Here is a 57,671-nt window from a genome sequence, read left to right on the forward strand (position 1 = left end):
AACTCTCCATAATAGTGGACAATTGCTTGTCCGTATATCTGAAAGCTTAATTGCTCATTTACGTTGCTAGCGAGATTTTGCAATCTCTTTTTTGAACGATTTCTCGTTCGTGCTTACTCACTCATTGTTCAGTTTTCAAAGATCAATCACTCTTGTCCAACCCGCTCTCTTTCGAAAGCCGGAAGACCAATATACCACACTGAGTTTTTATTTGCAACTCTTAATTTCGAGTTGTTTTTATTGTGCTTCTTGTATTTCTCATGTTGTCCTCAGCGGCAACTTTTATAAGATACCACAGACGCCACATACTTTGCAAGTGCTAATTTCAAAAAAAATCGAGGCACCGAATGGTGCCCCGAAACGAAGAAATTACTCTCCTTGGCGTTCACGCATCAACGGGAATAATAAGACATCACGGATCGATGGTGCATTCGTCAATAGCATAACCAAACGGTCAATCCCTATACCTAAGCCACCCGTTGGCGGCATACCATATTCAAGTGCACGGATGAAGTCTTCATCCATTTCGTGAGCTTCATCATTACCTTGTTCTTTCTCACGCAGCTGCGCTTCAAAGCGTTCTCTTTGATCGATTGGATCGTTAAGCTCAGTAAAGGCATTAGCATGCTCACGTGCCACAATAAATAGCTCAAAACGATCCGTAAAGCGCGGATCCTCCGGGTTCTTTTTGGCAAGCGGAGAAATCTCTAATGGATGCCCATAGATGAACGTAGGCTGAATCAACGTCTCTTCAACAAACGTCTCGAAAAATTGATTCACAATGTGGCCGAATGTCATATGAGGCTCTACGGAAACCTTGTGCTCTTTGGCCAAACCATGCGCTTGCTCATTCGTCATATGAACGCTAAAGTCTACACCTGTGACTTCTTTAATCGCATCCACCATGGAGATACGTCTCCAGCCCACAGCCAAATTAACCTCATGATCACCATAAGGGATTGTCGTCTGGCCAAGCACTTCTTGGGCGATATGAGCAACAAGCTCTTCCGTCAGCTTCATGATATCTTTGTAGTCAGCGTATGCCTCGTACAGCTCAATCATCGTAAACTCTGGATTATGACGCGTAGAGATACCCTCGTTACGGTATACGCGACCGATTTCGTACACTTTCTCAAGTCCACCAACAATCAGACGCTTCAAGTGCAGCTCGATCGCAATACGCATATGAAGCTGCATATCTAATGCGTTGTGATGCGTGTTAAAAGGTCGTGCAGAAGCCCCACCTGCGATTGAATGCAAGGTTGGTGTTTCCACTTCTAAATAACCCAAGGAGTCTAAATAACGACGCATGGATTGAATGATTTTGGAACGAAGAATAAACGTCTTTTGGACATCTTGATTCATGATCAGATCCACGTAACGTTGACGATAGCGCAGCTCAACATCACTTAGTCCATGGAATTTATCCGGTAGCGGAAGCAAGGATTTCGTCAATACGTCAAGTGATTTCACTTTAATAGAGGTTTCGCCGGTTTTCGTTTTGAAAACAACACCTTCTACCCCTACCATATCGCCTAAATCGAGAATATCAAAAGCTTTATATATGTTCGCATCAAGCGCATCTTCGCGCACGTAGATTTGAATTTTACCCGTAATGTCTTGCAGATGCGCAAAGCTAGCCTTGCCCATGCTTCTCTTCTGCATGATACGCCCAGCAATACGAACCTCTACGTTCGCTTCGTCTAGATCTTCTTTGCTCATCTCTTGATAAGCGGAAAGAATATCACCCGCTGAATGCGTTCTTACATATTTGCCGCCGAATGGATCGACACCGAGACCGCGAAGCTCGTCCAATTTATTGCGCCTGATAACGAGCAATTCATTTAATTCTAGTTCCTGGCTCATGCTTTCATCTCCTACGAATTAGTTTAAGGCTGTGAACGGAAAAAAGCTTCCTGAGGGAAGCTTTCCAAAAGGCTTGCGGCTGCACGCTACTTTTTAATATCAACAATTTGATACTGAATGACGCCAGCAGGAACGACAACGTCAACGTTGGTGCCCTTTTGCTTGCCAAGAATAGCTTTACCCACAGGGCTTTCATTGGAAATCTTATTCTGTAAAGGGTCAGACTCCGCTGAACCAACAATGTTGTATTCTACTAAGTCGCCGAATTCCAAGTCTTTCAGCGTTACAATCGAACCAACACTAACTGTGTTAATATCGACGTCATCATTATTAATAATCCGCGCATTGCGCAGCATTTTTTCTAGAGTAATGATTCTTCCTTCAATAAATGCTTGCTCGTTCTTCGCATCTTCGTACTCGGAATTCTCACTAATATCGCCATAACCGATGGCAACCTTAATTCTTTCCGCGACTTCTCGGCGTTTCACGGATTTCAGATGCTCAAGCTCATCCTCTAATTTCCGTAGCCCTACTGGTGTAAGAATGACCTCTTTTTCAGCCATTGCCAACTGATCTCCCGTCATGTGAAAGATTTTCATATCGTTGAATCGATGCTTCCTGCTAGGAGTTAGGTCTTTATAGAGCTGATTCAAGTAGTATGAATTCACGTTTCATAATAAGTTACTTACTCGTTAGTCTTTCAATATATGCAGGAACACATTAATATTGACTGATTATATTGCAACGGTTTCAAAATGTCAATGTCAACCATTGTTGCTTGTTTTTAATGCAGTACGGCTGATTCTTCTGGTGCCCCAGACACGGAACTCGTTGCAAGATGCTCGACATATTCATCTAATGTTCGAACCATTTCATCCCGCTTCAATGTTTCCATAATGATATCCTTCACACGAGCCGCTCCAGTCATGCCTTTGAGGTACCAAGCCATGTGTTTTCGCATTTCTTTCACCGCTACATGCTCACCTTTGAGAGCAATCAGACGATCCATGTGTAAAATCGCGATTCGGATTTTCTCTTCTGCTGATGGTTCTGGCGGCAGTTCACCATTGGCTAGGTATTGAACGGTACGATACAGCATCCAAGGGTTGCCTAATGCTCCACGCCCAATCATGACACCATCTACGCCTGTTTCATCCAGCATGCGCTTGGCATCCTCTGGAGTCACAACATCGCCGTTTCCGATAACCGGAATCGTAAGCGCTTGTTTGACCTCGCGAATGATGTTCCAATCCGCTTTCCCTGTATAGAGTTGCTCACGGGTACGTCCGTGAACACTAACCGCGCTCCCGCCGCCTCTTTCGACAGCTTTCGCGTTTTCTACCGCGTATATATGATCAGAGTCCCATCCAATACGCATCTTCACCGTAACGGGCTTACTAACTGCCGCAACAACGGTAGCGATCATGGCTTCGATTTTATCCGGTTGGAGCAACCATCTCGCGCCTGCATCACACTTTGTGATTTTGGGAACGGGGCACCCCATGTTGATATCAATAATATCGGCATTCGTTTGTTGGTCAACGATTCTGGCCGCTTGCACTAATGTTTCCGTGTCGCCTCCAAAAATTTGCAGACTTAACGGCTTCTCACGATCATCGACATACAGCATCTCCATGGAGCGTGTGTTGCCATGAACAATGGCTTTATCGCTAACCATCTCCGCACAGACCAAGCCTGTACCGAACTCTTTGGCAATCAATCGGAAAGCTGGGTTACATACACCCGCCATGGGGGCTAACACGACTTTATTGGGTGCTTCGACATTTCCTATTTTGAGCACTTGACCTTCTACTCCTTTCATCTCGCGACCACTGCGACTAACTCGTCGGGTTCTATGTTAAGAACTTGCGAGATATTCTGAATCATTTTATTATCTGGCTTGCGTGTGCCTCGTTCAATCGCCCCTAAGATGGCAATGGATACGCCTAGCAAATCCGCCAGTTCACTCTGGGTGTAGCCTTTTAATTTACGAAAAGCGCGAATGCGCTGTGCTATTGAGCTTTTTTCCATAGGATGACGCCTTCCTTTCCTTCCAGTTTCTCCAAGTGTGCAGAGATAGATTCAAATAGAGCGTCCTGCCGCGCGTAGAGAACCTCAGAGAGGGGGACTAATACAAAAGCCCGCTCATGCATCCGCGGATGCGGAATGATCAAGTCGGGGGTCGTTAGCCGATGGTCACCATAAAGTAGCAGATCCAAATCAATTGTTCGCGGTCCCCAACGCAAATCACGCGTCCGACCTAGACGGTTCTCGATGGCAAGCAAGGTAATTAATAACGCTTCTGGCGATAAGTCTGTATGAACTTGGATAACCATATTTAGAAAAGCAGATTGATCCACATAGCCAACAGGCTCGGTTTCGTAGATGGAGGACTGCCCCGTCACTGAGATACCGGATTCCTCATTGAGCGCTGCAATTGCACCCTGCAAATAATGTTCACGATTATCAATATTGGAGCCTAATGCGACATAAGCGATTGTGCGTTCTCGATCTTCGGCTGTCATTCCAATGCCCGCTTTCGATTGATCTCTATGGTAACACCGTCAAAAATAACGGCAAAGGGCGGATGCGGCTTGATAACGCGAACCGTCACTTCATTGATACTAGTATAAGTATGCAGGAGCTCGGATGCAATATTTTCTGCTAAGGCCTCGATTAATTTGTACGTACGCCCTTCAACAATCCCTTTGATTAGGAAAAATGCCTCCCCATAGTGGACCGTTTGGGTCAAATCATCGGACTTTCCAGCTTTATCTAAAGGGAGCATCAGTTCTACATCAACGTAGAAACGTTGCCCTAACGTATTTTCTTCAGGAAATACACCGTGATTGCCAAAAAATTGCATGCGGGATAGGGTGATTTTATCCATAGTAGGAGCCTCCAGGGTTAAAATAAACAACTGCGCCGTCCATGAAGGACGGGTGCGTTTATCCGAAATATAGCCGACAAGCTGTAAGATTTATATAGCTTTTATTTTAAAGGGTACTGCGAATAATGGCATCCGTCATGACCGCTAGCCGTTTCATCGCTTGGATATCGTGCACCCTAACGATCTGGCACCCTTGCGCGATTCCAAGTACGACAGTTGATGCTGTTCCTTCAAGACGCTCCTCGGGCGGGAGTCCTAGGGTTAGTCCGATGACACTTTTACGCGAGGTGCCCAAGAGGACTGGATATCCGAGATCTACGATCGTGCGCAGCTTGTTCATTAGGTAGAGATTCTGTTCATAGGATTTGGCGAAGCCAATACCGGGATCGAGAATGATGCGTTCTGACTTAACTCCTGCTTGGATAGCGTCGTTCGTATACTTTTGCAGATCTGCGCATACGTCTTGAAGAAAATCGACATATTCTGAGCTTGTACGATTATGGGTGATAATAAACGGACAATCGTATTGCCCTGCCACTGCTGCCATGTCGATATCCGCTTGACCACCCCATACATCATTGATGATGTGGGCCCCTGCTATTAAGGCTTGCTTAGCCACTTCCGCTTTGTACGTATCGATGGATATCGGAATGTTGATTTCCCGTCTGATCGCCTCGATCACAGGGATGACTCGATGCAGTTCTTCGTCTAATGTAACTGTGGCTGCACCCGGCCGTGTGGATTCACCACCAATGTCGATGATGTCTGCACCTTCCGCTACCATTTGGTGAGCTTTGCGCACAGCGTCTTGGACTTGCTGATAACTCCCGCCATCCGAAAAAGAGTCTGGTGTTACGTTTAATATGCCCATAATGATCGTCCGATCACCGATGGGAAGTTCATGTCCTCTGCAGGATAACACGTTCATCTTGGGTTCACTTCCTGTTCGTTGCTGTTAGTTCAGTAGCTACTCGTACGCTTGGATTAGTTGGCGGGTAATAGGACCTGGAGAACCGTCGCCTACTGTGTAAGCTTGTCCACTCGGCGTGTACAAGGTGGTGACAGGGACGATTTCTTGGATCGAATTTACGAGAAATGCTTCATCCGCATCGACGAGATCTTCCCATCGGTACAGGCCGTCTTGTATTGGTAGCTGTAACCGCTGTGCTAACGCTAAGACATGCGCTCTCGTGATGCCCGGCAAGATACCCGTATCGAGTGACGGTGTGTAGAGGGTGTCATTTTTGACGAAAAAGAGGTTGCTGACGATCCCTTCAGCCACATAGCCATCTTCAGATAACATAAGGCCCTCCGCCCCAGTTGCCCATGGGTATTGTCCCAGCTCTCTTTTGGCCAAAATGTTGTTCATATAATGAAAGGACTTGAATCGGTACAAGCCTTCTGGCGTATTGCGTGGCAGCTTTAGTAGTTGCAGCGCTTTGCCTTGCTCGTACGTGAGCACATCCCTTGGAGGCAGTGGCTTGATGTAGATGATTTCGGTTGGCTGCGAGTAATCGGTGGAAGGAAGTCCTAATGCCTCCACGCCTGCGGAGACGGAGTAACGGATGTAAGCATCTTCTAGGTGATTAGCTTTGAGCAATTCCTCGATGAGGAGGGTCAGGTTCTCTAGGTTTGGCTCATAAGCGATGCCAAGCTCCTGACATCCATCCGTTAGTCGACGAAGGTGCTCAGCAAGCAGGAAGGGCTTACGGTTATAGGTTCTGAAGGTTTCAAACAAGCCAATCCCGTAAAGAAAACCGTGATCGTATACGGAGACCACGGCTTGTGCTTCTTCAACTAAGGTTCCATTGATGGAAATGATCATACGTTAAACTCCTGTTTTCGCTGTGCGACGAAGGAAGTTGCGCAGCATTTGATGCCCATGTTGTGTGATGATTGATTCAGGGTGGAACTGTACCCCTTCGATCGGATACTCTTTATGACGCAAAGCCATGATCTCACCTTCGCCCGTTTGTGCGCTGATTTCCAGGCAATCCGGTAACGTTTCTGTTTTGACAATGAGAGAATGATAACGTGTCGCGATGAAAGGTGACGGAAGTCCTTCGAATAAAGTTTTGCCGTCGTGGAAAATCTCCGAGGTTTTGCCGTGCATCAAGCGCTCTGCGCGAATCACATCGCCACCAAAGGCTTGGCCAATAGACTGATGTCCAAGGCAAACGCCGAAAATCGGAATGATCCCTTTAAAATGGTCAATCAGTGATAAGCTAATTCCAGCTTCATTCGGCGTGCAAGGACCGGGAGATATTAAGATATGGTCCGGCGCTAACGCCTCGACACCTGCCAAATCGATTTCGTCATTGCGACGAACGATGACTTCCTCGCCAATCTCTCCCAAATACTGAACAAGGTTGTACGTAAACGAATCATAATTATCAATCACTAAAATCATTCTAAGCTCCCCTTTCGTCAGCCCCACTCGGGCTTAAGCTCGGCTCATGCTCCGCTCGCTATACTCCATTGCTTTCCACATCGCTTTGGCTTTATTCAAGGATTCGATGTACTCACGCTCTGGAATGGAATCAATGACGATCCCAGCTCCCGCTTGAATGTGGCCCATCCCCTCAACCGCTACTAACGTGCGTATAATAATATTAAATTCCAAATTGCCATTATAGTCAATCCATCCCATTGAACCTGTGTAGGGACCGCGACGTACGGGTTCTAGTTCTTCAATGATTTCCATGCAGCGAATCTTCGGTGCGCCTGTGATGGTACCTCCAGGGAAGGTTGCCGCAATGACATCATAGGCATCCTTCCCCTCCGCCAACTCGCCGACGACTTCGGAGACGATGTGCATCACATGGGAATAGTACTCGATGACCATGAAGTCTTTCACATGGACGGAGCCGTACTTCGATATGCGGCCTAGGTCGTTGCGCTCGAGATCAACCAGCATGACGTGCTCGGCGCGCTCTTTGTCGTTGTGGATGAGCTCGCCGGCTAAGCGCAGATCATCCTGCTCGTCCTTGCCGCGCGGGCGCGTGCCAGCGATAGGACGCGTCCGCAGGATGCCATCCTCAAGCTGCACGAGCAACTCCGGCGAGCCGGAGACGAGCGCGAAGCCTGCGAAGCGCAGCAAGCCCATGTACGGCGAGGGATTAACGATGCGCAGCGCCTCGTAGATCTCTTCCGGCGTCGTGTGAAGCTGCCGGCTCTGCCTCACAGACAAGTTGACTTGGAACACGTCACCTTGAGAGATGTAGGCTTGGATACGCTCAACCGCAGCCATGTACGCGGCCTTGTCGAACGCAGGCTCGATGCCTGCGATGCTTTCGACGTCGATGTGCAGCTGCTCGCGCGCGATCATCGGTTGGTCAGCACCGCTCAGCGGTGTACCCGACCAGTTCCCGGCGCGGATCGCGTGCCAGCGAACGAGCATCGACTCAGCGTGCACGTGAGCCTGCGCGTAGAGCTCGGCGATGTCTGCGCCTTGCGCGAATGGCATATGCACCGCGATGAAGAGGCTCTTCTCCGTATGATCGAGCGTCCACACCTGATCATACATCGCGAAGCTGTAATCAGGGATCGGCAGATCATCCTGCGATTGCTCTGGCAGTTTCTCGATGGTACGAATCACATCGTAGCTCCAATAGCCTACACAGCCGCCGACAAATTTCGGAGCTCCTTGGACTTTCGGGCTATGGTAAGCGGACATCCATTGCTTAACAATGTCTAGCGGCTTGCCTTGAACACGTGTCATGGCAGGGCTTGGCTGTGAGTTCAAGTTGCCCTTAGTTTCGCTCCCGCGACGCAAATTTACAACTTCCGCCTCAAGCCCCTTACCTCGAACCGTCGAGAAAGGATGCAAAGCAAAGTGCGTATACCGTCCACCTTTACCGCTTTCGAGCACGAAAGAGTCCGGAGATGCCTCTTTCCACGCGTCTTCCCATGAGGCGATTCGATCATCTGCGAGTCCTAATTTGATCACATACGGCAGCATCGTGTAAGTAGAGGACCACTCTTGCCATTGTTCCACTGTTGTTAAAATCATACTTGCGCTCCTTACTGAAATAAACGGCTACTCCATCCTCCTAGGACGAGTGCGTTTATATTAAATATAGCGACATATTGTGTAAATCAAATACTTACTTATATTGCGAATAATCCGTTAATTCGTTGTCCATTAGTATACTCCAACCCTATACAGAAAAAAAGCCCCAGCTGTAATAGCTGAAGGCTTGATCCTTTTGGCTTATCGATCTTATTGCTCTTCGAATTGGTAGAGAGGCGTTGAAAGGTAACGCTCACCGTTACTTGGAACGACAGCAACAACACGTTTGCCAGCGCCTAGTTCTTTAGCAACCTTCAATGCTGCGAAAATCGCTGCACCGGAGGAAATCCCGCCAAGAATACCTTCTTCTTTGGCAACACGACGTGAAGTTTCAAACGCATCTTCGTTCTCAACTGCAATAATTTCATCGTAAATGTTCGTGTTCAAAATATCTGGAACAAAGCCTGCACCGATACCTTGAATTTTATGAGGACCTGGTTTACCGCCAGAAAGAACTGGGGATGCCGCAGGTTCAATTGCATAAATTTTGATGTTCGGGAAGTTTTCTTTCAGAACGCCACCCGCACCTGTGATTGTGCCACCTGTACCGATACCGGAGATGAAAGCATCCAATTTGCCATCGTGAGCATTAATCGCTTCTACAATTTCAGGACCCGTTGTTTCACGGTGAACTTTCACGTTCGCTTGGTTCTTAAATTGTTGTGGAATGAAGTAGGAAGGATTCTCCGCTTGAAGCTCTTCCGCACGTTTAATTGCACCCTTCATACCTTCTGCACCAGGCGTTAGAACCAGCTGTGCACCGTAAGCGCGAAGCAGGTTACGTCTTTCCAAAGACATTGTTTCTGGCATAACGAGAATAGCTTTATATCCTTTAGCTGCTGCCACTAATGCAATACCGATTCCTGTGTTACCACTCGTCGGTTCTACAATCGTGTCACCTGGCTTCAATTTACCTTCTTGCTCAGCTACTTCGATCATGGAGATGGCAATACGGTCTTTAACACTCGCACCTGGATTCTGGTACTCTAATTTCACGTAAACCTCTGCACTGCCTTCTGGAACAACACGGTTCAAACGAACTAGCGGTGTATCCCCAATCAAATCCGTAATGCTCTGTACTAATCTTGCCATAAAATTTCCCCTCCAGATTGAGTATTGAATGATTTCCGAGTTAATTAGTCGGTATTATAATTCTAATCTTATCAATGCACTTACGGGTTGTCAACCACATTTTCACATTTCGATTAACGGAACATCGGATCGACAACGCTTGCCTTCCATTTGCCGCGCAGCTGCGCAACGAAATCCTTTAAAGGAGGCGCTTGCTGCAGCGCTAATTCTCGTCGTACGTTCTCACGTATGAACTTCTGATCTGGATTTGTTTTGTCACGCCGATTCTTAAGTAAGACGACCGCAAATCCCCGTGAAACTTGTATTGGCCTACTGACATCGCCAATCTTCAACAATTTCGCCGTTTCCAAGATAGGGGCTTCAACAAAAGGATCGTCGCCTTCAATCCAACCTAAATCACCACCTGTGTTATTGGTTGCATCATCAATCGATCGATCTCTGGCTAGAGTCGCAAAGCTCTCCCCTTTGGCCAGTTCCGCAATGACTTTCGTCGCTTGTTCCTTCGTAGAAACAATGATTTGTTGAATGTTGTACTCTGTTTCTTGCTTAAATTCATCTGCATGCGTATTTATGTAAGTATCAACCTGAGTATCGGTGATGTGAATGGAAGCCGTTGCTAGTTTCTCAAGTAACAACTTATTCGATACATCATCTTTGATTTCCTGCTCGGACATTCCCAACTGACTTTGCATGGAATCATAAAATTGTTGCTCACTTTCATATCCTTGCTGCATCCTCTTCAACTCACGGTTGATTTCCGCATTCTCAACCGTTGTTCTCGTCTCATTTCCTTCTAGGCGAATCACTTCTCGATCCAACATTTGACTGAGCTGCTCTGTGCCATAATGGCGTGAGAGTGCTGATTGGAGTTCCTCCATGGTGATTTGCCGATCTCCAATTTTGGCGACAACTTGCGTATCCTTACGCTCACCCTGCTGTTCTGGCTCTGGCGATTGTCTTGGTTCTGATTGGTTGATAGTATGACTGATCAGCAAGGATGCGAGCACGAGAATACATATCGCCATGGCGATGATGACCCCCCACAATCGCTTCACGTTGTGCATCCTGTTTCCCTCTTTTACTTCCATATTGCTGTTTGCCCCCGTGTATTCCGATCTGTTTGATCAGAAGACACGCGCTTACAGATCAATCATACGTTGCAAATCTTCGCCCTCATACCGATACGCTTCATTACAGAAATGGCAAACCACTTCTGCAACCCCTTCGTCATCGAGTATTTCTTGAAGTTCCTGTTTGCCCAAAGAGATCAAAGTAGACTCTACTTTTTCCCGGCTGCATTTGCATCGGAACATAACGTCCATCTCATCGAGTTTCCGGAAGGATGGAAGCACGGTTTGTAAAATTCCCTCTAGATTCAATCCGCTACCTAGCATGTTCGTAAAGCTCGGGATTCGCGCTAACATCGCTTCGATCTCATCGATCTCACTATTCGTCAGTCCGGGGAGTAATTGAATCACAAAGCCGCCTGACGCAAGAATCGTATGATCGGTATTCACTAAAACCCCTAGCGCGACAGCAGAAGGTGTTTGTTCGGACATCGCAAAGTAATAGGTGAAATCCTCTGCTAATTCGCCTGAGATTAATGGAACACTGCCTTTATAGGGCTCTTTCATACCCAGATCTTTCGTTATGTATAAGAAACCGTCTGTCCCTACTGCAGCAGCAACATCCAATTTGCCATTCTCTTTGAGGGGTGGATCCACCAGCGGGTTATCTACATATCCCCGTACTTCGCCCTTCGCATTCGCATCAACAACAATTTGCCCGATTGGCCCATCGCCTTTAATTTGGACAATCAGATGTTCCTCACCCTTGAGCATAGCGGCAATAAGCAAACCCGCGGCAGCAGTTCTCCCTAATGCGGCTGTCGCCGTTGGTGTTGTTTGGTGTCTTCGGCTAAGTTCTTCTGTCAGGAGCGTTGTCTGAACGGCAAACGCACGTACACGGCCATCCAGTGCTGTTCCTCGAATCAAATAATCGTTCATGTCCAATTCCTTCCTTGTAACACCTTAGGCATTTTTCTCATAAATCATTTGTAAGCCTTGTAACGTAAGCAATGGATTGACGACTTGAATCGTCCGTGACTCACTGGAAATAAGCTCTGCTAATCCACCCGTTGCAATGACGGTTGGATTCACATTAAACTCTTGAATGACCCGCTCAACAATGCCGTCGACTTGACCTACATAGCCATAAATGATACCAGCTTGCATGGCAGCAACGGTATTCCGGCCGACGACACTTTTCGGCTTAACAAGCTCGATACGAGGCAACTTTGCTGCCTTTTGATACAACGCTTCGGTCGAGATCCCAATGCCTGGTGCAATGGCGCATCCCACAAGCTGCCCGGAAGCATCAATGTAATCGTAGGTCGTAGCTGTACCGAAATCTACAATAATACACGGAGCTCCATATAGCTCTAGCGCCGCCACTGCGTTCACGATGCGATCCGCGCCGACTTCCTTCGGATTATCCACACGTACATTCAGTCCTGTTTTGATCCCTGGCCCTACGATAAATGGTGCTCTTTTCAAATAGTGTAAACAAAGGTTTTCCATCGCATTCATCAACGGCGGCACGACGGATGAAATAATGACCCCTTCTACTTGCGCAAAGGTAATGCCAGAGTGCTGGAACAAGCTGTGCAGCTGCATGCCATACTCATCAACGGTAGCTGAACGGTTCGTGCTCACACGCCAATGATGCAGTAGGGTGCGTTCCTTGTAGAGACCTAGCACAATGTTCGTATTACCGACGTCGATAACGAGAATCATAGCGCTGTCTCCTTCCGCTCATTGAGATCTAATGAAATATCGAGCGCTGTTACGGAGTACGTCAGTCGTCCAACAGAAATTACGTCTACACCCGTCTCTGCCATAGCCTTAATAGTTTGCGGGGTGACCGAACCTGACCCTTCTACTACAATATGCGGCGCTTTGCTTTTAATTATCGAAACGGCTTCTTTCATTTTGACAGGTGCCATGTTGTCCAACATAATAATATCGGCTCCCGCTTGGAGCGCTTCGTGCAGCTGTTCGAAGTTCTCGACTTCCACCTCGATCTTCATCGTATGCGGGATATTACGGCGCGCCGCCTGAACCGCTTGAGTGATACCGCCCGAGCCCTTAATGTGGTTATCTTTAATCATAACGGCATCATATAGGCCAAAACGATGATTATAACCGCCGCCAACGCGCACGGCATATTTCTCAAGCAATCTGTGACCAGGTGTTGTTTTGCGTGTATCCACTAATCTTGTCGGCAAGCCATCTAGCGCTGTTACAAATTCATGCGTTTTCGTGGCGATACCAGATAGACGCTGCATCAAATTCAGACTTAACCGCTCGCCTAAAAGGATGCTCCGTGTATTGCCTTCCACTTCAGCTAGTATGGTCCCTTTATGAACAGACGATCCTTCCACCACTTTTGTTTCAAAACGAAGAGAAGCATCGACCACAGCAAAAACCTCCTGTGCGATGCGAAGTCCACAAACGATTCCATCTTCTTTGACGTGGATAATCCCTTTGGATACTTGTTCCAAAGGGATTGTAGTCAGAGTCGTAACATCGCCTGTACCGATGTCTTCTTCTAGCCATAGGCGAATTTGCTTCCTTACGATTTCCATATTTATATCTAACATGCTAAATCCACTCCTCAATCCTATCTTCCCCGCGCTGAAAAACAATATGCTTCTTCCATACCAAGTCATCCCGTTCCGGGAAATCTTCTCGATAGTGGCCGCCACGGCTTTCCTCACGAGTTAAAGCTGCTGTTGTTGTTAAAAGAGCTACGTTGAGTAAATTAGCAAACTCATACTCTTCGCGTTTCGTCATGAAGGAGTCGAAAATCGACAGTTGTCTAGCCAGCTCCTCATGCCCCTTTTGCAACCCTTTGGCAGAGCGCTTGAGACCTGCATAGCGGAGCATGACCTTCTGGAGTTTGAGCTTCTTCTCTACTACTGCTTGATTCGGTATCTCTGTTCGCGGGGCTTCCGATGCCGCTCGAATCTGAATATCTCCCTGCAGGGCAGGCAGCTCTTGAATCCGTTCAATAATTCTACGACCGAATACAATAGCTTCCGATAAGGAGTTACTCGCTAAGCGGTTGGCGCCATGTACACCTGTAGAGGAAACTTCTCCACAGGCAAATAAGCGACGAACCTGTGTTTCTCCGTGCAAGTCCGTCTTCACGCCGCCCATCATATAATGTGCAGCTGGTGCAACTGGAATCCAATCCGTGCTCATATCAAGTCCATAATTCAAACAATATTCGTATATAGTAGGAAAACGATGTTTAATTAATTCTTCCGATTCGTGTGTAATGTCGATGTACACGAAAGTTGATTTACAATTCTCCATCTCATCTACGATCGCCCGGGCAACGACATCTCTCGGCGCTAGCTCCAGCTGTGGATGATAGCGCTCCATGAAGCGCTCCCCTTTGATGTTGCGCAAATAGGCGCCTTCGCCACGCACCGCTTCAGAAATTAGAAACCGCGGTGCACCAGGGTAGCACAACGCCGTCGGGTGGAATTGGATGAATTCCACGTCTTGAATTTGCGCCCCTGCGCGGTGGGCTATCGCAATCCCATCGCCTGTGGCGATGTCAGGATTCGTTGTGTAGCGGAACAGCTGTCCCGCGCCACCGGAGCAAAGGATCGTGGCGTTGCCGCGCACAAACACGCGCTGTCCGCCCGGCTTCTGTACGAGCGCGCCGTAGCACTCACCGTCTTGGGTAATTAGGTCGATCACGAAGTGATCATCCCAGATTTCGATATTCGGATCTTGCTTGGTGCGCTCCGAAAGAGCTCTTACAATCTCCGCACCTGTAGCATCGCCATTGGAGTGCAAAATGCGACGTTGGCTATGAGCCCCTTCTTTCGTCAGCGCAAATTCGCCATTCTCAAGATCGAACTGGGTTCCCATACGGATCAAATCCTGAACGCCTTCGGGTCCTTCATGCACAAGTACATCGACAGCGTCTGACGAGCAGAGTCCAGCACCCGCAATCAAGGTGTCTTGGCGGTGATATTCGGGTGAATCTTCGTCCGAGATCACGGCAGCAATCCCGCCTTGTGCATAGCGTGTGTTGCTATCCAGGAGGGATTTTTTCGTAATCATGAGCACTTTCTTATTATCGCTGGCGCGAAGCGCCGTGAAAAGTCCGGCAATGCCTGCACCGATAACAATTACATCTGTATGTATATGAGGTATAGAATCTAAATCAACATCTACGAGATATCTAGGAATCATGACGTTTCACCTGTTCTTCACCATTAATACCTCGCAAAGCAGGGTTAGACCGACCATGATGGGTTCATCATTAGAATCGGATACTGACCTTGCTTTACGAGGGCACCCATTCACTAGACAAGAGAGTAGCGCATGCTACTTAACTTGTAACATGCGCTCTAAGGACAATCTTGCTTTATCTGCTACGTCTTCTGGCACGTAAATCTCTGGTTGCATTGTCTCCAAACACTTGACGATTTTCTTCAAATTATTCACTTTCATATTCGGGCACACCAAATATTTGGTTGCAAAATGGAATTGTTTATTCGGGCTGTCAAGACGTAGTTGATACCCTGTTCCGTCTTCGGTTCCCACGATAAACTCTTGGCAGTCGGACTCTTTGCAATATTTAATAATCGCAGTCGTGCTACCTACGAAGTCCCCTAGCTTAACTACTTCCGGGCGACATTCTGGATGAACAACGAACTGTGCATTCGGATATTGCGCTCTCATTTCTTCCACATCTTTAACGGTCAGCATATCATGCGTGTTGCAGTAGCCTTCCCAGATGATCACTTTTTTGCTTGTGAATTTTGATACATAGTCACCTAAATTTTTATCCGGTACCCAGATGATCTCATCTGAATCGACGGAATTGATGACATTAATCGCATTCGCAGAAGTACAACAAATATCTGTTTCCGATTTAACATCGGCCGAAGTATTAATGTAAGCAACAACCTTGGCATTCGGATGCTGACGTTTAAGGGCACGTAAACCTTCAACATTCACCATATCCGCCATCGGGCAACCAGCACGTTCGTCTGGAATAATCACGGTTTTATTCGGTGCTAGAATTTTCGCACTTTCCCCCATGAAATGAACACCACAGAATACGATGACATCGGCATCGGTTTGCGCGGCCTTCTGAGCAAGCAAGAAGGAATCCCCTCGAAAATCCGCTACCTCTTGAACTTCGTCACGCTGATAATAATGAGCAAGAATAATAGCATTCCGTTCTTTCTTCAATTGCAACAGGCGTTCTTTGAGCTCACGGTTCTGTTCCGCTTTGCGTTCTAATGCTAAGGCTTCCATGGTGCTTCCTCCCCTATCTGGGACGTAAGATGGTCTCATCGTCTATCTAAAAGTAGTATGATCTAAAAGCATTAAAATTAGAGATTTACAACTAATTTACACATTCTCACATCGCCTGTCAATGCGCAAATATATCGAAAAAACTCGGAATTCCGCGCACACAAGATGTGTACAACGGATTTCCGAGTTCGTATCGCAACTTACTCTTCTGTTTGATCCGGTTTGATCTCTTTAACTTCTTTTTCTTTGTCAAACTCCAGCTTATTGCTTTCACTAGCTTGGCTTTGGCCTTGAATGTTGACTTTCACATCTTCTTCGTCGGAGCCAGCATTAAGCTTGCCCTTTTCCAAAAGTTCGATGATTTCGTCTTTATCCAACGTTTCTTTCTCAAGCAATGTTTTGGCAACGAGATGAATTTGGTCCGCATGCTCAGTAAGAATTGCACGTGCACGTTCATAGCACGTACGAATAAAGCTTTGCATCTCTTGGTCGATCTCGTAAGCAATCGCATCACTATAATTTTGCTCGTGTCCGATGTCGCGGCCTAAGAAAACTTGACCTTGCGAGCTACCGAACTGCATCGGTCCAAGCTTGTCGCTCATCCCGTATTCCATAATCATGCGGCGAACGATTCCCGTTGCTTTCTGGAAGTCACTGTATGCGCCTGTGCCAATTTCGCCGATGAACAATTCTTCGGAAACACGGCCGCCCAAGAGTCCAGTAACTTTATCAAGAAGCTCGTTCTTCGTTTGCATCATGCGATCTTCGCCTTCTTTCGGCAGCATCATCACATATCCGCCAGCGCGTCCGCGAGGTACAATCGTAACCTTGTGAACCATGTCCGCATTCTCCGCATGATAACCGATAATCGCGTGTCCAGCTTCATGATAAGCTACGATACGCTTCTCAGCTTCAGAGATAATACGGCTTTTCTTCTGTGTACCCACGATAATACGGTCAAATGCTTCTTCAACTTCAGCCATCGAAATATCTTTACGATTACGACGAGCTGCGATCAAAGCCGCTTCATTCAATAAGTTCTCAAGGTCAGCGCCCGTAAATCCAGTTGTATAACGTGAAAGGGAATCTAGCTTCACATCTTTCGCAAGCGGCTTGTTACGTGCGTGAACTTTCAATACAGCTTCACGGCCTTTGATATCCGGACGATCTACCGTGATTTGACGGTCGAAACGGCCTGGACGCAATAAGGCAGGGTCTAGAATATCAGGGCGGTTCGTTGCAGCTACGATGATAATACCTTCGTTTGCGCCGAAACCATCCATTTCAACAAGCAATTGGTTGAGTGTTTGTTCACGCTCATCATGTCCGCCGCCTAAGCCAGCGCCACGTTGACGACCAACCGCATCGATTTCATCGATAAAAATGATACAAGGCGAGTTCTTCTTCGCGTTCTCGAACAAGTCACGAACACGGGATGCGCCGACACCGACGAACATCTCAACGAAGTCAGAACCGGAGATACTGAAGAACGGAACGCCCGCTTCACCAGCAACCGCACGAGCAAGTAGCGTTTTACCTGTTCCTGGAGGACCATTCAAAAGAACACCCTTAGGAATTCTTGCGCCAACCGCTGCGAATTTACGAGGATCCTTGAGGAACTCAACAACCTCGATCAATTCTTGTTTCTCTTCATCTGCACCTGCCACATCTTCAAATGTGACACGCTTTTTCTCCTCATTATACAGGCGTGCACGGCTCTTGCCGAAGTTCATGACCTTACCGCCGCCGCCTTGCGCTTGATTCAATAAGAAGAAGAACAAAATGAAGATAATGACGAATGGAATAATAGACGTAAGAAAGCTAATCCAAACGCTATCGCGTTCCATCGGCCCGTACTCTTCCGTTGGTACGCCGTTCGCTTCAATCATTTGTACCACTAACGGTTCGTAAGGAGCATGTGTTTCGAAGCTCTTCTTATCCGCACCATTAGGCGGGTTAATATACTTACCCTTAATCGAATAGGTATACCCATCGAACTTTAATGTAACAGACTCTACATTTTTGTTTACAACTGCTTGTCGGAATTTATCGTAAGTGATTAACTCCTTCTGTTCATTCTGGGTACTGATGAAATGAACAATGCCCACGGTAACCAAAAATATAAGCAAATAAAAGCCGGTATTCCGGATAATTCGATTCATAACGAGCCTCCTCTCAAACGGCACACAATTATTATTTTACCACATTCCGGTAAAGCGCTACAACATTACTGCCTTAGTGCGCCTATGGAACGTGACACTAGCTCGAATAGATCTCTGGTTTCAATATGCCGACAAATGGAAGGTTACGATACTTCTCTGCATAATCCAGACCATATCCGACAACGAACTCATCCGGAAGCACATAACCCGCATAATCAGGCTCAAGCTCCACTGTTCTTCGTGCCGGTTTATTAAACAGCGCAACAACCGAGATTGTCTTGGCATTGCGACGTTCTAGCACATCTATCAGATAACTGAGCGTTAAACCGCTATCGATGATATCTTCTACGATAAGGATATGACGGCCTTCCACCGGAACATCAAGATCTTTGATAATCTTAACAACGCCCGAGGATTTCGTAGATTGACCGTAGCTGGATACCGCCATAAAATCGATTTCCAAAGGTACTCTAATTTGTTTCACAAGATCCGCCATGAAAATAAAAGCGCCCTTCAGTACACAAATAACCAATGGATTCTTGCCTTCGTAATCAGCGGAAAGCAATTCCCCTAATTCTTTGATCTTGCCTTGAATTTGTTCTTCACTGTAAAGTACTTCTTGAATGTCGCTGTACAAGGATGAACCCCCTAGATTTTATATTATGAATCCTTATAAATTTACATTCTAGAAGAACGAAATTTACGTATGTTCCTGCAGCACTAGCTTCATATGAAGCACACGATCTGTATCTGGTCCGACCATAGCGTGTTTGGACCTACGAAATCCAGCAATCCAGAGAATCCGTCCGGAAGCGTCAACCAGTAGTGGGATGACCTCGCGCCTAGTTGGTGGCATTTTGGCATCAATGAACATATCCTTTACTTTTTTGGATCCGTTTAAACCAAGAGGTTCCAATCGGTCTCCCGATCTGCGGCTCCTAATAAAGAGCGGCAATTCCACCTGGTCTAAATCCAAAAAAACGTCGGTTGCAGTTGGAGATTGAGCAGCTTTCTCATACGAGCATAAAGGCATCCATGAGTAGATCAGCTTGGCGTTCATGTCCGGCAGGTCCAATTCATTCGATTCTAACCCGATCTCATACAAGTAAGGCTTCGGGTCTGGAGCGAAGGTCTGAAATTGAATAGATCCATATTCTCTCACAATATAAACCTGTTCATCCACTTGGAGGACTTGATTCGACATCTGATCTTTAATAATTAGCTCACGCACACGCTCAATTCGTGTAAATACCAGCCGTTCCCTTTCCATACAAAGACAGTTTAATATTAATTTAATCAAACGCCTTTGTAAAGCAACGTGAAGCTCGGCGAAATCACACCGATTCAAGCGGCAGAAGCTCGACTGAAACGTCACGATTCGCTGAAAAACCTTCTCGGTTTCAACAGCCAAATAATCATTCTCAGCTTGCATCACATCCGTCAATCGATTGAGTGACTCTGGAAGTTGTTCATTATACTGTTTCAGCATTGGCATAAGATCTAGGCGAATCCGATTGCGGAAATACTTCCGCAACTCATTGCTGCTGTCCTTACAATAGGTAATTTCATGCTGAGCGCAATAATTCACAATATCTGATTTGTATATACGTAAAAAAGGACGAATCAGTTCCACTTTTTTTTCGCGTCTGCGTTCCGGCATGCCAACTAGCCCCGAGGGGCCTGTCCCTCGCAGGATTCGCATCAGCATCGTTTCCGCTTGATCATCGGCGTGATGCGCCAAAGCGATTCGATGCGCGCCGTATTTATCAGCGATCTTGTGAAGAAATTCATATCTTTTCTCACGTGCTGCAGCTTGCCCATTTAGAGAAGCTTCCTCTATATAGGCAGGAACGTCAATGACACCAATTTCACATGGAAGCTCCATCCCCGCCGCAAGTTCTGCCACGAAATCTGCTTCAGCGTCAGACTCCGCACCCCGGAATTGATGATTCACATGAGCAACAACGAGTGTCCACTGATACGTATCCGCAAGACAAAACAGGACATGCAATAACGCCACAGAATCAGGCCCTCCCGAGACCGCGACGATGATCACATCTCCTGCATCTGCAAGCTTTTCTTCTACAATCCGTTGTTCCACTCTGGCAACAAGATCTGTTTCCATCTAACATTCCTTTCTACGACCCTTTAGAAGCTCCTACCAATACATATAAATGGTTGCTCCACAGATGAAAATAGATGCAGCAAAGCATATTTTGAGCCATGGCATTTTCAGCGTCGACTGCGCAACCTTCTTACCGGCAATCAGATTCCTCCAATAGATGCTCGCTTCCTCCGAAGTCGTGAACTCCCCACGTAAGGCTTTATTCAGAAAGGGAGCTAGATGAGCAGCCACTGGATTTTCACGCATAATCGCGGTTAGTTGATCTAATTCTCGGTTTTGAGGCAATGTTTTGATAAAGCCAGCGAAGCGCTTACGGTGATCTAGTGCTTTTAATAGTAAAATGGCAAATGAAAATAGATCATAGCTTTCCTCCGCAATCCGCTCCCCCATATTCCAAAACCCGCGATCGTAGACTTCCGTCAGCTGTTTAATCGCTCGTTTCTTTGGCGTCACCCCTCCAAAATCAATGAGATCCACATCTCCATAATTAGAAACAATCATATTTTCGGCCTTCAAATCTCCGAACACATACCCGCTCTTATGAATTTCGGTAAGCTTCCGCAGAAGGTTGGAGCCAATGACATACATCCAATCCTGACCACGTTTATGAATAAAATTAGAAAGGGTCACGCCTTCAATATATCGCATGACATAAAAGGAAATGCCCTTTCCTTGAACGATCATATCATCGGAGTCAATCAAAAAATTCTTAAACGAATTCTCTTTCATGGATATCGCGAGCAAAGAATTGATCTCCGACTGGTGGTCTACCGTTTCATAACCTGCTTTAAGCGCAAATCTAGCGGCTCCCCTTCGTACGAGAGCTACAATACCATTTGAACCCGCGCCTAATACGCGCTCGACCACATACACACGGCCATTCCATTTTCCCTTGATTTCAGACCCTGGGCGAAAGGCCTCATCATACCACGTAGTCACTCAGCATCCCTTCCTCGGTCTTCTTTGGTGAGAAAGGCTTTTCTGTCACAAACTGCAAGGTTTGCAGTAGTGCCGGACCGGTTGGCGTTGTACCCTTCATGTTTATTTTATAGAACATCTTGTCGACATTTGCAAGCTGATTTGTCCAGCCGTGATCCATTTCTAGCTCCTGATCTCTCGTTTTGGTTGACGGAAAGTGAAAAACAGCAAGCTCACTCACACCACTACGCGCCCTTAGACTGAGCAGAAGATCATGAATAGCTTCACGCACCGCGGCCAACTTCGGCTTCATACTTGCACTCGCATCTATTAGAAGAGCAACACGTAGAGACGTGGTTTCGCTCATATTATCGATAACTTGCACGACTTCAGCCCGCTTTTCTGGCGGCAATTGTTCGATTTGAGAAATGCCCAAAATGCTTTGAAGCTCCTTGCCTACGGCGTGTTGAATGGTTGCATTCACGGTCTTCCGCGTCATCATTTGCACCGTCTGAGAAAGCTGCTCGGAATTCACAATCCGACTCATCCCCCCGCCTGCCGCTGCGATCTCTCGAATCTCTTCCGAGCCTAGCACCCCTAGCTCCCCGTGATCAATCACACCGATGACATTCACAGCAACACCCTCTGCATGCGCCTGAGCCGCTGCGATAACGGGACTTACCCCAACATTGGAGCATCCATCTGTAATTAACAAAATTTGTTTCATCATGATCTTCTGCCTCCCTGGCCGATAAGATTAGCTCTCTAGTAGTTTCTATCCTAGTTTTTCCATTTATGAGAGTGTCTAATCATCATGCTATATTCAGCGCTTTCCTAGGTGCATAGATACATGAATTTTATCCATGATATCATTTAATAAACATGTAGTTGGACTATTTTCGCACAAGAAAACCCTTGCTTCATTTTCAACTTTGCACAAGTAAAAAGGAAGCAGGGCGGCACCCTGCTTCCTCACGCTTCAACTTCCGTCAGTTGACAAAATCTTCAGCTTAGCGTTTTCTACGAACTCTCCTGCCTAGCATAACTCCAAACAGTACAAATGCAAGACCAGCTAGCTTCACATACAAATGACTGGATTCTCCCGTTACCGGCAGCGTAGCAGGTTCTTTGTCTAGAGGTACCACGACGCCAGGATCCGATGGCTTAGGCGAAGGAACCGTGACAACTGGTGGTGACGGCTTGGAACTCGGGCTCGGCGTTACTGACGGGCCTGGGGTTACACTTGGTGTTGGTGTTGGCGACGATGATGGCGGCGGCGTTGGTGTCGATGATGGTGGCGGTGTTGGTGTCGATGTTGGCGGTGGCGTTGGTGTCGACGATGGCGGCGGCGTTGACGATCTATTGTTCGTAAACGTCACCCTTTTGTTTTCTGCTGCTTGAAGCGTGAGCGGGTGATCACTGCCATTTAGGATATATCCGCTAGGAGCCGTAACTTCCTTAATCACATACATTCCTGCAAGGAGGCCGTTAAAGAGGGCCGTGCCCGCTTCATTCGTCGTTTGTGTTTGAACCAAATAACTTGTTTCCCCAGACTTACGATACAAACTATAGGTCGCTCCACTTAGTGGTGTTTCTCTATTGGCATCGAGCTTTTTAACTTCTAACGATCCACGAACACCATTCCCTGTGCCGGAACCGCTAGATACGCCTACCACAATCTCTTTAACGGTTTCATTCATTACAGTCGTCACGTTCTTACCGCTAAAACTCACGACATTGGAAACCGTATCTTTATCATTGGCAGCAATGATGGACTGATACTCTAACACATAAGCCGTCGAAATCGGATGCATAAACGTTACATGGAACGTTTGCCCACCTTGGCTATTTGTTACAATATCCAAGGTGTACCCGCTGCCATTCATTAATTCTACACTCTTGGTCAAATCACCGTTAGGAGCCACCGTCGTGCCAAATAAATGGAAGGAATCTGGTAATAGCACTTGATTTCCTGACGGATGATCAACGATTTCTGCGTTCGATAAAGCTGACTGGCCGCGATTAACGGTGATGGTCCAATTAATTTTATCGCCGCTTTGCGTGCCGTCCTTAGTGACATACTCTCCACCATGAGGTATGCCTAAATTCGCTGTTAAATTTCCAGATATCTGTGTTTTGCCATTAAATACTTTCGCTGTATTCGAAACCACATCCGGAATAAGCTGACCATCCAGACTTGTATTAAAAATAATACTATAAGCTACTGAAATCGGCTCATGAAACGTAACGATGAGCTTATTCTGAGCATCAACAACAAACTCATAGAGCGAAGGATCTACAACTGTGCCCAGATCAGGAGTACCATCTGCAGATATGATCATGTTATACACGACTAATGTGTCTTTGACAAACTTCTGATTAGGTTGCAAGACATCTTCCATTATCGCTGAATTAAGTTCGTCCTTGCGATAATTGATGCCTACCATCCATGTAAGCTGTTTATTCATCATATTGAAAGAACCATATTTAAAGCCATTGTCCTTGAACTCATCTCGCGGATAGAAGGCTGCTCCGACTGTCTTTGTATACGTCTCTTCATCCGAAGCGCTCCATTTAATTTGAGCCGTATTATGGAAATCTGTGGTACTTCCAGAGGGTTCAATCCAATCCAAGCTAAAATCGGTTTGATAGTTGATGATTACCGGTTCCGTCACAGGATTTGTAAAAGTTAACTTGAAGCCATCATACACACTTACGCTATCATCTAAGCTGTAATCAACGTTTTTAATCAGAGTGTCAGTTCCCTTCGTTATCACTAAAGTACTGTCCAAAAGATGCAAGCCCTTATTCGGGAACGTATCCTCCACAACAACATGATTCATGACCTGGCTATTGCCGTTTAACTCGATTTTCCAACCTACCTTCTTCGCATGATAATCGATTGCACCTACGTTTTTAATAAGCGCTACTTGCGTAATATCCTGTGAGGCCGTGCTAGACTCCTCCGTCCATGTTGTCACCTTATTCGTAATGGTAGTATTCTCGAGAATCGGGCGAGTCGCATGGGTTTCGTAATCAATTCGGTATGCGGAGGAAATAGCGTGAATGAATTGCAGCTTAAATTTATTGCCCTCCACTCCTACTGGCGTAATCGTGTATTGGTCTGCCGGCAGCAGTGCGCCACGCACCTCATTGCCCGATACATCAAACGTCACTTGGTAGACATGAAGCGATCCATCCACAAGTTGATGAGGTACGGTGACAGTGTCTTCGATAAAGGCATGCTCTTGAGAAATAGAAACCTCTCCGCCATTGTAAAGAACGCTCCAATACACATTCTGGGAATTCGCTTGGTAATCCGTATTTTCTTTTCTAATCAGACTTCCACGCTGCACAGAAACCGTTGCCGACGCTACAACAGCAGGCTTGTTACTTCCTGCAAATTGGGCCGTATTCGTAAAAGTCGTCTTCGTTGAATTCGTAATGGCCGTTGTATACTGAATGCGGTAAGCCGATGTAATCGGGCCATTCGTGAAGTGAACGGTAAGAACGCCTCCGCCCGTACTCACCGTATAGTTACTACTATTCAAAGGAGCGCCCTGAATGACCGTACCGTCCAGCAGTACACTCAATTGATAAACTGTTATGGCAGTTGGCACAGAAAGCCCATCCACGTTAGGATCCGTCACGACAGCATCTTGAACGGTATCCAGCGTCTGATTCACATCCACCGTCCAATCAATCGACTTCGCATTAAAACCATGGGGAACACCCCTTTTGCTTATCGTCGAAGTGACCGTAGGCTTAAACTTGACGGTAAAAATCTGATCTCCGCTACGAATGGGGATGACAATCGTCTGCTCGGTGCTACCCGTAATCTGACTCTTATTAAATTGGGTGAGGAAAGTGAGGGTCCCATGCAGACCATCATAGCTTTCGATAAAGTTATTAAATGTAATGGCCACATGATGACTATCCTTATTCGCGTAGAACGTTCCTACTGTAGAGCTATCAGCTGTGACTAGGGTACCGCTTACATTATTAAATAACAAGAACTCCATCGGTAGGGTAAAAGAAAACGTATCCCCGCCATGGTAACCATGCCCGTCTGGTAAAGACCACGTATAGTCCAGCTTCACCTTAGCACCTTGGTCATACACATTTCCAGTCACGACTTGATCGGAACTATCGTACACTGCCATCGTGACACTATCCAGAATGTTACTCGATATTTCCGTTGCGTTTACCTTGCTAGACAAGGTAATGCCATACATGCATTGCATAAACATGAGTAAAGCGATCAACATGGCCTTCGTCTGTTTCTTCCACATCATCTTAGACCTCCATTCTAAATATGTGACTTTCCTAGGTCACGAGTAACCTTTCAACCAATCATGATACATAATGTATCATTTTTGACATCGGTTCATTCATATGTATTGTAAATACTTGATATAAGCTTTTTATATGCTTACGAACATTTATTTAGTCTACTAACTTCCCCTTCACAATTAATCGATGCGTAGGATTAACCATGGGATCACAAGTAATTAGTGTAATTTCCCTATCCTTATCGTTGCCCTTTAGCACCCATACATCCGTTGGCAGCACATATAGCTTTTCTTCCACTCTATATTCGTATTGCTTGCTCCCTGTGTCTACACCGATCAAATCGCCAGGTTCAACTTCATCTAACCGATTAAAATTTTTTCCATACGTCAAATTTCGATGTCCTGCTATTGCATAATTACCTAATGCACCCGCCTTTCCGGTGTTCACTATACTCGCTACGGCAACTTTCATATTTTCCATCGTCGCATCAGTTAGAATGGGGAGCTTCAAATCAATTTTAGCAATGCTGAGAACTCCCTCCATATTCTTCGGCTTCATTGGTGCAGGTTTCGGCGTCGTTACTTTGCGAGGCGGACTGCTCGTGCTTGTGGGGACTATGGTAGCTGGCGTATTAGATAGCGAAGTCGATGTCGCCGTCAAAGAAGTCGCTGACACAGCGCTTTCGGGACTTGCCACTTCACTCTCTTCCGGTATCGTTTGATCCAAGGCTTGCAAATTATCTTGCCACTGTTTCAAAATTTGTTGCTGCTGGTAACTTTCATATCGATCATTTAACATCGGATATAGAAAAATGAGAAAGCCCAGGAGTATCAGCAGTGGGGGGAGCACTCTCTTAATCATGCAAATACCCGCCTTTCTAAATACAAAAGCCGCACCAGCACATGAGCTGGTGCGGCTTCCATCTAACGTCAGCTAACCGTCTTCGGACGTTCCATGCGTGTAATGCCCGGCCAACGGAACGTTGCCCATTCGGGCTGCCGCTTCTCCACCCGCGCTACGACAACGGTCATATCATCCTGAATTTCCCCATGATGATGGCGGAAAATACGCTCCAATAAGCAGTCCGCGAAATCCTGCGGCAAGGTCGTGTCGATCTCTTGGATCATCCGCTTCATCCACATCTCCTTGTTCACAGCATGGCCTGGAGCATCGTAGATGCCGTCCGTCATCATGACAAGGATATCCCCGGATTGTAGCGGTATCGAAACCAGATCGACATCAATCTCGCTTAAGATGCCGACCGGCAAATTATTGGCCGAGATCGCAATGACCTCCGTGCCTCGCTTAATGAAGCTTGGCGTAGAACCAATCTTCATGAACGTCGTATTCGCGTTGTACATGTCAATCAGCGCCATATCGACCGTCGCGTACATCTCATCCGATGAGCGCAGCATCAACACCGAGTTCAGCGACTTGATCGCCAGCTTCTCATCCATCCCCGACTGCAGCAACTGCTGCAGGATGCTCAGAGCCGTCTCGCTCTCAGCGCGCGCGCGTTCGCCATTGCCCATGCCATCGCTCAGCGCAACGGCATACTTGCCATTGCCCAGCTCCTTGGTGGAGTAGCTGTCGCCCGAGAAGAGGTCGCCTCCCTTGGCTGCGCCGGCGACCCCGGTTTCGACCTCGTATTCCTTGGCGGAGCCGAATACGACCGTGCTGTAGCCCTCGCCGCGCGTGTGCATCTCCTCTCGCATCACGGCGACGTTCTCGCCGATGATCTCACTAAGGAGCGGCGCGATGATTTTACGACATTCATCAAATCCCTTCGTATATTGATGGATGATTTCGATTTCAATATTTCCTTCGTCCAAGGAAATAACATCTATGGTATGAATGGATAAGCCCAGCTCCTCCAGGGCATTACGGATTTGCTCTTCTTGAAGGAACAGCTCCTGTCCTTCCCGTTTGATCTCCTTCGCCAGATCTTCCATGACCTGTGAAACACCAGATAGCTGGTCGGCCACAAGATGCCGGCTATCGATGATCTGCTTTTTCCAATGCATATCATTCTTATATAAGCTATATTGCTGCTTCATCACATCTAGTACTTGTTCTGTACGGATACACACTTTCTTCCACTCTGGCGGAATCTGCTTCTTCGTCATGCTCTCCTTCGTCTCAATTTGGGTCATCATATCCGTCATATACGTATAGGTCTGGTAAAATTTCTGATCCCAGCACTGGCTCTTCTTCCAACAGGACTCACACGCTTTCTGAGTGACGGCATTCATGAAATGCCCAACATCCTCCTCCTTACGAGTCACCTCATCTTCGGTCGTAAGCTGCTTGAAGCTGCGCGCAAGCTGGCGAAACACCTCCGAGAACTGCTCGACGCGGCCTGCCGTCACATCCCGCACACGCTTCGCATAATCCTGCTGTGACTTCAGATTCTCTTGTGTACCAGGTACATACTTAGCCAGCATGAGGATGACACTGCGAGGCGTCAAGAGAAACAAGGCCACAGCCGCGAGCGATTCCCACGCCGAATTGATCACATCCAAATTAGAGCCCATATAGAAGGAGAGAATGGATGAGCCTATCAGCATCCCGAAGGCAACCATTAAGCGATTGCCCTCCTTAAGGAGACCTGCGAGCATACCAGAGAAAGCGAGTAGACTCATCTGATAGATCGCATTACTATTCGCAAGACTGAGAATGAGCCCAGTCACAACACCAACGGATGCTCCGAACGGCGCTCCTCCTACCAAAGCAAACAGCAGTATTAAATAGCGAGATAGCACATGCTCGACCGTGACAGGGCCCACGAGCCAACCAACCGTACCCGTCATAACCGAGGCTAGCAAAATAATTAAGCAAATGATCTCCTCATGCTTCAAATGATAATTTTTCCGAGTTAGCGTAAAGACCGGAATCGCTTGGATAAAAATGAGCGTCAGCACCAGACTTAGCAGCGCTTCAACGGTGAGCATCATGAGCGAGTACCACGTTAAGTTAGACACAACCAGCTCCGCAAAGAGCTGCACCAGAAAGGTTGAGCTGAATACGAGCAGCGGTGCTAACGAGACGTCTGATCGTTCATATTTCTCCAATGCCTTCTGGATTAACAAAAATGTAACGATTTCTGTCACCAGATAACCAGTGTTCCCATTCACCGCAAGCAAGCTTCCCGCAAAAGCAGCAATCCCTACCCAATGCAAGATATCCTTTCTTGTAAAATAAATGACCGCGATAAACGAGAGCGCAAATGGTGATAACTGTTCCAGAATCATCGCACGACCTAGCAAGAAGCCCATAACGATTAGCAGTAACGACCATTTCTTAGCAACAAAAGCTTGAACCCATCGATTCTCCACAGCTGCACTGTGAACGCCTACTTTTGCTTTCTGCCAAATTCCCGACCATCCGCCACCCATCACCGCGCCTAAGCTTCGTCTTTGCATATTCTCGAACACCATCCATTTCTTCCCTTATTTGTTTCTCTAGTATAGAGACAATCTAGCAGAAAGTTTGTCAGAATGAGTTGATAGATTCAAAGAAATTTCCGACATGTCCCGAAACCTTTGTCAACGGGTCCCAGCCCTTGCCCACTCTAGGTTCACCCTATTGAAAACGTTTCCAAAAGTCTGATTACCTCGAACTTTCGCCCTGCGTATGGGGGAGATACCCGTAACTCCATGTCGATTGTTTTGTATGGTTTTGCACAACTTGTTACCCGCGGCCAAAATAAACGGCTATGCCGTCCTCTTTGAACGCGTGCGTTTATCATGAAATATAGCCGACTTATTGTCTGAAACAGATACATACTTATATTTAAAGAAAAAACCACATCCGCCTCAGCGAATGTGGTTCATCATCTGCATCTATTAGTCTCTTCTTCCGCCTCGGCCACCGCGTTTGGACTCGGTGTTCTTCTTCAAGGACGAAATCCGCTCTTCACTATCTTTAAGGAAACGAGATACTTTATCTTCGAACGAAAACGGTCTAGCACCGCCCTGCTGCTTGTTAAAGCCGCCGCGACCACCACCACCGCCGCCACGATTGAAGCCACCGCCGCCACCTGGACGACCGCCACCACCACCTGTACCACCGCTCGGAGGACCACTACGATCGCCGCCACCGCTTGGGCGACCACCTTGGTAACCGCCACTTGGACGATCTCCACTAGGGCGACCTTGATAGCTGCTGCCACCTGTACGTTCAGGACGAGCTGGTCTTTCCTCAACTGGCTTGTCAATCGTTTGCTTGATCGACAGTCCGATCTTGCCATCCTTGTCCACGTTAATTACTTTGACCGTTACCTTGTCTTCTAGCTTCAAGTGGTCATTAACGTCCTTCACATAATTGTCCGCGATCTCCGAAATGTGAACAAGACCGGTAACTCCTTCAGCAAGCTCGACGAATGCTCCAAAGTGAGTAATCCCCGTCACTCTACCCTCTAACTTGGTGCCAACTTCAATTGCCATAAAGTAAAATGTTCCTCCCTTAAAATGTTGAAAACACTGGCTACGCCGATTATAACCGATGCAGAAACCACGGTCAACACGGCATACGCCACTTCTTCGTAACGTTTTTTATTGCGACTTCGAGACACTCAGTGGTGTCTCTCCCGTTTTACTGTAATGAAAGTCCCGGCGAATGATTTGATCCAAATATTCGTCGTTATGCAGCCGTGCGATTTCTTTCGTTGTTTGGGCATTCACCTTCTGCGCCTCGACGAGTTGTTGTTCCATATTCGCTACGACACTTTTCTTCTCGTGCAGCTTGGCGAACTGCCCCCAGATGTTAACAGCGGCCCAGCTCAGAAAACATAAGACAATGATCAATAGAATACGCAGTCTACGCTTCGAGCCTTCCCGACTGATGCGCTTGGTTGAAGCCGTTGCTTGAGCATGCATGAATAGGAATTCCTCCTACTTCGAGAATATCCTGCGATAAAGCGCAATGATGCGTCCCTTCAGTTTCTTCAACCAGTTAGGGATCACCAAGTACTTATGCACAGGCTTAGTCATCCAGAGGAATAATCTCCACACAGGATATAGCAATTGTAGCACAATTCTGTAAAGGAATATAGCTACAGCTAGCAAAAAGCCTAAAATTATCACCGTTAGACGATATAATGCAATAATCGGTTTAATGATTAGAATTTCGACAGTCCTCGTAAGGAAGCGGTATATCACCACAATAATTCGAATGAGAATGAGCGTAAGGTGAACGACCAAAGGACTGAGGAGGGCGAAATAGAAACTAATGCCGATCCCCATGCCGAGGAAAATAAAAATTCGAACTTGTCCTTCATTACTGTAAATGAGCATCTTAAACACCAGGATTGTCGCCACAATCCAATAGATACTATCCACAATCGGAATGGTCCATCGCGGTAATCGCAGCTTGCCCGAGAGTACATGAAATACATCGAACATAGCCCCTATGCAAATACCACTCAGGATCATCATGAAAATCGTATGAAATTGAACGGGAAGCGTCACTTGAATAGCTTACCTAGGAACCCTTTGGATTTCTCCTGGGTATTCCCATCCACATAGGCTAATTCATGAATAATACCTTCAATGGCGACTAATCCTTGCTCCAAGCTCAAGTTCTTGATGTGCAAATTCTGCCCCTTAATCATCAAGTAGCCCATTTCCGTTTCAAGGAGGAATTCTTCGCTATCAAAGCTTTCTACATTCAAAACTCCCGATATTTCCAAGAGCTTGCGATTCAGCATTTTAATTTCTTGCCTCTTATTGTTGTTTTTCACGGGTTCGATCATGGCCTGTTACCCCTCCTTCACCTAATCTTACGATATGGGGGGATGTCCTTTTTTAGAACCAAGCCGTACATCTATGCCTGCAAAAAAATAGCCTGAAATCCCCTCTGCAGGAATCCCAGGCTACTTCACAGTTATGCGTTATTCGGATTGGAAGGCTTCTTCCTTCAGCAACGTGTACATCTGCGCAGCGTCTTCCTTGCGGGTAGACTCCGTCAGAAGCTCAACGCGAATCGTTACTTTCTTTTGACCGAACTGAATGGATAGCTCGTCTCCAACTTTCACATGCGTACTCGCTTTAGCGTCTCTACCGTTGATCCACACGCGCCCTTGATCGGACACATCCTTCGCAACCGTACGGCGTTTGATCAGACGAGATACTTTGAGAAATTTATCGATCCGCATTATTTTACAGCGTCTTTAAGCTTGTTGCCCGCTTTGAAAGCAGGAACATTGGATTCTGCGATTTCGATTGGGTTACCTGTTTGCGGGTTGCGACCAGTACGGCCGGAACGTTTACGAGTTTCGAATGTACCGAAACCGATCAATTGTACTTTATCTCCGGATGAAAGAGCGTCTGTTACTTCACCAAGGAATCCGTTAAGGACAACTTCTACGTCTTTCTTAGTAAGTCCGCTTTTTTCTGCAATGTTGTTGATTAGATCTGTTTTGTTCATGTGGTTTCTTTACCTCCCAAAATGTTTGAAGATCAGGTCTTCTATGTACCAACTGTGGTTACATTTCATGATTCACCTTGCAACAAGTCTAGTATTCTGCTTTTTTCGGCAAAATCCTTCTAGCGTTGATCAAGTTTTGTAACTTTTTTTGCATCCTGCCAGTATTGCTCCATCTCTGATAACCCAGTTTGTTCAAAAGATAAGCCCTTTAAACGTAGCTGTTCCTCCATATATGAAAATCTTTGCATAAACTTACGATTGGTTTGGGCTAGCGCCTCTTCCGGATCTACTTTTAGGAATCTAGCAACATTTACGATGGAAAAGAGAACATCCCCCAGCTCGTCACGACGCTCCTGAGCACCGTCTTCCGCCCCCAACACAATCGCTTCGCGCAGTTCAGTGAGCTCCTCTTCCACTTTGGCAAGCACATCATCTAGCTCCGTCCAGTCAAAACCGACCGTTGCCGCCTTCTTCTGCAGTTTCATCGCCTTCATCAAGCCAGGAAGCTCACGCGGAATGCCGTCCAGAACAGATTGCTTCGTGGCATCGATACCTTTCATCCGCTTCTCCTCTACCTTGATCGCATTCCAATTGACTAGCGCCTCATCGGCGTCTTCCGCCTTCAGCTCACCAAACACATGAGGATGACGGCGAATCAACTTCTCATTCAACGTGGCAATCACATCGTACACCGTGAAAGTGCCGATTTCTTCTTCCATTTGGGCATGCAGCATCACTTGTAAAAGCAGATCACCAAGCTCCTCGCACATATGCTCCGGATCATCCTCGTCAATCGTCTCTAGTACTTCGTAGGCTTCTTCGATCAAATTCTTACGCAAACTCTCGTGCGTCTGCTCCTGATCCCACGGACAGCCTTCTGGGCTGCGCAAGGTCTGCACAATCTCATGCAGCTTGCCAAATGTCCGGTAGTACGGCTCCTCCTGCTCGCTGCGAGGCACCCATACTAACGACAGATTACCGTAGCCTTTAACATGGTCAAGCTCATGAAGCGGCACTTCAATGATCTGTTCCTGGCCTACGACCCCTAGAGAATGACCAACAACAACGCGGTACTCATCCGGATATGCATCCATCAGGCTAATTTTCAGATCAGATGCCGTGTACGTATCGTACACCTGCCCAATCACCGTATGCAGCTGCGGATTCAAGGAATAACGGCTGATGCTAGTTGCATCCAGCAGCTGGAAGCCGTCGATGGGGTCGAAGCCAAAGCGCAGGAACGCTTGGTCTAAGAAACTCTCTCCACCAGTGATTTGAAGTTCGATGCCTTCTGAAGCACAGCGCTCCTTTAGCAGCTGTACAGTGTACTCCGCCACCATGGGATGACCTGGGACCGCATACAGCACTTCGACTGTATTACTTTTGGCAGCGGTGATTAATTCTTCCGCGATGGACTCATAAACTCCCTCAAACGACTCATTCGACACGTAGTTCGCATCAAACGTTTCATAGGGTATCTGGTTGGCATCTAAAAGCTGCACCATCGGATGGTCTTTCGTCCGTAGGAACAGTTTTGCTTGCGACTTTGCCGCTAGTTGGAGCTTTTTCCATACCCCTAATGTTAATTGATCTTCGTCTCCAGTCCCGAGTCCTAAGACGGTAATGCGCGGGTTGTTTGTTGACATGGGATGACACCTCCTGATTGATGGATATAGGGATTTTGCCGAGTGGGGCAGAGTTGTAATTGTGGTTTTGTGAGATGCGTGAACAGTGCTCGAGTGAGCTGGACTGATGTTTTTCATCACTAGGGAGCCAGGTTGCGCGCGAATGCATGCTGTAAGGATGGATTTCATCACTATGGGCGCACGTAAAACCGCCGCTAACTGGGATCGACCGGGCCGACCGAAGCCTTCGTCGGCCGCAGCTTCGCCAGGACCGGCGCCAGCTTCCGGTCCAGCTCCGGCATCAGCCGCAGGTCCTCGCGGCTGATGCTGCCGCTGCGCAGCAGCGCAAGCGCGTAGACGGCTGCGCCGCCGGCTACGCCAACCACAGCGATGGCGCTAGCGCTCCATCGCTCAGGCACGTGCCATGCCGCCGGAGCGAGCATGGCCAGCCCTTGCAGCGCTGCGAGGCCTCCGCCCATCAGTCCCACGCCCAGCGCGGGACTGACGACGTACGGCCGCAGCGCGAAGCGCACCCCGGTGCAGCGGCGCAGCTGCACCAGATTCAGCCCCGCCGCAGCGGCGTAGGCGATCACCGCGCTGAGCGCGGCGCCGTCGATGCCCCAGCGGGGCAGCAACAAGACGTTGCCGAGTGCTTTCAGCACGATGGCAACGAGCAGGGCTTTGGCCGGCGTGCGAATCGCTCCGGCGCCCTGCAGAACGCTGGCGCTGACAGCGTTCAACGTACTAAACAAGGCCGTGAAGGCCAACACGGCCATCGTCCAGCTCGCCTCTGAGCTCGTATAGAGCATCACGTTGATCGGCATCGCTGCGAACGCGAGCCCGAACGAAGCACCAAGCCCGATCAGCCATGCGAGCCTCACAGACATTTCAGCGCGAAAGCGGATAAGATCAATCTGCCCTCTTACCTTGGCTTCCGCTATGGCTGGCACCAAGACGGCTGACATCGAAGACGCCACCATCACGACCAGCTGCACAAGCGGAAGCCCGCGGTTATAAAGGCCGAACTGACGCATGGCCTCCAGCTCGCTGCCAAATGAAGCTTCCAGCAAACGAGGCATGGTGAACGTATCCACAAGCGTGAGTAACGGCACTACAATAGCGCCAAGGCATACAGGGATCGCATACAACGTAATACGTTTCGCCCATTGCCAGGAAGAGATCAGTTGCTTTGACTCCAGACCAGCTGCTATCGCCTTCTTCACTTCCTGTTCTGACCTTGGCCCTGTTCCTTCCTCTAGCTCCCTATATGTTGGTAAGCTTGCATTCTCTCGCTCCACACGCTGCGACCTCCGCCAATACACAGCCATAACCACCAGACCCGCTCCAGCGCCCGTCACAGAGCCAAATGTAGCCCCTGCTGCGATCCAAGCTTCATCGTAGGCGAGTGCGACCATATACAGCAGCAGTGTAACCATCGTGATCACACGAATGAACTGCTCAATAACTTGTGAGACCGCCGTTGGCACCATATTCTGATACCCTTGGAAATAGCCGCGCAGAACAGCCAGAACCGGAGAAAGAAGCAGTGCGAATGATACACTGCGGATCGCCGTGACGGTTCGAGAAATGCCTATCCAACCAGCAAACGTCTCCGCACCAAAATACAATATCAAAAACAACAATATGCCTGCACTCATTAATAGGACGGATGAGACAACCACAATCCGCCTCGCGCCAGGATGATCTCCTTCTATGACACGTTCAGCTACAAACTTAGATACCGCGACTGGAAATCCAGCAGTTGCTGCAAATAAGATCAAAATATAGAGCGGATAGACCGCATTATATATGCCAAAAGCCACATCTCCAGCAACATTCTGTAAGGGGATCTTCTGAAGCGTTCCCAATAATTTGGAGAGCACAGCGGCAGTGCCAAGCAGGGCAGCGCCTTTTAAGAGCTTATTCCCCTGTTTACCATCACCATGCCTCTGGAGCCCCTCGTCCTGCTGATCTTGCTCCTTGCCGGTGACCCTCATTCCGATTTACTCCTCTACACTAACGTGATTCCTATGTACGTATTATAGCGAAATCTGCCATTTTAGACAAAATAAACGACTACGCCGTCCTCTTAGAACGGGAGCGTTTATCTAGTCATATAGCAGACTTATCATGTGAAACATATAAATGCTAATATGACAAAAAAAGCTTCGCTTACAGATGCGTCACCATCTCCGTAAGGAAGCCTTCGTTTGGGGTTATGTGTTCATTGCTCCATCTGCTTCGCTAGAAATCCAGCTGCAGTCTCAACCATTTTAACTTCCATATTGCCCATTTTCACATTCTCGTCCTTCGAAACCAGGATAACCGAACCAATGGGATCGCCCCCTGCTACAATCGGCGCAGCTACAAAGGAAGTGAACGTTTCATTGGTATCTTTAATAATCTCAAATTGCCCTGAGCTGCTTTCAATGACAGCCTTCCGATTTTCCATGCAAGACTCAATGATCGCCCCTACGGATTTCTCTAAATAATCTTTTTTAGATCCGCCAGCCATGGCAATAATATTATCTCGATCCGAAATCAAGGCAACATGATTGGTGCTTTCAAATAACGACTCCGCATATTCCTTCGCAAAATCGCCAAGCTCACCAATCGGCGAATACTTCTTCAGAATGACTTCTCCATCACGATCCACGAAAATTTCCAAAGGGTCACCTTCACGAATGCGTAGGGTGCGCCGTATTTCCTTGGGGATTACAACTCTCCCTAAATCATCTATCCGACGGACAATTCCAGTTGCTTTCATACCTCTAGATGCCTCACTTTCCGCTTACGAATTAGATACGACACGAGCATGAAACCTTGTATGCTTGATCGGGATTTGGTGGGAACTTGAAATCTATCCATAGTATTCTTCACTTCCCAATCTTCTATGCAGACGCCTCGACTAAGCAATTTACTTTATTTAGCTCTGCACCCTGCTGCGCTTATCATGTCCAAAAATGAGAAAATCTATATCGAGGAAATTCAATGATGAGCGACCGCGCTTAGATGTAGATTTTATCGCCAATAAGAAAGCTGTTTTCGGGAACCGAAAACAGCTTTCTTATGTGGTAACAAATAAAAACAGGATGCCCATTATCGGACATCCTGGTAAGTTCTTACTTTGCAGCTGGGCTTGCCGCAGGACTAGCTGCTGGACTTGCCGCTGGAGCTGGGCTTGTTTCCACTTTCGGAAGGTTATTCGTTTCGATCAATTTCGGGTATTCCGTTTCTGCAAACTCAGACAAGGATTTCTCTGCAAGCTGAGATTTGATTTGTGTTTTGAGTGTATCATCCAGTTGCTTCGTGCTTCTGGATTCTACTTTCATCACGTGGTAACCAAAACTGGATTCAACTGGATCACTGATTTTGTTCAATGGAAGCGTGCTCGCTGCATTTTTGAACTCAGGTACCCATTGATTGATATCGGCATCTTTGTACGTACCGCCAGCGTCTTTGGAACCTGGATCATCGGAGTATTCTTTCGCAAGCGCCGCGAAATCGCCGCCTGCATCCAGCTTCGCCTTCACTTCTTTCGCTCTTTTCAACGCTTCATCCTTCGTACGAAGATCTGCTTGTGTCGCGGAATCTTTCAAAGAGATGAGGATATGGCTAACGGTTGCAACGTCAAAAGCATGTGCTGCCGCTTGTTCTTTATATGAATCTTGAACCGCTTGGTCCGTGATTTTACTTTCCATGCTGCCCATTGTATAGAAGCTTAATTTCATCAAGGACTCGATATCTTTCAACTCGATACCGTTGTCTTTCAACTGCTTGTCCATTCCGCCTTCTTGCTTGCCGAAATAGTCAGTGATAGCTTTCATTTGCTCGGTTACTTGTTTGTCAGCATCCGCTTTCACTTTATCATCAGCTTTAGCTGAAAGGACGCGGAAAGTCACCATTTGCTTCAACATATCTTGTTGAAAAGCAGGATCTGCCAAGTATTGAGCTAATTGCGGGGAGAACATTTTATTTACGCTAATGAATGAATCAAACTCGGCGCGTGTAATTTTACCGCCCTCTTTGTACGTAGCGATAATATCACTTGGATTACCTGTCGCAGCCGCTGTAGCGGAAGGCGAAGCTGTTGCAGCGCCTTCCTTTTTGCTTCCGCACGCGCTGAGGACAGAAAATGCAAGGACTACTGTCACCAAACCTAAAATCCATTTTTTCGAAGTAAGTCGTTGTTTGCTAGTTTCATTTGGCAACATCCTGTAATTCCCCTTTCGTTTTCAGAACATCCTTATATTGTACCAAGAATTTCTCCAACAATTCGATGGAGGCTTCCGGCTTCATACCTTTAAAGCGGATAACAATGAGTAACTGCGGATCTGCGTTCAATTTGATACGACCATCAAAGCCTTTGGACAAGGCAAGGAGCTTCTGTCCATCCAGCCTGCTATTCTGGTCGATATGCACCTTGATTAGGTAATCCTCCCCTTTTTGGCTAATCGTTTCAATCCGGTACTCCGAACCGTATGCTTTCAAACGAGCCACTGTCAGTAGGTTGAACACGGCCTGCGGCAGATCGCCGAAACGATCGACGAGCTCGTCATGCAGATCCGCGGCTTCTTCCAGCGTGCGAATGGCGGCCACTTTTTTGTAAATTTCGATTTTCTGCATGCTGTCATAGATGTAGTCAGAAGGCAAGTACGCATCCAATTGGATATCGATCGATGTATGCCATTCCGGTTCGGGATTGACCGCTTCTCCATCTATTTCGAGCTTCAGCTTTGCAATTTCTTCCGCTAGCATTTGAGAATACAAATCGAAGCCGACGGAAGCAATGAAACCGTGCTGCTCAGCACCTAATAAGTTCCCTGCGCCACGAATGGATAAGTCCCTCATCGCAATTTTAAAGCCTGAACCAAGTTCTGTAAACTCTTTAATCGCTTGAAGTCGTTTCTCAGCTACTTCTGTAAGCACTTTATCACGTTGATACGTGAAATAAGCATAAGCGACACGATTTGACCTGCCTACACGTCCGCGCAGCTGATAGAGCTGTGAAAGCCCCATTTTATCCGCATCATGAACAATAAGTGTATTCACATTCGGAATATCGACACCCGTTTCAATAATACTTGTGCTGACGAGAACATCATACTCGCCATCCAAGAAATCGAGAATTGTCTTCTCGAGCTCCTGCTCGCCCATTTGACCATGCGCTACAGTTACCCGTGCATCTGGGATCATCATCGAGATTTGATCGGCAATCTGCGTAATACCTTGAACACGATTATAGAGGTAATAGACTTGACCCTCACGGGCTAATTCCCGCTCGATCGCCTCTCTCACCAACGTTGGCCCGTATTCCACCACATATGTCTGAACCGGGAAACGATTCTCAGGCGGTGTTTCAATAACAGATAAGTCACGAACCCCCAACATGGACATATGCAAGGTTCTCGGAATCGGTGTCGCTGTCAGTGTAAGCACGTCCACATTGGTCTTGAGTCGCTTCAGCTTTTCTTTGTGGGACACGCCGAAACGCTGCTCCTCATCGACGATGAGCAAACCTAGATCCTTGAACTGGACGTCTTGCGACAAGAGGCGATGGGTACCAATCACAACATCAACGACGCCCTTCTTGACCCCTTTCATAACCTCCGTTTGTTCCTTTTTGGACCTGAATCGACTTAATACCTTCACATTGAACGGATAGCCGGAGAAACGCTCACGGAATGTTTCATAATGCTGCTGAGCCAAAATCGTCGTAGGTACGAGAACCGCAACTTGTTTCCCGTCAATCGCGGCCTTAAAGGCTGCACGGACAGCGACCTCGGTTTTACCGTATCCAACGTCACCACATAACAGCCGATCCATTGGACGTGCTTTCTCCATATCCGTTTTGATTTCCTCAATCGCGCGAAGCTGATCTCGCGTTTCATCGTAAGGGAACATCGCCTCGAACTCATTCTGGTAGGAGCTATCCTTACTAAATCCATATCCGGTCGCCGCTTGGCGTTCGGCATACAGCTTGATCAGCTCATCCGCAATATCTTTAACAGATGCGCGAGCTTTGCTCTTCACTCTGGCCCAATCTGCGCCTCCGAGCTTATATACCTTCGGTTCTTTCTCTTCGGAACCGACATACTTTTGGATTAAATCAATTTGGTCAATTGGAACAGACAGCTTATCGCCGCCGGCATACATAATGTGGAGATAATCCTTATGAATTCCGCCGACCTCTAAGGTGCCGATGCCCACGTATTTCCCAATCCCGTGATTGACGTGAACAACATAGTCCCCGACCTTCAGCTCTTGATAGCTTTTGATCCGTTCTGCGTTCTCGAGCTTCTTCTCCACTTTACGGGCCTTACGCTGCTTCTGGGTGAAAATTTCACCCTCCGTAATGACGACGAGGTGGATAGAAGGCATTTCAAAGCCCGATTGCAAATTGCCATCGACAATTTCAGGCACTTCAATCTGATAGTCGTTAAGAACGCGACGTACGCGCTCAGCACGATCTTCACCATTCGCCAGCAAAATGACCTTACTGCCATTTTTCTTCCAGCGCTCCATCTCCGCTTTGAGCAGATTCATCTGTCCGTGGAAATTTTGCATCACGCGGCACACGAAATTGACGATATTTTGCGGCTGAATACCCGCTACTTGACGCAGGAAAAGCGAAACATACAACGTCGGGAACGGTCTACGGTGCAGCAGGGTTTCGTAAGATTTGGACAGCACAAAAGCCGGCAAGCTCTTCCCCTCAGTTAACGCATGCATCATCCATTCGGCTTCATCGCGTTCCAACTGCTTCGCTGTTTCCAGGAGGCGGGCAGGCTCGTCGATAATGAGAATCGAATCTTTGGGCATGTAGTCCATGAGCGTCTGTCTTTCCGTATATAGGAGAGAAATATATTTATAAATACCCGGGAACGTCTGTCCTTCGCGCATTCGTTCTATATCGTGACCGATACCCTCTAACAGCTTGTCTTTGGCTGAACGCTCGGTCATCTTCGCTAATTGTGCTTGCAGCAGTTCGTACGCATGCTGCGCCGCTGATTGTAACCGCTTTCTATCCGCTTGAATCTCGCGGCATGGAGGGATCGTCACCGTTGTTAATTTATCAATTGACCGTTGGTCACTTACATCGAAAGTCCGAATAGAGTCTACTTCGATATCAAAAAGCTCAATCCGAATCGCATTCTCCGACGTTAGCGGAAATAAATCGAGAATTCCGCCGCGAACACTCATCTCGCCCTTGGTCTCAACCCGCTCGACCCGCTCATACCCTAGGCTTGATAAGGTGGCTAGCAGCTCGTCTAATTGAACCGTATCTCCGACATTAATCGTTACACGGGATTCCTCGAACACTTGCTTAAGCGGGAGCAATCTTCGCACGCCAGCAAAGGGTGCTATGACCACGCCGCGGTATCCGCCAGCTAGTTTAGTGAGAACGTCAATACGCTGCGCTAGCATCTCCGGGCTTGATGCGGCTTCTTCCGTAGTCAGAAGCTCTTGAGATGGATAGAGCAGCACTTCATCAGGGGATAGACACTCTAAAAGGTCTTCCGCTATTTTTTGTGCAGCGAACATATTATGCGTTACAACGAAAAGCGGGCGCTCAAGCTCACGCGCGAGTGAGGCTAGCATCACTTGCCTGGAGGAGCCAGTTAAACCGGCAATGAGCTGCTCTTTCATTTCGGACTTGAGGCCTGTCACGATCGTTTGAAAGTCGGTATCCGCAGAAAAAGCTTGAATTAAAGCTTGCAAACAAGTACACTCCCCTCACAAAAAGAAGCCTCGGCACACTTGCCTCGGCTATTGACTCTTCAAACTCATCATAATTATTGCAACGGACTGGCTAGCAGGGATAATTCTGGGTTCGCTTCTAGTGCCTCATGACAATAGTCGCAAACGACCCTAACTGTAACATCTCCGTTCGTATTATACGATATTATATCTCTACGCTCATCAGGGGTCAAGAAATGGAAGCCTAACTGCTGCTCCGTAATCGCATGCTGATTAATTTCCCCGACAAAAGTATGACAATGCCTGCAAATATACTTGATCATATGTATGCCTCCTTCGATAATTCGATTACATCCTAGTATGACCATTCTTCGGAGAAATTAGCCGAATCTGGCATTGTCATTTCGAATTGGGAGTGAACATATCATCATTTATACAGCAGGATAAAGGAATCTGATTATTTATTAAACTTAGCCATCGTTCTCTCGAAGGATTCTCCCAGACTAAACTCCATTGCATCACATGTTAGATCTAACACGTCGTTAATCGACTTCATCTCTTCTTTGGAAAAGTTGGATAGCACATAATCTGCAATGTTATATCCAGGTGCCGGACGATTCACACCAATCCGGATGCGATTGAAAATTTGTGTGCCCCCATGCTGGATAATCGATTTGATGCCATTATGCCCCCCTGGACTTCCTTGGTAGCGAAGACGAATTTGTCCAAAGGTTGTATCCATATCATCGTAAACAATGACGACGTCTTCCATTTTCGCTTTATAGAAATCGAGGAAAGCTCGCATGGATTCACCGGAAAGGTTCATGTAGGTCATTGGTTTGAGTAAATAAACCTTCGTTCCATTCACATTCCCTTCTGCCAATAACCCTTTGCCCTTATTCTGAAAAGAGGTGATTCCCCATTTGGCGGCAAAACGGTCGATGGCCATGAACCCCACATTGTGCCGATTCAGTTCATACTGCTTTCCCGGATTTCCCAGTCCGATAAAACATTTCATATTCTTCTAAATCCCCCCATGCATGATCTGAAAATATAAGAAAAAACCTTTGCGGAACCCGCTTTTAAAGGTTATTGTTTACAATATACCTGTTTCTCATTGTTTGCCATCCCATAAAAGCTGTAGGTGATAAAAGAACGATGTATCTTCATGGACAACAGCTTACAGAAGATGATCATTTCCAAGATCATTTCGATGCGGACGTACCCGTCCAAGTATACTATCAAAATCTGCACAAGGATATAGGCTTCATCGAAATGTACAACCGTCATTTCGTTAAGATTAATCGTACCTTTTATAACAGAAAGGCACATACTTTTGTTTCGCGCCCTGGATATTAAGCGCTTACATTGGTGAAACGACAAACGTTAGAGCCATCAGGCTTCACCTTGCCAATTGTCTTACCACGCTTCCAAGCCTACTAGCATGAGACAAAGAAAAACCCCTTTCGGTCTCGCTCAGCTTGGTCGTTTTCACGTAAACCAAGCTGAGTGGGTAGCACCTCATTTCTAGCGTACCCCACCTCAAGAGGTTCCATCCCTATTGTTTCATCACTCCGCCGTGCATGGTCACCCACTGTCTATCAACGACCTTTATTTTCTTTCTTCGCTCTCATCCGCGCTTTGATTTTATCTGCATAACCAGCTTTATTCTCTTGTCGTACACGAGCGATAGCCATATCGCCATCGTTTACATTATGGGTAATCGTAGCGCCAGCAACGACAAACGCACCGTCACCAATCTTCACAGGAGCGATCAAATTGACATTGCTGCCAATAAACGCATCATTCCCGATTTCCGTTACGTTTTTATTGAAGCCATCATAATTCACCGTTATTGCACCGCAACCGATGTTTACGTTCGTCCCGACAACCGCGTCACCCACATAGCTCAAATGGGAAACCTTCGATCCCTCTCCAAGCGTCGCGTTCTTAATCTCTACGAAATCGCCAATCTTCACTTTCTTGCCAAGCTTAGCACCTGGTCTCAAGTATGCAAATGGACCTACAGAAGTTTCGCTGTCTACGAAGGCATCCTGAAGAACGGACTGCTTAATCGTTACTTCATCCTGAATCGTGGAATCGATGATTTCGGTTTGCGGTCCAATCGTACAAAGCTCACCGATATGTGTATTTCCGCGCAAAATAGTACCCGGCAGTAGAATCGTATCAGCGCCAATCGTAACATCCTTCTCGATATACGTATTCAGCGGATCGATAATGGTAACCCCGTTCAACATATGCTCGCGGTTAATCCGCGCTTTGAACAGCTGCTCCGCCTCGGACAACGCCACACGATCGTTCACCCCAATGGATTCAGCTGGATCTGCCATGCAATAGCCTTGCACGACTTCTTCTGCGCTCGTCATAATGCCGATAACATCGGTTAGGTAATATTCATTCTGTACATTCTGGTTCGTAACCGACGCCAGTGCTTTGAACATTTTCCGATTATCAAAAATGTACGTACCCGTGTTAATCTCCTGAACAGCCGCTTCTTCCGGTGAGCAATCTTTCTGCTCTACGATCCGAGCTACGCGTCCATCTTCCCCGCGAATAATACGTCCGTAGCCTTGCGGCTCGTCCAGCTTCGCTGTCAAAATCGTAGCAGCCGCACCTGATTTCTTGTGCAGTTCGATCGTCTCTTGCAGCGTAGCAGCTGTAATGAGAGGGGTATCCCCACAAATGACAACCGTCATCCCTTCTTCCTCGCCAAGCAATTCCTTAGCCTGAAGCACCGCATGCCCCGTTCCTAGCTGCTGCTCTTGCAGTGCATACTGGGCACGATCACCTAGATAGCCTTTCACAGCCTCTGCACCAAATCCAACAACCACGACGGTTTGTGTTACTTCTATATGTTGCAGCGTATCGACAACGTGACCCACCATCGGTTTACCAACAACCGGATGAAGCACCTTGTACAGCTTTGATTTCATACGTTTTCCTTGTCCTGCAGCCAAAACAATTGCCATGAGCTTCAACGTAATTCCAACTCCTTTAATTGAACTATTGATATTCTATTTCCCTATAAACGAATGAGTTCTTCCCCCAATATAGCATCATTACCTATGAAAAGAAAAGAGAGCCCTAAGGGCTCTCTCAATAATCTGAATTATGCGCCTTCTTCAATGACTTCCTCTTCTACAGCTGCGCGATCGTATTCAGCGAGTACTGCTGCTTGAATTTTCTCACGAGTCGTGGACGAAATCGGATGAGCGATGTCGCGGAATTCACCGTCTGGTGTTCGTTTGCTCGGCATAGCAACGAACATTCCGTTATTGCCATCGATGACACGAATGTCGTGTACGACGAACTCGTTATCAATGGTAATAGAAGCAATCGCCTTCATCCTCCCCTCGGAGTTTACCCGGCGGAGTCTTACATCTGTAATTTGCACTTGTGTTCACCACCTTTTTCCATCTCTGAGACTTGGGTGATATATTCAACATATGGATGCAAATTCCTTCTTATTTTTTTGAAATTTTTGATAATTTAATGTGTTCTTAATGTTTCTGTTAAATTTCGACAGGAATCACAGCAATTAGTTCAATTTCGACAGAAACATCACGAGGTAATCTCGCAACTTCAACGGTAGATCTAGCTGGTTTGTGGTCTCCGAAGTAGGTTGCATAGATCTCATTAAGCTCCCCAAATTGATTCATATCCTTCAGGAAGACAGTCGCCTTCACGACTTGCCCAAAAGAAGAACCCGCTGCTTCAAGCACGCCTTTCAAATTCGCAAAAACTTGATGCGCCTGTTCCTTGATGCCGCCCTCTACGATTTGACCATCCAACCCTAACGGGATCTGTCCGGATGTAAACAAAAGGTTACCCCATTTAACCGCTTGTGAGTAAGGTCCAATTGCTGCAGGTGCTGTTGATGTTGAAATGAGTTCCATGCTTACGAATCTCCTTTTTTTTGAAATATAGAAATTACTTGTTCCAAAGATAAACACACCGTCCATGAAGGACGGCGGAGTCGTTTATTTTGCGTCAAAATAATTGCCTGGCTCTACCGTAATTTGCTTCGTCTTGGAGTCTACGCCATATAACCGAGCTAGTGAAACATAGTTATCCACCAACTGCTCCTCAGCCTCGCAGGATTCCATGAATACGCCGACGCCTTGTACAGTTGCTTTAAATTCTGCTAACAGATCCATCATGCCATGAATCGTACCGCCAACATGCATGAAGTCATCGATGATAAGCACCTTGGATTCTTCCTTCAGTGCGCGCCTTGCGAGCGACATCGTTTGAATCCGCTTGTTGGAGCCGGACACATAGTTGATGCTAACGGCTGAACCTTCCGTCACTCGGCTGTCTCTACGTACGATAACAACAGGCAGATTCATATACGTGGCCGTCGCATAGGCGAGCGGTATCCCTTTGGTTTCAACGGTCATAATCACGTCCACATCGCGACCAGCGAAAGCAGATGCAAAGGTTTTGCCAATTTCGTTCAAATATTGGGGCTGTCCCATGATATCTGACATATACAAATATCCACCTGGAAGAATCCGCTCTGGTTGTTGGAGTTGCAAGCATAGGTTCTGGATAAACTTCAGGGATATTTCTTTGGGCACCTTCGGTGAAAATTTCACGCCTCCAGCTGCTCCGGCTAGCGTATTTAGTTCGCCCAATCCTTCTTCTTCAAACACTTCTTTAATGATGGCAAGATCTTCGCTTATGGAAGATTTCGCGGAGTTGTAACGCTCGGCAAAAGTCGTTAAAGGAATTAACGAGTGGGGGCGAAACAACAAATATTGTGTCATTTCTACCAGCCTAGCGCTCCTTTTCAACTTTTTCATCGCACTACCCCCAAAAATCCGAATATTATAATGAAAATATACCACTTTTATACGTATTTGTTCAAGCTAACCATGAAAATTATGTTAACACGAACCTCACATAAATCTAACGCGTCCGAGAACAAATGAGCCAGTACGACCATTATGCCCCTTTAGATGAAAAAGAGCCCCATAGTGGGGCTCTTAGAAGGCTCATTATGTTAACATGCGCACAGCGTAAACATCCTTACAAAAGCCTCGCAGTCCGTTATAGATGCGCGGCACCTTCGCCTCCTTGGAAACAAGCCCAAATACGGTTGGCCCACTGCCTGACATCAACACACCATCGGCACCCAACCGCTGCATGCACTCCTTGAGATGTCTAACTTCTGGATAGAGATCCAGCGTTACTTCTTCAAGCACATTGCCTAAACTGTCGCAGAGACGGTCGAACTGCTTGTCCCTTATCGCACTCAACACACCTTCGGTCGAAGGATGATGCTTAATTTCCCGCGCATTCAACTTCCCGTAGATCTCCGAAGTCGACACATTGATCGGCGGCTTCGCCAGTACAACCCAACACTGAGGAGGTGCTGTAATCGGCTCTAGCTTCTCGCCGCGCCCTGTCGCAAGGGCTGTCCCTCCTGTCACACAGAACGGCACATCAGAGCCCAGCTCTGCGCCAAGCACCTGAAGTTCCTCACTCGGGATATTCAGGTTCCAGAGACGGTTGAGACCTCTGAGCGTAGCCGCCGCATCGCTGCTTCCACCAGCCAGGCCCGCAGCGACAGGAATCCGCTTATCCAAGTGAATGTACACGCCCTGTTTGACGTCGTAGCGATCCTTAATGAGCCGCGCGGCCTGGAAGGCCAGGTTCTTCTCATCGAGCGGAATATAGCCAGCCTGACTCGATATGATAATCGTATCGCGTGCCATCTCCTGCATTTCGATCCGATCCGCCAGATCCACCATCGTCATCACCATCTCAACTTCATGGTACCCGTCTGGTCTTTTATGTAAAACATCAAGAGACAAATTAATTTTAGCCGGTGCTTTCTCAAAAATCTTCATCCGATCACCTTCTTTTGCTCGTTTGCCACCCCGATATTATAACAAAACCGCAAAAAAAAAGCTAAAGCAATTGCTTTAGCTGTAATACGGACGCCCAGTCCCTTGGCTTGTCTGCTGATAGCCCGGTTTCATATGATTCATCGTTACCGTTTGTGGTTGATACGCGTTAAAGGAAGGTGTATAGCCCTGCCCGTTAAATGCAGGCTGGTTAGCCGTCGGCTGACGGTAGTTAGCTGGAGCAGCCTGAGCGTTAGTCTGGGAAGAAACATATTGCTTGGCCAGTTGTTCCTCTGCAATTTGAATCGCCCGCTTCACCATATTACCTGCATCCTTCGTGCGGATACCTGACCATCCTTCACGCTGAACAACATCGTAGAAACCAAGATCCTTCGCTAATTCATATTTAAAGCTATCGGACATAACACTTCTTCTTCGGCTCATACCAAATCCTCCTTATCATTTTCGCAAAATAAACTCTGCAACCATCATAAGCAGTGATTGATGACGATTTCGGTTAGTATGCCCCATCGCTTCAAGTCCATGCATCATGAATAACCCACTAAAGCAAAAACAGACCACGAGGGTCTGTTCAATATCGGAACGCTATTTAAGCTAATGCTGTATGTAAGTGATGCGAACCTGACCATCATCGTTGCATACGGTAACTTCGACGGACTCAGTGAGGATATCGGCGTAGCTGTATGACACTCGTTTGAAGGCATGGGATTCTTGATCTAATTTCACAATAAACACAGAAGGGTAGGTTTCTTCTAAAACACCAGAACGCTCGACAGTCTTACGACGGCCACCATTCGCTCTCAACATGATCTTCTGCCCAACGTGGGGCTCCAAACTGCGTTTGATTTCCAATAGCGCATTTTTTGCCATTGTCAACTACCACCTCTTTCCTCGTCAATTATAACCCATTTAGTCAATCATGTCAAATGAGGGCAAATATTATATCAGCACCCCAATCCCGTTGTCAACGGCATTTTTATTCGTTTTCCGATTTCCCCTCCCTTCAGGTTGTCACCAATGTTCGCAAATTATTCACACTTTTCCAGTTATAGATAAACTTCTTCATCCACCTTCAAGAATGAGTACATTTATCTAGGTTCTTATGAAGCAAATGCAGACAATCCAATCTTGCCATTTACAAAAAAAGAACACTCTCCGCCACCCTCCTCTAAGGAGTCCATGACATGAAAGTGTTTCTTAAGTCCCTACTTACCCATCCGAATCCACCACAACACAAGAACGCAACTCATCCTGCTTTTCTCATCCAGAAACGTCTATATCCGCGTGCTCAATCCCCGGAATACCCATCCGATAGCTGCCACGTGTCTCAATCCCGCCTAACCCTTCTAAACCTGTCACCGTCAAGTCCATAATATCCAGCATCGAAATGGTTTCCCTTGTCGAGGTATAGGACAACTTAGCCGCGATACACAGCGGGTCTAAGGCATGGATGAGAATGCGGGCAGGTGAACTCGCGAAATTAGCTCCGGCTCGTAATAAGGCTTCAAAATGCGACTGACATGCACCTGCAACAACAATTAACGAATCTCGATTCCGTTCATATTGTCTGGCCACCCGAACCGCATTCACGAAGTTCTGAGAATTCTTGTAGCTCGACAGATTACTCGGGCTAGTACTTTGCCGATTTTTCAGAATGCCATCATGGCCCGTAATCACGACAATGTCGGGTTTATATTGAGGAAGCAATCGTTGCAACGCTTCCGCCATTTGCACCTCGGGAACAAAAAACCCTTCTGCTGGCACACGTAATTCTCCGTATAACTGCATACTTTTCCGTAGATAGCTTGGATCGCCATCCAGATGAAGCACCCTCCCAGGCACTTCAAAATAGCTATTATTATTTGTTTGAGGCTTTTGTTTAAGGTTGATAGCTAGCTGATTCTTTTCCTGCAACTGCACTTGGGACACCGCTAGCCGACGCAGCGACTCACGAAACTCAGGCGAGCTTGACCGTGGATGATCTAAGGTCTCCGCCCTATTCGTTTTCGTCAGGTCCGTGAGCGGCGCATCTGCTAGCAGGCGGAAATCGACACCTCTCAGAATGGCTTTGAGATGCTCAATCCGCTCAATTTTAAACACGACGTCTCCGCCATAGGAAATACGGGTTACAAAGTCTCCTTGCCTCATCGCACAAATCCCCTCCTAGGGGTATCCTATGGCGAGACTAGGCATTTGGTGCGGGTTATTTGCAGCCGTGCGCACGAAGAGCCGTTGACAAGCGTGCGAACTCCTCCATACTAAGCGTTTCACCGCGTCGGGAAGGCTCGATCTGAATGCTGTGCAGCAAAGCTTCCAGCTCAGGTTTGTTTTCTTTGGTAAAGAACCGAGCCGCGAGGTTGTTGTACAAGGTTTTACGACGCTGCACGAAGGATGCCTGAACGACAGCGAAGAAGAAGTCCACGTCCGCCACTTCGACTGGCGGCGCTTGACGCACACGCAGTCGGATGACAGCGGAATCGACGTTCGGCTGCGGCACGAAGACGGTGCGAGGCACGATGGTGACGAGCTCCGGCTCGCAGTAGAACTGCACGGCAATGCTAAGGCTGCCGTAATCCTTGGTGCCTGGACGAGCCGCCATGCGGTCGGCCACCTCTTTTTGAATCATCACGACGATATTCTCCAAGGGAAGCTTCTCCTCAAGAAGCTTCATAATGATCGGCGTCGTGATGTAGTAAGGCAAGTTGGCGACAACACTGACGCCTTCCATGCCCTCGAAATGCTGCCGAAACAGCTCCGGCAGGTTCGTCTTCAAGATATCCCCATGAACGACAGTGGCATGGGGGTAGGGTGCCAGCGTCTCGCCCAGAATGGGCAGCAGACGCTGATCGATCTCGACGGCCAGCACGCGGCCAGCGAGCTTGGCCAGCTGCTGTGTGAGCGCGCCGATGCCAGGGCCGATCTCCAGCGCAGCCTTCGTTGGCCCGAGCTCAGCGGCCATGACGATTTTGCTCAATATATTCTGATCAATTAGGAAGTTCTGGCCTAAGCTTTTCTTCAGCACGAGACCGTTTTTCTTAATAATCTGCTTCGTTTTACTTGGTGTTGCCACATCTTCTGCGGTTACAATAACTTCTTGTCCGGATATCGTCATAGAATAGACCTCGTTATCTATAGGTTTTCGTACTCATGATTCAATTCAAATGCTCCAATGCTGCCTCGAATTCCTCTCGGGAAATCTGAAACATCGCGCAGCGCTTATAAAACTGCTTGCCATTGCAATAGCCAATGCCTAACGCATTGCCTACAACGAGCCGGCGAGCCGCCGCATCCGGATGCACGATGAGGCCGGCAGCGATCAGATCTTCCATCGTCAGCTGTGAAACCGCCGCGTCATACTCTGTCCGCAGGCTCTGAAGCGCCTGACGGATCGTCTCTGGCGTCGCGTTCTCGACGCCGATGTCGCCCTTATACGCCGCTTGCTCCTGCGTAATGAAGGCATGCTTGCAGCCAGGCACCTTGGCTGCCACAATCTTGCGAATCCGCTCACCGGCGTGATCTGGATCCGTGAATATAATGACGCCTCTGCGCTGCTGAGCCAGCGCGATCCGCTTGAGTACGGCTTGTCCGATAGCGGAGCCGCCTGTTTCAATCGTGTCCGCCTCCACAGCCCGCCTGATGGCAGCTGTATCGTCCTTGCCTTCCACAACGATCATTTCTTTTATCATTTACGTTTTCCTTCCCCAGTACGCAGAAAAAGAAGAGGGGTCTCCTCTTCTTTCGCGCAGGCATATGCCAAGCTACGTGTATGAGCTAGTGTTCCCGCCAAAACTACCGTTTACACGTTAGTTTTGAGACGGTTTAGTAGGGCCAACCACATACACGGTGTACCCTTGTTTCGTTCCGAATTTATTCGCATAACTGTGATCTTCATAATACACATCGATCATCTGGCCTTTCACGCCGCTGCCAATATCTTCAGCACGACGGAAACCGATACCTTCAATGTACACCCACCATCCGAGTGGAATCACCTTCGGGTCGACCGCAATCGTGCGCCCTTCAGTCACGGTAGTCCCTGTGTAGGTTTTGCCATAGCCAGCAGAACCTTCCGTCTTACCTGTCGATTCCACGTCCGCTGAATAGGCGGTTAGCTTCACATTTTTGAGAATTTGTTTGTAGCCGAAGGTCACACCGTTTTTGGAAACCTCATCGACACTCGGTGAAGAGGAAGAGAGAACAACAACCGGATTTTTCGTGCCTACCGATACTACTTTTTTAACACTTTCTGTTTGTACTTCTTCACCCACAACTGCTTCCGCGACTAAAACACCGTCCTCGAAAGTCTTTTCTTTCTTCTTCACCAGAACGCCTTCTTTACCTTCTTGGACGACTTGCTCTTTCCCTTTAAGTAAAGACGCGTCATTCTTTTTCTCTGTCTCGAATGCGATCGGTTCAGAGACTTCCTCCGTCTCTTTTTTCACACGGACGATTTTGATTTCATCGCCAGTGGTTAGAGCGGCCGTCGGTTCGGGAGTAATGCGATCATTCTCCCCAAGTGCAATATTTAAACGTTGCAATGCACTTTCTACCGTTCTTGCAGTTGTGTAAACAGTGGTGGTCTTTCCATCAGCAGTCAATTGAATTGGTGAGGCATGCTCGATAACAATTTTGTCTCCACCCTTGAGCTTGGTCGTGAGTGAAGCTGAAATTTCATCGTGCTCACCAATCGTTATGGCTTGTTCATCCAGTAGGCGTTGCAGGACCCATTGCTTCGTGTGCACAATAGTTTCTTGTCCATTCACAACCACGGATACGCTCTTGGTAGCCGTTCCGTACAACAACACCAAAAACATGAAAGTCATTGCGATTGAGATTATAGCTAGGCTTAAAATCAAACGCAAGTTTTCATGCTTCCATCGCAATGCGAAGGACATGCTGGATGATCGTTTTACATGGGTCTCGCTAATTGAGATACTGCCCACTTCTTCGGTCCTCCTTCAAAGCCTCGCCGCCAGGTTACAGCATGATTAAATTTGACGCGACTAAGGTTTTTAGTTTAACTTAACATGCTCGCCATCATCAGCATTCTTGCGTAGCCGAATCTGGTCGTCCCCCCCTTTTACCTATTCATCATCCTATGAATTCCGGGTCATTTTATGTCATCTGATCTGTGTAAAACCCTGTATGAGGACAAAAAGCCAGCAAGAAGAGGACTCTTCTCGCTGGCTTAGTTTGCATAGTGAAATACAAATAGCACGCACGACAATCGTTACCTCTCTTACGCTTACGAGGTTAGCTGACGGATTCGGACGTGAGAGTCGCCCTACGTAGACGCAAACTGCTTGTTTGACGTCCATGATTCACCCCTGTTACTCAATCTGCTTACTTAACCGCATTTGAATGCAAATTAAGCTTGCAGTGGTTCCCCCGTTTCCACATTTGGAACTCAGCGAATGGAAAATTGGCAAATTGGATATTAAGTTATTATGAAAAGTATATTACGCTGTTAATCTCAACCTGTAAAGGGATTAACACCCGTTAAAAAGGGCTAAATCACTTAAATTTCGATTATTTTCCATATATAACCCACTTATATCTACATGTGTCTATGTTTAACGTACGTATACTCGTTTTTTTGATATATAATGGCCAAAACTAGGCTAAAAATGCAAATTTGTTTATAATGATTCTGGAAGTATTCGATCAATAAATACCAATAATTTGCTATTTAGGGAGGCAATTGAGATGGGTCCCATCTTACAAGTAAACGCTTTATTCGGGGGATACTTACCCAACAAACCCGTTCTCCATGACCTTACCTTCTCGATCCGTCAAGGTGAAATGATGGGGTTAATTGGACTCAATGGGGCAGGAAAAAGTACCACTATCAAAAATATATTAGGGCTCCTACAACCGCAAAAAGGATCCATTCGCATTAACGGCTTAACTTTAGCAGAAAGTCCTTTACCCTACCGTGCGACATACGCCTATGTACCTGAAAGTCCGGAGTTATACGAAGAGCTTACCATTCGTGAACACCTTGAGTTAACAGCCATGGCATATGGCATTTCCAAGGAGGACTTCGAAGCCCGATCCCAGTCCCTGTTAGAGCAGTTTCAAATGAAAGACAAGCTGAATAGCTTCGCAAGTCATTTATCCAAAGGGATGAAACAAAAAGTGATGATCATGAATGCCTTCTTGATCGAGCCCTCTTTATATATCATTGATGAGCCATTTCTCGGACTCGATCCGTTAGCCATACGTTCCTTGCTCGAATTAATGGTCAACATGAAGCAAAGAGGCGCATCATTCCTCATTTCCTCTCACATTTTGTCTACGATTGAAAAATATTGCGATAACTTTGTCGTCCTCCATAAAGGTCACATGGTTGCCCAGGGAGATTTAGTCGAATTACGCGCACAAACAGCGCTTCCTCAGGCGTCATTAGACGACATTTTCTATAGGTTAGTTCAAGGAGAACTGCGATGACCCCTCCAATGGAAAATATACGCGCATTTAACACACATGCATTATGGAAGCAGCGATTTCAACATTATATGAAGGAATCCATGGGCTATTGGCAGTATGCCGCTCGAAGTAATTTTATCGGCTTCTTGTTGTTTCTTGTCATCGTTTCTTCCTATTATTATGCAAAAACATTACAGCGTCTTCCGACAGATTATCCCTACTTATGGATCGTCCTGCTCTTGCTCGTTCCACTTCTCACCTCAAGTCCCATTCGGACCCTGACTCGGAGTGCCGATCGGATGTTTCTATTGCGGATCGAGAATGAAATGGGTGCTTATTTTCGAAGCAGCTTTCTGTACAGCTTGTCACTTCAAGGCGTTTGGTTATTTCTCGCTTGGATCACACTACGACCGCTTTATAAGCATTGTCTAGGCACCAATGCGCAGCCATTTCTGCTAATATTTGCTCTATTACTTCTATTAAAAGTAGCGAACCTATTCGCTAGTTGGCAGGAAGGAAAATTTGCCGCTGAACGAACAAGATTCCTATCCGTTTGTTTTCGATGGATGGCATCCATTACCCTAATTACAATCCTATTTAACTACAGTGTCTTATGGGCTAGTCTAGCTGCATTAGTTCTTGTATTCGTTTGGCTGATTACGTTTCGATACGCAGCTAAATATGTGATCGGATGGGATTATCTGATTGCCAAAGAGAAGCAGCAGCAGGCTAGACTCTACGCCTTCTTTAACTGGTTCGTCGATGTACCGCAGCTGCCAACACGAATAGCCCGCCGAGGTTGGATCAGCGGACTCACACGATTTGTTCCTTTTCGACAAGATTCAGCGTTTCTCTATTTATATATGAAGACATTGCTGCGAACCGAGCTGTTCGCCATTGTTCTCCGACTGACTGTGATTGGCGTATTAGCCATTGCCGTTTCAGACTCGGTTACTGCGCGAAGCGTAATTCTACTCATTGCACTTGTTATATCGATGGTTCAGCTTACGTCGCTGGAGCGTGCACATCGGTATACGTTCTGGCTTGATATGTATCCATTGGAACCGCAAGCCAAAGCAGGTTCCTTAGCTTATATGATCTGGTTAACTCTCACCTTGGAGCTTGTTATCCTAACCATTCCGTTTATGATCGGAACCCCTATCCTATATAGTCTAGTCCCGCTGCTCTGTCTCGCCTTTATTTCTTTCGCGTGCAGCGTTGTCCTGCGACGGAAATTCAAGAAAAACGTTTTACTTGAGACCGAGTAAACGAATCGCATTGTTCGTTGTAATTTCAGCCAGTTCTTCCAACGTCATACCCCGAATTTCCGCGGCCGTCTCAGCCACTAAGCGCACATAGCCGGTTTCGTTGCGCTTGCCGCGGAAAGGATGGGGCGTTAAGTAAGGAGCATCCGTCTCGATCAATAGACGATCAAGCGGAACCTGTGCCAGCACCTCTTTCGGTTGCACAGCATTTTTGAAGGTCACGGGGCCTCCAAACGAAATATGGAAATTCATATCCAGACACTGCTTCGCTGTCTCCCAGCTGCCTGAGAAACAATGCATGATGCCTCCGACCTCTGCCGCCTTCTCTTCTTTGAGAATCGTTAAAATATCTCGATGCGCATCGCGATTATGAATCACAATGGGCATACCCAGCTTACGGGCAAGACGAATTTGCTCACGGAAAACCCGCTGTTGGACATCCTTCGGCGACTTATCCCAGTAATAATCCAGACCAATCTCACCGATGGCAACGACCTTCTCATGCGAGCACAAGGACTCAATCCATTCCAAATCGCCAGGCATCATATCAATCGCATCCACAGGATGCCAACCTACCGTCGAATAGATGAAATCGTATTTCTCGGCGAGCTCTATTGAACTGGGAATGGTTTCTCGATTAAAGCCGACATTCACAATTCTCGTAACGCCGGCATCTAATGCACGCTGAATCACTTCCTCTTGATCATCCTTAAATTGCTCAGCATTTAAATGTGTATGTGAATCCGTTAGCATGTCTGTTCTCCTCTATGTCAATGACTATGATTGTTTTCCTTATTGTTGGTTATTCTCGCTTATTCTTGCTCCCCTAACATTTCCCAAACGTCAGGATAGTCTTCCGCATTCAACCTCTCAAGCAGCTCCTCCGGATAGTAAACATGATGTTTCCCCATCTGAAAACCACTAATCGACTGAACAATCTCCGAGCGATGCGTAATTTCCGTTAAAGTTTCCTTATGATCCAGCAAGAGGATTGGCAAATTGTCGTCATTTTCACCAGCTCTGTAAACGTCATAAGATTGATTCGAAGGGAAATCGATCTCCATATAATACGTCGGATCGAAACCCACCTCTCTCATGACCATTTCCATCCGCTGAACGAGATGCTCTTGATCGCCATCAAAGGTGCTGTACTTGTACAATTTGCGATCCAAGAATCGTTTGCACATATCCGCAAGCATACTATCCTTCTCTTGACTCCAGAAAGTCAGCATCGTTTGCATGACCGACTCATCCAGCAGCAAATAATCTTCTAACGAGATGTGATTCTGAATGAGATGAAGAATAGGCTCCACCATAAAGCCAAATGCATACCCTTCTTCATATAAATGCTTAGCGCGAGCAAATATTTTGTGCAACAGAATTTCTGCACTGCGCGTAACCGGATGGAAATAGACTTGCCAGTACATCTGATAGCGAGACATCAGGTAGTCCTCAACCGCATGCATCCCGCTCTCTTTGACAACAATATGCCCCTTATAAGGCCGAATCACGCGCAGAATCCGCTCCAGATCGAACGTACCATAATTAACGCCGGTAAAATAGGCATCTCGCAGCAAATAATCCATGCGGTCCGCATCCAATTGGCTGGATACCAGGCTAACCACAATCTCTTCACTATACGATTTACAAATGACCCCAGCCACCTTTTTCGGAAAATCAGGAGAGACTCGGCTCAGCACTTCATTTACCTCTGTGTCTCCAAGCACAATACGACACGACCAGTCCTCGTGCCTAGTACCGAAAGCCTTTTCGATCGAATGTGAGAACGGGCCATGTCCCAGATCATGCAGTAAAGCCGCACACAGACAAAGCAGTCGCTCCTCTTGGGGCCAATCCTCATAGTGGTTGCGTTCGAATTGTGAAATAATTTTTCGAGTGATCTCATACACACCAAGTGAGTGTGAAAAACGGCTATGCTCAGCACCATGAAAGGTTAGATAGGACGTGCCTAACTGACGAATACGGCGCAATCGTTGAAACTCCCGTGTATTAATCAAATCCCAAATCGTATCGTCTTGCACATAAATGTATTTATGAACGGGATCTTTAAACACTTTCTCTTCTTTCATACGCCTTGACCTCCCTTAATAATATAAAATGTTTCGACATTTTTGACACAGAACCCTTTTCTTTGTCGTTTATTGTCGATTTTCAAATTCCAATTTCTTTGCTTCTCAAAATATCATTTCCAAGTACTGCTCCAGAAGTGGGAAATTGAAAGTTTCGTAATATACCCCTTACAATCCCTTATTCCTAGCGTAATAACGACTTTTAGACATGTCACAAAAATAATAATTTTCAAGATTAACGGCTTGTATTAAGCGAAAATATGGTTGACTATTTTGGGAATCGTTGGTATCATAAGTCTTAAGCAAATGTCGAAACATGACGATCTTGATAAAAAATTGATAAAATCGAAAGGGGTTTTATATATATGATGAAATCTACCGGAATTGTAAGAAAAGTGGACGAACTAGGACGCGTTGTTATTCCAATCGAGCTACGCCGCACGTTGGGCATTGGCGAGAAAGACGCTCTGGAAATA

54 protein-coding genes, 1 pseudogene and 1 riboswitch (1 of these 56 running past the window's edge) are annotated in these 57,671 nt (G+C 46.9%); of the genes and pseudogenes, 3 read left to right on the forward strand and 52 right to left on the reverse strand.

The window, feature by feature from the left end; genetic code table 11:
- Positions 1-369: 369 nt before the first annotated feature.
- The 50 genes and pseudogenes from lysS to AC58P7_RS28310 form a co-directional block, all read right to left on the reverse strand.
- On the reverse strand, positions 370-1,866 hold the full coding sequence (gene lysS, locus AC58P7_RS28065) for a lysine--tRNA ligase (protein WP_497348918.1): 1,497 nt from the start codon (positions 1,864-1,866) through the stop codon (positions 370-372).
- 86 nt (positions 1,867-1,952) lie between these two features.
- Positions 1,953-2,429 (reverse strand): transcription elongation factor GreA, encoded by a 477-nt coding sequence (gene greA, locus AC58P7_RS28070; RefSeq protein WP_065854402.1) that lies wholly within the window; start codon positions 2,427-2,429, stop codon positions 1,953-1,955.
- Between the two features lie 221 nt (positions 2,430-2,650).
- Entirely contained in the window at positions 2,651-3,667 is a 1,017-nt protein-coding gene (gene dusB, locus AC58P7_RS28075; RefSeq protein WP_497349017.1) for a tRNA dihydrouridine synthase DusB, read from the reverse strand.
- Positions 3,668-3,684: 17 nt separating this feature from the next.
- Complete coding sequence (locus tag AC58P7_RS28080; RefSeq protein WP_497348920.1) at positions 3,685-3,897, reverse strand: helix-turn-helix domain-containing protein; 213 nt, start codon at positions 3,895-3,897, stop codon at positions 3,685-3,687.
- Positions 3,879-4,391 (reverse strand): 2-amino-4-hydroxy-6-hydroxymethyldihydropteridine diphosphokinase, encoded by a 513-nt coding sequence (gene folK / locus AC58P7_RS28085; protein ID WP_497348922.1) that lies wholly within the window; start codon positions 4,389-4,391, stop codon positions 3,879-3,881. The genes AC58P7_RS28080 and folK overlap by 19 nt, the downstream gene beginning before the upstream one ends.
- Positions 4,388-4,756 (reverse strand): dihydroneopterin aldolase, encoded by a 369-nt coding sequence (gene folB, locus AC58P7_RS28090; RefSeq protein WP_497348924.1) that lies wholly within the window; start codon positions 4,754-4,756, stop codon positions 4,388-4,390. Before folB ends, folK begins: the two co-directional genes overlap by 4 nt.
- Before the next feature lie 106 nt (positions 4,757-4,862).
- Entirely contained in the window at positions 4,863-5,684 is an 822-nt protein-coding gene (folP, locus tag AC58P7_RS28095) for a dihydropteroate synthase (RefSeq protein ID WP_497348926.1), read from the reverse strand.
- Between the two features lie 39 nt (positions 5,685-5,723).
- Positions 5,724-6,581 (reverse strand): aminodeoxychorismate lyase, encoded by an 858-nt coding sequence (gene pabC, locus AC58P7_RS28100; RefSeq protein WP_497348928.1) that lies wholly within the window; start codon positions 6,579-6,581, stop codon positions 5,724-5,726.
- Between the two features lie 3 nt (positions 6,582-6,584).
- Positions 6,585-7,166 carry an aminodeoxychorismate/anthranilate synthase component II gene (gene pabA / locus AC58P7_RS28105; protein WP_497348930.1) on the reverse strand — a complete coding sequence of 194 codons (582 nt, stop codon included), beginning with the start codon at positions 7,164-7,166 and terminating at the stop codon, positions 6,585-6,587.
- A 33-nt stretch (positions 7,167-7,199) separates the two neighbouring features.
- Complete coding sequence (locus AC58P7_RS28110) at positions 7,200-8,768, reverse strand: anthranilate synthase component I family protein (protein WP_497348932.1); 1,569 nt, start codon at positions 8,766-8,768, stop codon at positions 7,200-7,202.
- 210 nt (positions 8,769-8,978) lie between these two features.
- Positions 8,979-9,920, reverse strand: coding sequence for a cysteine synthase A (cysK, locus tag AC58P7_RS28115; RefSeq protein WP_497348934.1), 942 nt, complete (start codon positions 9,918-9,920; stop codon positions 8,979-8,981).
- 113 nt (positions 9,921-10,033) lie between these two features.
- A complete protein-coding gene (locus tag AC58P7_RS28120) occupies positions 10,034-10,984 on the reverse strand; it encodes a peptidylprolyl isomerase (protein WP_497348936.1) in 951 nt (316 codons plus the stop codon).
- Between the two features lie 75 nt (positions 10,985-11,059).
- The gene (gene hslO, locus AC58P7_RS28125) at positions 11,060-11,926 is read right to left on the reverse strand and encodes an Hsp33 family molecular chaperone HslO (protein ID WP_497348938.1); all 867 of its coding nucleotides are present in this window, start codon (positions 11,924-11,926) and stop codon (positions 11,060-11,062) included.
- 24 nt (positions 11,927-11,950) lie between these two features.
- The gene (locus tag AC58P7_RS28130; RefSeq protein WP_497348940.1) at positions 11,951-12,715 is read right to left on the reverse strand and encodes a type III pantothenate kinase; all 765 of its coding nucleotides are present in this window, start codon (positions 12,713-12,715) and stop codon (positions 11,951-11,953) included.
- Complete coding sequence (nadC, locus tag AC58P7_RS28135; RefSeq protein ID WP_497348941.1) at positions 12,712-13,581, reverse strand: carboxylating nicotinate-nucleotide diphosphorylase; 870 nt, start codon at positions 13,579-13,581, stop codon at positions 12,712-12,714. Before nadC ends, AC58P7_RS28130 begins: the two co-directional genes overlap by 4 nt.
- Position 13,582: 1 nt before the next feature.
- Positions 13,583-15,193 (reverse strand): L-aspartate oxidase, encoded by a 1,611-nt coding sequence (gene nadB / locus AC58P7_RS28140; RefSeq protein WP_497348943.1) that lies wholly within the window; start codon positions 15,191-15,193, stop codon positions 13,583-13,585.
- 135 nt (positions 15,194-15,328) lie between these two features.
- Entirely contained in the window at positions 15,329-16,267 is a 939-nt protein-coding gene (gene nadA, locus AC58P7_RS28145) for a quinolinate synthase NadA (RefSeq protein ID WP_028557389.1), read from the reverse strand.
- Positions 16,268-16,467: 200 nt separating this feature from the next.
- Positions 16,468-18,429 carry an ATP-dependent zinc metalloprotease FtsH gene (gene ftsH, locus AC58P7_RS28150; protein WP_497348945.1) on the reverse strand — a complete coding sequence of 654 codons (1,962 nt, stop codon included), beginning with the start codon at positions 18,427-18,429 and terminating at the stop codon, positions 16,468-16,470.
- Positions 18,430-18,526: 97 nt separating this feature from the next.
- Positions 18,527-19,066, reverse strand: coding sequence for a hypoxanthine phosphoribosyltransferase (hpt, locus tag AC58P7_RS28155; RefSeq protein WP_497348947.1), 540 nt, complete (start codon positions 19,064-19,066; stop codon positions 18,527-18,529).
- A gap of 63 nt (positions 19,067-19,129) precedes the next feature.
- Positions 19,130-20,554 carry a tRNA lysidine(34) synthetase TilS gene (gene tilS / locus AC58P7_RS28160; RefSeq protein WP_497348949.1) on the reverse strand — a complete coding sequence of 475 codons (1,425 nt, stop codon included), beginning with the start codon at positions 20,552-20,554 and terminating at the stop codon, positions 19,130-19,132.
- A gap of 33 nt (positions 20,555-20,587) precedes the next feature.
- On the reverse strand, positions 20,588-21,493 hold the full coding sequence (locus AC58P7_RS28165) for a protein kinase domain-containing protein (protein WP_497348951.1): 906 nt from the start codon (positions 21,491-21,493) through the stop codon (positions 20,588-20,590).
- Positions 21,477-22,199, reverse strand: a complete 723-nt coding sequence (locus AC58P7_RS28170) for a vWA domain-containing protein (protein WP_497349019.1) — start codon at positions 22,197-22,199, stop codon at positions 21,477-21,479. Before AC58P7_RS28170 ends, AC58P7_RS28165 begins: the two co-directional genes overlap by 17 nt.
- 283 nt (positions 22,200-22,482) lie before the next feature.
- Positions 22,483-25,767: a collagen binding domain-containing protein gene (locus tag AC58P7_RS28175; protein ID WP_497348953.1), complete on the reverse strand. Its 3,285-nt coding sequence runs from the start codon at positions 25,765-25,767 to the stop codon at positions 22,483-22,485.
- 151 nt (positions 25,768-25,918) lie between these two features.
- Positions 25,919-26,626, reverse strand: coding sequence for a class D sortase (locus tag AC58P7_RS28180; protein WP_497348955.1), 708 nt, complete (start codon positions 26,624-26,626; stop codon positions 25,919-25,921).
- A gap of 68 nt (positions 26,627-26,694) precedes the next feature.
- Positions 26,695-29,160 carry a stage II sporulation protein E gene (spoIIE, locus tag AC58P7_RS28185; protein WP_497349021.1) on the reverse strand — a complete coding sequence of 822 codons (2,466 nt, stop codon included), beginning with the start codon at positions 29,158-29,160 and terminating at the stop codon, positions 26,695-26,697.
- Between the two features lie 450 nt (positions 29,161-29,610).
- On the reverse strand, positions 29,611-30,210 hold the full coding sequence (locus AC58P7_RS28190) for a S1 domain-containing RNA-binding protein (protein ID WP_497348957.1): 600 nt from the start codon (positions 30,208-30,210) through the stop codon (positions 29,611-29,613).
- 108 nt (positions 30,211-30,318) lie between these two features.
- Complete coding sequence (locus tag AC58P7_RS28195) at positions 30,319-30,642, reverse strand: FtsB family cell division protein (protein ID WP_497348959.1); 324 nt, start codon at positions 30,640-30,642, stop codon at positions 30,319-30,321.
- A 15-nt stretch (positions 30,643-30,657) separates the two neighbouring features.
- Positions 30,658-31,233 (reverse strand): spore cortex biosynthesis protein YabQ, encoded by a 576-nt coding sequence (yabQ, locus tag AC58P7_RS28200; RefSeq protein WP_497348961.1) that lies wholly within the window; start codon positions 31,231-31,233, stop codon positions 30,658-30,660.
- Positions 31,230-31,517 carry a sporulation protein YabP gene (yabP, locus tag AC58P7_RS28205; protein WP_028557380.1) on the reverse strand — a complete coding sequence of 96 codons (288 nt, stop codon included), beginning with the start codon at positions 31,515-31,517 and terminating at the stop codon, positions 31,230-31,232. The genes yabQ and yabP overlap by 4 nt, the downstream gene beginning before the upstream one ends.
- A gap of 138 nt (positions 31,518-31,655) precedes the next feature.
- Positions 31,656-31,919 carry an RNA-binding S4 domain-containing protein gene (locus tag AC58P7_RS28210; RefSeq protein WP_057313307.1) on the reverse strand — a complete coding sequence of 88 codons (264 nt, stop codon included), beginning with the start codon at positions 31,917-31,919 and terminating at the stop codon, positions 31,656-31,658.
- Positions 31,919-32,191: an HU family DNA-binding protein gene (locus AC58P7_RS28215; protein ID WP_028557378.1), complete on the reverse strand. Its 273-nt coding sequence runs from the start codon at positions 32,189-32,191 to the stop codon at positions 31,919-31,921. Before AC58P7_RS28215 ends, AC58P7_RS28210 begins: the two co-directional genes overlap by 1 nt.
- 119 nt (positions 32,192-32,310) lie before the next feature.
- Positions 32,311-33,837: a bifunctional methyltransferase/pyrophosphohydrolase YabN gene (gene yabN / locus AC58P7_RS28220; protein WP_497348963.1), complete on the reverse strand. Its 1,527-nt coding sequence runs from the start codon at positions 33,835-33,837 to the stop codon at positions 32,311-32,313.
- Between the two features lie 194 nt (positions 33,838-34,031).
- Positions 34,032-35,813, reverse strand: a complete 1,782-nt coding sequence (locus AC58P7_RS28225) for a putative polysaccharide biosynthesis protein (RefSeq protein ID WP_497348965.1) — start codon at positions 35,811-35,813, stop codon at positions 34,032-34,034.
- Positions 35,814-36,040: 227 nt separating this feature from the next.
- Positions 36,041-36,583 (reverse strand): stage V sporulation protein T, encoded by a 543-nt coding sequence (gene spoVT, locus AC58P7_RS28230; RefSeq protein ID WP_497348967.1) that lies wholly within the window; start codon positions 36,581-36,583, stop codon positions 36,041-36,043.
- A gap of 355 nt (positions 36,584-36,938) precedes the next feature.
- Positions 36,939-38,030 carry a peptidylprolyl isomerase gene (locus AC58P7_RS28235; protein WP_497348969.1) on the reverse strand — a complete coding sequence of 364 codons (1,092 nt, stop codon included), beginning with the start codon at positions 38,028-38,030 and terminating at the stop codon, positions 36,939-36,941.
- A complete protein-coding gene (gene mfd / locus AC58P7_RS28240; RefSeq protein ID WP_497348971.1) occupies positions 38,017-41,538 on the reverse strand; it encodes a transcription-repair coupling factor in 3,522 nt (1,173 codons plus the stop codon). Before mfd ends, AC58P7_RS28235 begins: the two co-directional genes overlap by 14 nt.
- Before the next feature lie 74 nt (positions 41,539-41,612).
- The gene (gene fin / locus AC58P7_RS28245; RefSeq protein ID WP_310502535.1) at positions 41,613-41,840 is read right to left on the reverse strand and encodes an anti-sigma-F factor Fin; all 228 of its coding nucleotides are present in this window, start codon (positions 41,838-41,840) and stop codon (positions 41,613-41,615) included.
- 134 nt (positions 41,841-41,974) lie between these two features.
- Positions 41,975-42,535: an aminoacyl-tRNA hydrolase gene (pth, locus tag AC58P7_RS28250; protein WP_497348973.1), complete on the reverse strand. Its 561-nt coding sequence runs from the start codon at positions 42,533-42,535 to the stop codon at positions 41,975-41,977.
- A 71-nt stretch (positions 42,536-42,606) separates the two neighbouring features.
- The gene (locus AC58P7_RS28255; protein ID WP_497348975.1) at positions 42,607-42,807 is read right to left on the reverse strand and encodes a hypothetical protein; all 201 of its coding nucleotides are present in this window, start codon (positions 42,805-42,807) and stop codon (positions 42,607-42,609) included.
- A gap of 311 nt (positions 42,808-43,118) precedes the next feature.
- The gene (gene glmU / locus AC58P7_RS28260) at positions 43,119-44,516 is read right to left on the reverse strand and encodes a bifunctional UDP-N-acetylglucosamine diphosphorylase/glucosamine-1-phosphate N-acetyltransferase GlmU (RefSeq protein ID WP_497348977.1); all 1,398 of its coding nucleotides are present in this window, start codon (positions 44,514-44,516) and stop codon (positions 43,119-43,121) included.
- Positions 44,517-44,647: 131 nt separating this feature from the next.
- Positions 44,648-44,932 (reverse strand): septation regulator SpoVG, encoded by a 285-nt coding sequence (gene spoVG, locus AC58P7_RS28265; RefSeq protein ID WP_028557369.1) that lies wholly within the window; start codon positions 44,930-44,932, stop codon positions 44,648-44,650.
- Positions 44,933-45,050: 118 nt separating this feature from the next.
- Positions 45,051-45,434, reverse strand: coding sequence for a RidA family protein (locus AC58P7_RS28270; protein ID WP_497348979.1), 384 nt, complete (start codon positions 45,432-45,434; stop codon positions 45,051-45,053).
- Between the two features lie 84 nt (positions 45,435-45,518).
- Positions 45,519-46,343, reverse strand: coding sequence for a pur operon repressor (gene purR / locus AC58P7_RS28275; protein ID WP_171629527.1), 825 nt, complete (start codon positions 46,341-46,343; stop codon positions 45,519-45,521).
- Between the two features lie 195 nt (positions 46,344-46,538).
- Complete coding sequence (ispE, locus tag AC58P7_RS28280; RefSeq protein WP_497348981.1) at positions 46,539-47,393, reverse strand: 4-(cytidine 5'-diphospho)-2-C-methyl-D-erythritol kinase; 855 nt, start codon at positions 47,391-47,393, stop codon at positions 46,539-46,541.
- A gap of 270 nt (positions 47,394-47,663) precedes the next feature.
- Positions 47,664-47,834: pseudogene (locus tag AC58P7_RS28285) on the reverse strand (small, acid-soluble spore protein, alpha/beta type); the annotation flags it as partial.
- 171 nt (positions 47,835-48,005) lie between these two features.
- Positions 48,006-48,281, reverse strand: a complete 276-nt coding sequence (gene veg, locus AC58P7_RS28290; RefSeq protein ID WP_028557365.1) for a biofilm formation stimulator Veg — start codon at positions 48,279-48,281, stop codon at positions 48,006-48,008.
- Between the two features lie 390 nt (positions 48,282-48,671).
- A complete protein-coding gene (yabG, locus tag AC58P7_RS28295; RefSeq protein WP_497348983.1) occupies positions 48,672-49,559 on the reverse strand; it encodes a sporulation peptidase YabG in 888 nt (295 codons plus the stop codon).
- A gap of 55 nt (positions 49,560-49,614) precedes the next feature.
- Complete coding sequence (rsmA, locus tag AC58P7_RS28300; RefSeq protein WP_497348985.1) at positions 49,615-50,523, reverse strand: 16S rRNA (adenine(1518)-N(6)/adenine(1519)-N(6))-dimethyltransferase RsmA; 909 nt, start codon at positions 50,521-50,523, stop codon at positions 49,615-49,617.
- Positions 50,524-50,563: 40 nt separating this feature from the next.
- Complete coding sequence (gene rnmV, locus AC58P7_RS28305) at positions 50,564-51,097, reverse strand: ribonuclease M5 (protein ID WP_497348987.1); 534 nt, start codon at positions 51,095-51,097, stop codon at positions 50,564-50,566.
- A 117-nt stretch (positions 51,098-51,214) separates the two neighbouring features.
- On the reverse strand, positions 51,215-52,354 hold the full coding sequence (locus AC58P7_RS28310) for a resuscitation-promoting factor (RefSeq protein ID WP_497348989.1): 1,140 nt from the start codon (positions 52,352-52,354) through the stop codon (positions 51,215-51,217).
- A 284-nt stretch (positions 52,355-52,638) separates the two neighbouring features.
- Positions 52,639-52,834: riboswitch (cyclic di-AMP (ydaO/yuaA leader) on the reverse strand.
- 283 nt (positions 52,835-53,117) lie between these two features.
- Here AC58P7_RS28310 and AC58P7_RS28315 point away from each other — a divergent pair.
- Together AC58P7_RS28315 and AC58P7_RS28320 are read left to right on the forward strand one after the other, a co-directional pair.
- The gene (locus AC58P7_RS28315) at positions 53,118-53,861 is read left to right on the forward strand and encodes an ABC transporter ATP-binding protein (protein WP_497348991.1); all 744 of its coding nucleotides are present in this window, start codon (positions 53,118-53,120) and stop codon (positions 53,859-53,861) included.
- A complete protein-coding gene (locus AC58P7_RS28320; protein WP_497348993.1) occupies positions 53,858-55,108 on the forward strand; it encodes an ABC transporter permease in 1,251 nt (416 codons plus the stop codon). The genes AC58P7_RS28315 and AC58P7_RS28320 overlap by 4 nt, the downstream gene beginning before the upstream one ends.
- Here the strand turns inward: AC58P7_RS28320 and AC58P7_RS28325 are convergent.
- On the reverse strand, positions 55,091-55,858 hold the full coding sequence (locus AC58P7_RS28325) for a TatD family hydrolase (protein ID WP_497348995.1): 768 nt from the start codon (positions 55,856-55,858) through the stop codon (positions 55,091-55,093). The genes AC58P7_RS28320 and AC58P7_RS28325 overlap by 18 nt on opposite strands.
- Positions 55,859-55,917: 59 nt before the next feature.
- The gene (locus tag AC58P7_RS28330; protein ID WP_497348997.1) at positions 55,918-57,195 is read right to left on the reverse strand and encodes an HD domain-containing protein; all 1,278 of its coding nucleotides are present in this window, start codon (positions 57,193-57,195) and stop codon (positions 55,918-55,920) included.
- A gap of 365 nt (positions 57,196-57,560) precedes the next feature.
- Between AC58P7_RS28330 and AC58P7_RS28335 the strand changes: the two genes are divergently transcribed.
- Positions 57,561-57,671, forward strand: the start of a protein-coding gene (locus tag AC58P7_RS28335; protein WP_028557356.1) for an AbrB/MazE/SpoVT family DNA-binding domain-containing protein. The gene runs 144 nt beyond the window's last position; the window shows 111 of its 255 coding nt (coding positions 1-111); its start codon is at positions 57,561-57,563; its stop codon lies off the right edge, out of view.

The sequence above is a fragment of the Paenibacillus sp. J22FR5 genome (genome assembly GCF_059691975.1).

Bases quoted from the DNA above. Each gene is read 5' to 3' on its own strand.
- lysS (WP_497348918.1), bottom strand. From the start codon at position 1,866: ATGAGCCAGGAACTAGAATTAAATGAATTGCTCGTTATCAGGCGCAAT.
- greA (WP_065854402.1), bottom strand. From the start codon at position 2,429: ATGGCTGAAAAAGAGGTCATTCTTACACCAGTAGGGCTACGGAAATTA.
- AC58P7_RS28080 (WP_497348920.1), bottom strand. From the start codon at position 3,897: ATGGAAAAAAGCTCAATAGCACAGCGCATTCGCGCTTTTCGTAAATTA.
- folK (WP_497348922.1), bottom strand. From the start codon at position 4,391: ATGACAGCCGAAGATCGAGAACGCACAATCGCTTATGTCGCATTAGGC.
- folB (WP_497348924.1), bottom strand. From the start codon at position 4,756: ATGGATAAAATCACCCTATCCCGCATGCAATTTTTTGGCAATCACGGT.
- folP (WP_497348926.1), bottom strand. From the start codon at position 5,684: ATGAACGTGTTATCCTGCAGAGGACATGAACTTCCCATCGGTGATCGG.
- pabC (WP_497348928.1), bottom strand. From the start codon at position 6,581: ATGATCATTTCCATCAATGGAACCTTAGTTGAAGAAGCACAAGCCGTG.
- pabA (WP_497348930.1), bottom strand. From the start codon at position 7,166: ATGATTTTAGTGATTGATAATTATGATTCGTTTACGTACAACCTTGTT.
- AC58P7_RS28110 (WP_497348932.1), bottom strand. From the start codon at position 8,768: ATGATTTTAACAACAGTGGAACAATGGCAAGAGTGGTCCTCTACTTAC.
- cysK (WP_497348934.1), bottom strand. From the start codon at position 9,920: ATGGCAAGATTAGTACAGAGCATTACGGATTTGATTGGGGATACACCG.
- AC58P7_RS28120 (WP_497348936.1), bottom strand. From the start codon at position 10,984: ATGCACAACGTGAAGCGATTGTGGGGGGTCATCATCGCCATGGCGATA.
- hslO (WP_497348938.1), bottom strand. From the start codon at position 11,926: ATGAACGATTATTTGATTCGAGGAACAGCACTGGATGGCCGTGTACGT.
- AC58P7_RS28130 (WP_497348940.1), bottom strand. From the start codon at position 12,715: ATGATTCTCGTTATCGACGTCGGTAATACGAACATTGTGCTAGGTCTC.
- nadC (WP_497348941.1), bottom strand. From the start codon at position 13,581: ATGTTAGATATAAATATGGAAATCGTAAGGAAGCAAATTCGCCTATGG.
- nadB (WP_497348943.1), bottom strand. From the start codon at position 15,193: ATGATTCCTAGATATCTCGTAGATGTTGATTTAGATTCTATACCTCAT.
- nadA (WP_028557389.1), bottom strand. From the start codon at position 16,267: ATGGAAGCCTTAGCATTAGAACGCAAAGCGGAACAGAACCGTGAGCTC.
- ftsH (WP_497348945.1), bottom strand. From the start codon at position 18,429: ATGAATCGAATTATCCGGAATACCGGCTTTTATTTGCTTATATTTTTG.
- tilS (WP_497348949.1), bottom strand. From the start codon at position 20,554: ATGGAAACAGATCTTGTTGCCAGAGTGGAACAACGGATTGTAGAAGAA.
- AC58P7_RS28170 (WP_497349019.1), bottom strand. From the start codon at position 22,199: ATGAAACAAATTTTGTTAATTACAGATGGATGCTCCAATGTTGGGGTA.
- AC58P7_RS28175 (WP_497348953.1), bottom strand. From the start codon at position 25,767: ATGATGTGGAAGAAACAGACGAAGGCCATGTTGATCGCTTTACTCATG.
- AC58P7_RS28180 (WP_497348955.1), bottom strand. From the start codon at position 26,626: ATGATTAAGAGAGTGCTCCCCCCACTGCTGATACTCCTGGGCTTTCTC.
- spoIIE (WP_497349021.1), bottom strand. From the start codon at position 29,160: ATGGGTGGCGGATGGTCGGGAATTTGGCAGAAAGCAAAAGTAGGCGTT.
- AC58P7_RS28190 (WP_497348957.1), bottom strand. From the start codon at position 30,210: ATGGCAATTGAAGTTGGCACCAAGTTAGAGGGTAGAGTGACGGGGATT.
- AC58P7_RS28195 (WP_497348959.1), bottom strand. From the start codon at position 30,642: ATGCATGCTCAAGCAACGGCTTCAACCAAGCGCATCAGTCGGGAAGGC.
- yabP (WP_028557380.1), bottom strand. From the start codon at position 31,517: ATGATCGAACCCGTGAAAAACAACAATAAGAGGCAAGAAATTAAAATG.
- AC58P7_RS28210 (WP_057313307.1), bottom strand. From the start codon at position 31,919: ATGCGGATCGATAAATTTCTCAAAGTATCTCGTCTGATCAAACGCCGT.
- AC58P7_RS28215 (WP_028557378.1), bottom strand. From the start codon at position 32,191: ATGAACAAAACAGATCTAATCAACAACATTGCAGAAAAAAGCGGACTT.
- yabN (WP_497348963.1), bottom strand. From the start codon at position 33,837: ATGTCAACAAACAACCCGCGCATTACCGTCTTAGGACTCGGGACTGGA.
- AC58P7_RS28225 (WP_497348965.1), bottom strand. From the start codon at position 35,813: ATGAGGGTCACCGGCAAGGAGCAAGATCAGCAGGACGAGGGGCTCCAG.
- spoVT (WP_497348967.1), bottom strand. From the start codon at position 36,583: ATGAAAGCAACTGGAATTGTCCGTCGGATAGATGATTTAGGGAGAGTT.
- AC58P7_RS28235 (WP_497348969.1), bottom strand. From the start codon at position 38,030: ATGTTGCCAAATGAAACTAGCAAACAACGACTTACTTCGAAAAAATGG.
- fin (WP_310502535.1), bottom strand. From the start codon at position 41,840: ATGATCAAGTATATTTGCAGGCATTGTCATACTTTTGTCGGGGAAATT.
- pth (WP_497348973.1), bottom strand. From the start codon at position 42,535: ATGAAATGTTTTATCGGACTGGGAAATCCGGGAAAGCAGTATGAACTG.
- AC58P7_RS28255 (WP_497348975.1), bottom strand. From the start codon at position 42,807: ATGACGGTTGTACATTTCGATGAAGCCTATATCCTTGTGCAGATTTTG.
- AC58P7_RS28270 (WP_497348979.1), bottom strand. From the start codon at position 45,434: ATGGAACTCATTTCAACATCAACAGCACCTGCAGCAATTGGACCTTAC.
- purR (WP_171629527.1), bottom strand. From the start codon at position 46,343: ATGAAAAAGTTGAAAAGGAGCGCTAGGCTGGTAGAAATGACACAATAT.
- ispE (WP_497348981.1), bottom strand. From the start codon at position 47,393: ATGAAGATTTTTGAGAAAGCACCGGCTAAAATTAATTTGTCTCTTGAT.
- veg (WP_028557365.1), bottom strand. From the start codon at position 48,281: ATGGCAAAAAATGCGCTATTGGAAATCAAACGCAGTTTGGAGCCCCAC.
- yabG (WP_497348983.1), bottom strand. From the start codon at position 49,559: ATGAGGCAAGGAGACTTTGTAACCCGTATTTCCTATGGCGGAGACGTC.
- rsmA (WP_497348985.1), bottom strand. From the start codon at position 50,523: ATGACGATATCCGGACAAGAAGTTATTGTAACCGCAGAAGATGTGGCA.
- rnmV (WP_497348987.1), bottom strand. From the start codon at position 51,097: ATGATAAAAGAAATGATCGTTGTGGAAGGCAAGGACGATACAGCTGCC.
- AC58P7_RS28315 (WP_497348991.1), top strand. From the start codon at position 53,118: ATGGGTCCCATCTTACAAGTAAACGCTTTATTCGGGGGATACTTACCC.
- AC58P7_RS28320 (WP_497348993.1), top strand. From the start codon at position 53,858: ATGACCCCTCCAATGGAAAATATACGCGCATTTAACACACATGCATTA.
- AC58P7_RS28325 (WP_497348995.1), bottom strand. From the start codon at position 55,858: ATGCTAACGGATTCACATACACATTTAAATGCTGAGCAATTTAAGGAT.
- AC58P7_RS28330 (WP_497348997.1), bottom strand. From the start codon at position 57,195: ATGAAAGAAGAGAAAGTGTTTAAAGATCCCGTTCATAAATACATTTAT.